Source organism: Ensifer sp. ENS03, from assembly GCF_014852035.1.
Lineage (GTDB): Bacteria > Pseudomonadota > Alphaproteobacteria > Rhizobiales > Rhizobiaceae > Ensifer > Ensifer adhaerens.
On sequence record NZ_JACVAV010000002.1, the window covers coordinates 446,511 to 501,922 of the forward strand.

At 63.8% G+C, this 55,412-nt stretch carries 56 protein-coding genes and 1 pseudogene (2 of these 57 cut by a window edge); 26 read left to right on the top strand and 31 right to left on the bottom strand.

The window, feature by feature from the left end:
* On the bottom strand, positions 1-830 hold the 5' portion of the coding sequence (locus tag IB263_RS08865) for a M20 aminoacylase family protein (RefSeq protein ID WP_192438303.1). 328 nt of this gene lie to the left of the window's left edge; 830 of the gene's 1,158 nt are visible here — the first part of the coding sequence; the start codon lies at positions 828-830; the stop codon falls past the left edge of the window.
* A gap of 157 nt (positions 831-987) precedes the next feature.
* On the opposite strand from IB263_RS08865, the pseudogene IB263_RS34665 reads away from it, so the two are divergent.
* A pseudogene (locus IB263_RS34665) lies at positions 988-1,332 on the top strand (putative immunity protein); the annotation flags it as partial.
* A 195-nt stretch (positions 1,333-1,527) separates the two neighbouring features.
* On the opposite strand, the gene gcvA reads toward IB263_RS34665, so the two are convergent.
* Positions 1,528-2,472 carry a transcriptional regulator GcvA gene (gene gcvA, locus IB263_RS08875; protein ID WP_051659274.1) on the bottom strand — a complete coding sequence of 315 codons (945 nt, stop codon included), beginning with the start codon at positions 2,470-2,472 and terminating at the stop codon, positions 1,528-1,530.
* Positions 2,473-2,596: 124 nt separating this feature from the next.
* Here gcvA and IB263_RS08880 point away from each other — a divergent pair, with 124 nt between their 5' ends.
* A complete protein-coding gene (locus IB263_RS08880) occupies positions 2,597-3,301 on the top strand; it encodes an SDR family oxidoreductase (protein ID WP_034793321.1) in 705 nt (234 codons plus the stop codon).
* Positions 3,302-3,371: 70 nt separating this feature from the next.
* Here IB263_RS08880 and IB263_RS08885 read toward each other — a convergent pair whose 3' ends face one another.
* Positions 3,372-4,532: a sensor histidine kinase gene (locus IB263_RS08885; protein ID WP_162770617.1), complete on the bottom strand. Its 1,161-nt coding sequence runs from the start codon at positions 4,530-4,532 to the stop codon at positions 3,372-3,374.
* Between the two features lie 291 nt (positions 4,533-4,823).
* Here IB263_RS08885 and IB263_RS08890 point away from each other — a divergent pair, with 291 nt between their 5' ends.
* The 3 genes from IB263_RS08890 (at position 4,824) to IB263_RS08900 (ending at position 6,421) form a co-directional block, all read left to right on the top strand.
* On the top strand, positions 4,824-4,967 hold the full coding sequence (locus IB263_RS08890; protein ID WP_192438309.1) for a hypothetical protein: 144 nt from the start codon (positions 4,824-4,826) through the stop codon (positions 4,965-4,967).
* 293 nt (positions 4,968-5,260) lie between these two features.
* Positions 5,261-5,758 carry a GNAT family N-acetyltransferase gene (locus tag IB263_RS08895; protein WP_192438578.1) on the top strand — a complete coding sequence of 166 codons (498 nt, stop codon included), beginning with the start codon at positions 5,261-5,263 and terminating at the stop codon, positions 5,756-5,758.
* Positions 5,759-6,004: 246 nt separating this feature from the next.
* Positions 6,005-6,421, top strand: a complete 417-nt coding sequence (locus IB263_RS08900) for a hypothetical protein (protein ID WP_246802558.1) — start codon at positions 6,005-6,007, stop codon at positions 6,419-6,421.
* Between the two features lie 38 nt (positions 6,422-6,459).
* Here the strand turns inward: IB263_RS08900 and IB263_RS08905 are convergent, their stop codons facing one another.
* Positions 6,460-7,362 carry a LysR family transcriptional regulator gene (locus IB263_RS08905; protein WP_192438579.1) on the bottom strand — a complete coding sequence of 301 codons (903 nt, stop codon included), beginning with the start codon at positions 7,360-7,362 and terminating at the stop codon, positions 6,460-6,462.
* A gap of 297 nt (positions 7,363-7,659) precedes the next feature.
* On the opposite strand from IB263_RS08905, the gene IB263_RS08910 reads away from it, so the two are divergent.
* From IB263_RS08910 to IB263_RS08920, 5 genes are all read left to right on the top strand, one after another.
* Positions 7,660-8,433 (top strand): SDR family oxidoreductase, encoded by a 774-nt coding sequence (locus tag IB263_RS08910; protein ID WP_192438311.1) that lies wholly within the window; start codon positions 7,660-7,662, stop codon positions 8,431-8,433.
* Between the two features lie 238 nt (positions 8,434-8,671).
* Positions 8,672-10,969, top strand: a complete 2,298-nt coding sequence (locus tag IB263_RS08915) for a mechanosensitive ion channel family protein (RefSeq protein ID WP_192438313.1) — start codon at positions 8,672-8,674, stop codon at positions 10,967-10,969.
* Between the two features lie 176 nt (positions 10,970-11,145).
* The gene (locus IB263_RS34460) at positions 11,146-11,277 is read left to right on the top strand and encodes a hypothetical protein (RefSeq protein WP_255380500.1); all 132 of its coding nucleotides are present in this window, start codon (positions 11,146-11,148) and stop codon (positions 11,275-11,277) included.
* 416 nt (positions 11,278-11,693) lie between these two features.
* Positions 11,694-11,816 carry a hypothetical protein gene (locus IB263_RS34465; protein WP_255380501.1) on the top strand — a complete coding sequence of 41 codons (123 nt, stop codon included), beginning with the start codon at positions 11,694-11,696 and terminating at the stop codon, positions 11,814-11,816.
* A gap of 482 nt (positions 11,817-12,298) precedes the next feature.
* Positions 12,299-12,691 carry a hypothetical protein gene (locus tag IB263_RS08920; protein WP_192438316.1) on the top strand — a complete coding sequence of 131 codons (393 nt, stop codon included), beginning with the start codon at positions 12,299-12,301 and terminating at the stop codon, positions 12,689-12,691.
* A 178-nt stretch (positions 12,692-12,869) separates the two neighbouring features.
* On the opposite strand, the gene IB263_RS08925 is transcribed toward IB263_RS08920, so the two are convergent.
* From IB263_RS08925 to IB263_RS08940, 4 genes are all read right to left on the bottom strand, one after another.
* A complete protein-coding gene (locus IB263_RS08925; RefSeq protein ID WP_371814065.1) occupies positions 12,870-13,670 on the bottom strand; it encodes a nucleotidyltransferase domain-containing protein in 801 nt (266 codons plus the stop codon).
* An 82-nt stretch (positions 13,671-13,752) separates the two neighbouring features.
* Positions 13,753-14,793, bottom strand: a complete 1,041-nt coding sequence (gene ftsZ / locus IB263_RS08930) for a cell division protein FtsZ (protein WP_192438318.1) — start codon at positions 14,791-14,793, stop codon at positions 13,753-13,755.
* 460 nt (positions 14,794-15,253) lie between these two features.
* Positions 15,254-15,862, bottom strand: coding sequence for a glutathione S-transferase family protein (locus IB263_RS08935; protein WP_034793282.1), 609 nt, complete (start codon positions 15,860-15,862; stop codon positions 15,254-15,256).
* A gap of 167 nt (positions 15,863-16,029) precedes the next feature.
* Positions 16,030-16,827, bottom strand: a complete 798-nt coding sequence (locus IB263_RS08940; RefSeq protein WP_192438320.1) for an aminoglycoside phosphotransferase family protein — start codon at positions 16,825-16,827, stop codon at positions 16,030-16,032.
* A 151-nt stretch (positions 16,828-16,978) separates the two neighbouring features.
* Here IB263_RS08940 and IB263_RS08945 point away from each other — a divergent pair, with 151 nt between their 5' ends.
* Complete coding sequence (locus IB263_RS08945; protein ID WP_063891143.1) at positions 16,979-17,275, top strand: hypothetical protein; 297 nt, start codon at positions 16,979-16,981, stop codon at positions 17,273-17,275.
* A gap of 12 nt (positions 17,276-17,287) precedes the next feature.
* On the opposite strand, the gene IB263_RS08950 is transcribed toward IB263_RS08945, so the two are convergent.
* From IB263_RS08950 to IB263_RS08965, 4 genes are all read right to left on the bottom strand, one after another.
* On the bottom strand, positions 17,288-18,328 hold the full coding sequence (locus IB263_RS08950) for an ABC transporter ATP-binding protein (protein WP_110818637.1): 1,041 nt from the start codon (positions 18,326-18,328) through the stop codon (positions 17,288-17,290).
* Complete coding sequence (locus IB263_RS08955) at positions 18,316-20,022, bottom strand: iron ABC transporter permease (RefSeq protein ID WP_192438581.1); 1,707 nt, start codon at positions 20,020-20,022, stop codon at positions 18,316-18,318. The genes IB263_RS08950 and IB263_RS08955 overlap by 13 nt, the downstream gene beginning before the upstream one ends.
* A 74-nt stretch (positions 20,023-20,096) precedes the next feature.
* Complete coding sequence (locus tag IB263_RS08960) at positions 20,097-21,077, bottom strand: ABC transporter substrate-binding protein (protein ID WP_192438323.1); 981 nt, start codon at positions 21,075-21,077, stop codon at positions 20,097-20,099.
* 157 nt (positions 21,078-21,234) lie between these two features.
* Complete coding sequence (locus tag IB263_RS08965; RefSeq protein ID WP_034793270.1) at positions 21,235-22,161, bottom strand: peptidoglycan-binding domain-containing protein; 927 nt, start codon at positions 22,159-22,161, stop codon at positions 21,235-21,237.
* 233 nt (positions 22,162-22,394) lie between these two features.
* Here IB263_RS08965 and IB263_RS08970 point away from each other — a divergent pair, with 233 nt between their 5' ends.
* Together IB263_RS08970 and IB263_RS08975 are read left to right on the top strand one after the other, a co-directional pair.
* Positions 22,395-22,865: a carboxymuconolactone decarboxylase family protein gene (locus tag IB263_RS08970; RefSeq protein ID WP_192438325.1), complete on the top strand. Its 471-nt coding sequence runs from the start codon at positions 22,395-22,397 to the stop codon at positions 22,863-22,865.
* Positions 22,865-23,722: a sigma-70 family RNA polymerase sigma factor gene (locus tag IB263_RS08975; protein ID WP_192438327.1), complete on the top strand. Its 858-nt coding sequence runs from the start codon at positions 22,865-22,867 to the stop codon at positions 23,720-23,722. The genes IB263_RS08970 and IB263_RS08975 overlap by 1 nt, the downstream gene beginning before the upstream one ends.
* A gap of 27 nt (positions 23,723-23,749) precedes the next feature.
* On the opposite strand, the gene IB263_RS08980 is transcribed toward IB263_RS08975, so the two are convergent.
* Complete coding sequence (locus tag IB263_RS08980) at positions 23,750-24,157, bottom strand: RidA family protein (protein WP_034793253.1); 408 nt, start codon at positions 24,155-24,157, stop codon at positions 23,750-23,752.
* 170 nt (positions 24,158-24,327) lie between these two features.
* Here IB263_RS08980 and IB263_RS08985 point away from each other — a divergent pair, with 170 nt between their 5' ends.
* Positions 24,328-24,924 (top strand): TetR/AcrR family transcriptional regulator, encoded by a 597-nt coding sequence (locus IB263_RS08985; RefSeq protein ID WP_060516192.1) that lies wholly within the window; start codon positions 24,328-24,330, stop codon positions 24,922-24,924.
* Positions 24,925-24,962: 38 nt separating this feature from the next.
* Here the strand turns inward: IB263_RS08985 and IB263_RS08990 are convergent, their stop codons facing one another.
* The 7 genes from IB263_RS08990 to IB263_RS09020 form a co-directional block, all read right to left on the bottom strand.
* The gene (locus tag IB263_RS08990; protein WP_192438330.1) at positions 24,963-26,867 is read right to left on the bottom strand and encodes an adenylate/guanylate cyclase domain-containing protein; all 1,905 of its coding nucleotides are present in this window, start codon (positions 26,865-26,867) and stop codon (positions 24,963-24,965) included.
* Positions 26,868-27,013: 146 nt separating this feature from the next.
* Positions 27,014-27,619, bottom strand: a complete 606-nt coding sequence (locus IB263_RS08995; RefSeq protein WP_034793244.1) for a deaminase — start codon at positions 27,617-27,619, stop codon at positions 27,014-27,016.
* Positions 27,620-27,864: 245 nt separating this feature from the next.
* Positions 27,865-29,364 carry a nucleobase:cation symporter-2 family protein gene (locus tag IB263_RS09000; protein WP_371273165.1) on the bottom strand — a complete coding sequence of 500 codons (1,500 nt, stop codon included), beginning with the start codon at positions 29,362-29,364 and terminating at the stop codon, positions 27,865-27,867.
* A gap of 387 nt (positions 29,365-29,751) precedes the next feature.
* Positions 29,752-30,090, bottom strand: a complete 339-nt coding sequence (locus tag IB263_RS09005; RefSeq protein ID WP_060516099.1) for a hypothetical protein — start codon at positions 30,088-30,090, stop codon at positions 29,752-29,754.
* 159 nt (positions 30,091-30,249) lie between these two features.
* Positions 30,250-30,888: a glutathione S-transferase family protein gene (locus IB263_RS09010; protein ID WP_192438332.1), complete on the bottom strand. Its 639-nt coding sequence runs from the start codon at positions 30,886-30,888 to the stop codon at positions 30,250-30,252.
* An 85-nt stretch (positions 30,889-30,973) separates the two neighbouring features.
* The gene (locus IB263_RS09015) at positions 30,974-31,321 is read right to left on the bottom strand and encodes a hypothetical protein (protein ID WP_192438335.1); all 348 of its coding nucleotides are present in this window, start codon (positions 31,319-31,321) and stop codon (positions 30,974-30,976) included.
* Between the two features lie 92 nt (positions 31,322-31,413).
* Complete coding sequence (locus IB263_RS09020; RefSeq protein WP_192438337.1) at positions 31,414-33,849, bottom strand: arylsulfatase; 2,436 nt, start codon at positions 33,847-33,849, stop codon at positions 31,414-31,416.
* 309 nt (positions 33,850-34,158) lie between these two features.
* On the opposite strand from IB263_RS09020, the gene IB263_RS09025 reads away from it, so the two are divergent.
* Positions 34,159-35,172 carry an aldo/keto reductase gene (locus IB263_RS09025; RefSeq protein ID WP_089043569.1) on the top strand — a complete coding sequence of 338 codons (1,014 nt, stop codon included), beginning with the start codon at positions 34,159-34,161 and terminating at the stop codon, positions 35,170-35,172.
* Positions 35,173-35,400: 228 nt separating this feature from the next.
* Here IB263_RS09025 and IB263_RS09030 read toward each other — a convergent pair whose 3' ends face one another.
* The 4 genes from IB263_RS09030 to IB263_RS09045 all read right to left on the bottom strand — a co-directional run bounded on the left by IB263_RS09030 (position 35,401) and on the right by IB263_RS09045 (position 39,348).
* Positions 35,401-36,342: an HlyD family secretion protein gene (locus IB263_RS09030; RefSeq protein WP_089043567.1), complete on the bottom strand. Its 942-nt coding sequence runs from the start codon at positions 36,340-36,342 to the stop codon at positions 35,401-35,403.
* Positions 36,339-36,626 carry a DUF3302 domain-containing protein gene (locus tag IB263_RS09035; RefSeq protein WP_060583259.1) on the bottom strand — a complete coding sequence of 96 codons (288 nt, stop codon included), beginning with the start codon at positions 36,624-36,626 and terminating at the stop codon, positions 36,339-36,341. Before IB263_RS09035 ends, IB263_RS09030 begins: the two co-directional genes overlap by 4 nt.
* Before the next feature lie 138 nt (positions 36,627-36,764).
* Positions 36,765-38,267, bottom strand: a complete 1,503-nt coding sequence (locus IB263_RS09040; RefSeq protein WP_113189648.1) for a M81 family metallopeptidase — start codon at positions 38,265-38,267, stop codon at positions 36,765-36,767.
* Between the two features lie 292 nt (positions 38,268-38,559).
* Positions 38,560-39,348: a transporter substrate-binding domain-containing protein gene (locus tag IB263_RS09045; RefSeq protein ID WP_226020703.1), complete on the bottom strand. Its 789-nt coding sequence runs from the start codon at positions 39,346-39,348 to the stop codon at positions 38,560-38,562.
* Between the two features lie 243 nt (positions 39,349-39,591).
* Between IB263_RS09045 and IB263_RS09050 the strand changes: the two genes are divergently transcribed.
* On the top strand, positions 39,592-40,503 hold the full coding sequence (locus IB263_RS09050) for a LysR substrate-binding domain-containing protein (protein ID WP_051659269.1): 912 nt from the start codon (positions 39,592-39,594) through the stop codon (positions 40,501-40,503).
* Positions 40,504-40,588: 85 nt separating this feature from the next.
* On the opposite strand, the gene IB263_RS09055 is transcribed toward IB263_RS09050, so the two are convergent.
* Positions 40,589-41,572: an aldo/keto reductase gene (locus IB263_RS09055; RefSeq protein ID WP_192438340.1), complete on the bottom strand. Its 984-nt coding sequence runs from the start codon at positions 41,570-41,572 to the stop codon at positions 40,589-40,591.
* A gap of 71 nt (positions 41,573-41,643) precedes the next feature.
* On the opposite strand from IB263_RS09055, the gene IB263_RS09060 reads away from it, so the two are divergent.
* Positions 41,644-42,039 (top strand): MerR family transcriptional regulator, encoded by a 396-nt coding sequence (locus IB263_RS09060; RefSeq protein ID WP_060528767.1) that lies wholly within the window; start codon positions 41,644-41,646, stop codon positions 42,037-42,039.
* On the opposite strand, the gene IB263_RS09065 is transcribed toward IB263_RS09060, so the two are convergent.
* The 3 genes from IB263_RS09065 to IB263_RS09075 all read right to left on the bottom strand — a co-directional run bounded on the left by IB263_RS09065 (position 41,987) and on the right by IB263_RS09075 (position 46,121).
* Positions 41,987-43,057 carry an NAD(P)-dependent oxidoreductase gene (locus tag IB263_RS09065; protein WP_192438342.1) on the bottom strand — a complete coding sequence of 357 codons (1,071 nt, stop codon included), beginning with the start codon at positions 43,055-43,057 and terminating at the stop codon, positions 41,987-41,989. The genes IB263_RS09060 and IB263_RS09065 overlap by 53 nt on opposite strands.
* 27 nt (positions 43,058-43,084) lie before the next feature.
* Complete coding sequence (locus IB263_RS09070) at positions 43,085-43,663, bottom strand: TetR/AcrR family transcriptional regulator (protein ID WP_060583254.1); 579 nt, start codon at positions 43,661-43,663, stop codon at positions 43,085-43,087.
* Between the two features lie 499 nt (positions 43,664-44,162).
* Entirely contained in the window at positions 44,163-46,121 is a 1,959-nt protein-coding gene (locus tag IB263_RS09075) for an elongation factor G (protein WP_192438345.1), read from the bottom strand.
* Positions 46,122-46,474: 353 nt separating this feature from the next.
* Here IB263_RS09075 and IB263_RS09080 point away from each other — a divergent pair, with 353 nt between their 5' ends.
* Complete coding sequence (locus IB263_RS09080) at positions 46,475-47,155, top strand: glutathione S-transferase family protein (RefSeq protein WP_192438347.1); 681 nt, start codon at positions 46,475-46,477, stop codon at positions 47,153-47,155.
* 82 nt (positions 47,156-47,237) lie between these two features.
* Here IB263_RS09080 and IB263_RS09085 read toward each other — a convergent pair whose 3' ends face one another.
* Together IB263_RS09085 and IB263_RS09090 are read right to left on the bottom strand one after the other, a co-directional pair.
* The gene (locus tag IB263_RS09085; protein WP_113294729.1) at positions 47,238-47,483 is read right to left on the bottom strand and encodes a hypothetical protein; all 246 of its coding nucleotides are present in this window, start codon (positions 47,481-47,483) and stop codon (positions 47,238-47,240) included.
* Positions 47,484-47,958: 475 nt separating this feature from the next.
* Complete coding sequence (locus tag IB263_RS09090) at positions 47,959-48,936, bottom strand: transporter (protein WP_034793194.1); 978 nt, start codon at positions 48,934-48,936, stop codon at positions 47,959-47,961.
* Positions 48,937-49,175: 239 nt separating this feature from the next.
* On the opposite strand from IB263_RS09090, the gene IB263_RS09095 reads away from it, so the two are divergent.
* On the top strand, positions 49,176-50,225 hold the full coding sequence (locus tag IB263_RS09095) for an aldo/keto reductase (RefSeq protein ID WP_192438349.1): 1,050 nt from the start codon (positions 49,176-49,178) through the stop codon (positions 50,223-50,225).
* A gap of 200 nt (positions 50,226-50,425) precedes the next feature.
* Positions 50,426-50,728, top strand: a complete 303-nt coding sequence (locus tag IB263_RS09100) for a tol-pal system YbgF family protein (protein ID WP_226020591.1) — start codon at positions 50,426-50,428, stop codon at positions 50,726-50,728.
* A 48-nt stretch (positions 50,729-50,776) separates the two neighbouring features.
* Here IB263_RS09100 and IB263_RS09105 read toward each other — a convergent pair whose 3' ends face one another.
* Positions 50,777-51,400, bottom strand: a complete 624-nt coding sequence (locus IB263_RS09105; protein ID WP_060516083.1) for a hypothetical protein — start codon at positions 51,398-51,400, stop codon at positions 50,777-50,779.
* 508 nt (positions 51,401-51,908) lie between these two features.
* Here IB263_RS09105 and IB263_RS34045 point away from each other — a divergent pair.
* The 6 genes from IB263_RS34045 to IB263_RS09135 form a co-directional block, all read left to right on the top strand.
* Positions 51,909-52,301 (top strand): antitoxin Xre-like helix-turn-helix domain-containing protein, encoded by a 393-nt coding sequence (locus tag IB263_RS34045; RefSeq protein ID WP_034793180.1) that lies wholly within the window; start codon positions 51,909-51,911, stop codon positions 52,299-52,301.
* A complete protein-coding gene (locus IB263_RS09115; RefSeq protein ID WP_192438352.1) occupies positions 52,298-52,993 on the top strand; it encodes an RES family NAD+ phosphorylase in 696 nt (231 codons plus the stop codon). Before IB263_RS34045 ends, IB263_RS09115 begins: the two co-directional genes overlap by 4 nt.
* 430 nt (positions 52,994-53,423) lie before the next feature.
* The gene (locus IB263_RS09120) at positions 53,424-53,864 is read left to right on the top strand and encodes a GNAT family N-acetyltransferase (RefSeq protein ID WP_060516081.1); all 441 of its coding nucleotides are present in this window, start codon (positions 53,424-53,426) and stop codon (positions 53,862-53,864) included.
* 112 nt (positions 53,865-53,976) lie between these two features.
* Positions 53,977-54,486: a GrpB family protein gene (locus IB263_RS09125; protein WP_089043558.1), complete on the top strand. Its 510-nt coding sequence runs from the start codon at positions 53,977-53,979 to the stop codon at positions 54,484-54,486.
* A 72-nt stretch (positions 54,487-54,558) separates the two neighbouring features.
* The gene (locus IB263_RS09130; protein ID WP_113553149.1) at positions 54,559-54,960 is read left to right on the top strand and encodes a GFA family protein; all 402 of its coding nucleotides are present in this window, start codon (positions 54,559-54,561) and stop codon (positions 54,958-54,960) included.
* Between the two features lie 104 nt (positions 54,961-55,064).
* Positions 55,065-55,412: the 5' portion of a hypothetical protein gene (locus IB263_RS09135; protein ID WP_113553148.1), read on the top strand. 216 nt of this gene lie beyond the right edge of the window; the window shows 348 of its 564 coding nt (coding positions 1-348); the start codon lies at positions 55,065-55,067; its stop codon lies off the right edge, out of view.

The following is a 55,412-nucleotide window of genomic DNA, read 5'->3' on the forward strand; positions in this document are numbered from 1 at the left end:
TGCGCGATGGAGGTAACGCGCCCCTCTATCAGATCTCTCGTGCCGGGATCGTAGGTCCTGGTCGTCCCGCCCATCTCGGCCGATTGGGGGATGACGTTGCCGGCCTTGCCTCCTGCCATCCAGCCGACCGTGACCACGGCGCACTGACGCGGATGGACGTTGCGGGAAACGATCGTCTGCAAGGCCAGAAGTATATTGGCGCCGACCACCAGCGGATCGACGCTGACGTGCGGGGAAGCGCCATGCGCGCCCTTGCCGTCGACCCTGATCCTGAAGCCATCGGCCGAAGCGGCCAGAGGTCCACACGCGGTGGCAAACTGCCCGATCGGCAAACCGGGCTCCGTGTGCATGGCATAGATCTCGTTGATTCCGAAACGCTCCATAAGGCCATCGTCGACCATGGCCTTGCCACCGCCGCCGCCCTCTTCGGCCGGCTGAAAGACGACCACGGCCGTGCCGTCAAATGCTCGCGCCTCGGCCAATTCCCGCGCGGCCCCCAGCAACATCGCCGTGTGGCCGTCATGACCGCAGGCGTGCATGACGCCCGTTGTCCTTGACGCCCAGGCGGCCCCTGTCGCCTCCTCGATTGGCAAGGCATCCATATCCGCCCGCAGGCCAATCACCCTGCCGCTTGACCGCTTCTGGCCGTGGATAACGCCCACGACGCCCGTCCGACCGATGCCGGTCACGACCTCGTCGCATCCGAACGCGGCGAGTTTGGAACGCACGAACTCCGCCGTCCTGTGGACGTCGAACTGCAACTCCGGATGGGCATGAATGTCGCGCCGCCAGGCAACGACATCGCCATAATCGGAACCGACGGCCGGCATGGAGCCTCCCTTTTCCTGAGTTTGCGGCTGCAAATGGCTCGGCGGTGAAAGATATGGCGTTTATGAAGGGATGCAACCTGCGCCCTCTATACAACCGATCGGCTTGTCACGTGGCGACCGCATGATATGCATTCGGCCTGTTCACCATGAGCACCCCATGACCGACGAAGCCCCACCACCGCTCCTGACCGAAGACGACCTGCGCCATATTACCCGCTGGGCGGTCCTGTGCGCCGCGCGCGCGCTGCCGGTCTTCGAGGCGGCGGTGCCGGGCGATACCCGGCCGCGCGAGGCGATCGCCGCGGCTGTCGCCTTTGCCGAGGGTGGTCCGCGCACGGCCGTCTTGCGCAAAGCCGCCTGGGGCGCCCAGGCAGCGACGCGCGCGGTTGACGATCCCGCCGCCAAGGCTGCCGCCCGCGCGGCCATTGCTGCGGCCGGTGCGCCCTATACCCACCCGATCGAGACGCCGCACCAGATCAACCATGTGCTCGGCCCCGCCGCCTACGCCATCCAGGCGCTGTCGATCGGAACAGCCGACGAGGCAGCCGCCACCGAAACGGAACTCCGGCAGCTGATCGCGCTCGCATCGACGGAAATCCGAGGCATCGTCGGCAAGTTGCCGGGACGAAAGCCCAGCAAAGGCGCGTTTCACGCCCTGCTCTACCGGCTCGACACGCGCTGCGTCGCTGATCGCGGATCAGGAACCCTCGCTCCGCCACCCATTTGCAGGATCCCGATCGGTCGGGCCTCCCCGCTCCTTTTTCGCCTCGTCACTGAGCCAGGCGATCACAGTTTGAAGGCTGAGCGACTTTCGGTAGCGCGGCCAGACCAGATAGAAGTCCGAGGGCCCAGTCATCGAGCCCTCGAACAGCCGGATGAGCCGCCCTTCGGCGAGATCGCGCGCGACGAAATCGCGGTTGGCAAGAACGATCCCCTGGCCTGCCGTCGCCGCCTCGATCGCGTGCGAGGTCTGGTTGAAGCTGATGCCCTTGAACGAGGCCTGCCGGCTGCCGCCGAAATGCCGCTCGATGAACTCCGGCCAGAAATTATGGGCGTCGTGCAGCAGCGTGTAGCTGGCCAGTTCCTCGGCGGTTTTCGGCGCCGGCCGCCCGGCAAGCAGCATCGGGCTGCAGACCGCGACGATCTCCTGCTCGAACAGCAGTTCCACCGCAAGCCCCGGCCCGAAGGGTGGCCGCCCATAGCGCACGGCGAGATCAACGCCATCGGCCTGGAAGCTCGACATGCGGTCGGTCGCCAGAATATGCAGGTCGAGATCCGGATGCCGCGCGGTGAAATCCGGCAGGCGCGGGATCAGCCAGCGCGACGCGAAGGACGGCGTGGTGCTGATCGTCAACCGCACCGGCTGGGGCTTCAGCCCGTCGGTCGCCCGCGCGATGATCTCCAGCGCCCGCCTGACATCGGCGATATAGGCGCGTCCCTCGCCGGTCAGCGCCAGCGCGCGCGGCAACCGCTCGAAGAGCTTGACCCCAAGCTCGGCCTCGAGCCCGCGGATCTGCTGGGCGACGGCCCCTTGCGTCACGCCCAGTTCCTCGGCTGCAAGGCGAAAGTTCAGGTGGCGCGCGGCCACCTCGAACACTTTCACCCCATTCAGCGAAGGGAGCTTTCCCGGTGCATCACTCATCGGATAGTTTTTCTACTGCCATATGAAAGCGAAATTGCTTCGTCGTCGCATGGAGGAGATGGTATTTCAATAGCAGCACCCGCGAAAGCGGCATTTCACGAATATGGATGAGGAGATTGGTAAAATGGCAGTAGAAAAAGTGGCCGTAATCACCGCCGGCGGCTCAGGCATGGGTGCCGAGAGCGCCAGGCGTCTGGCAGCCGACGGCTACAAGGTTGCGATCCTCTCCTCCTCCGGCAAGGGCGAGGCGCTCGCCGCCGAGCTCGGCGGCATCGGTATCACCGGCTCCAACCAGTCGAACGATGACCTGAAGCGTCTTGTCGATGCGGCCATGGAAAAATGGGGCCGGATCGACGTGCTGGTCAACAGCGCCGGCCATGGCCCGCGCGCCCAGATCCTCGAAATCACCGACGAGCAATGGCACACCGGCCTCGACGTCTACCTGATGAACGTCATCCGCCCGGTCCGCCTCGTCACGCCGATCATGCAGAAGCAGAAGGCGGGCGCGATCATCAACATCTCCACCGCCTGGGCCTTCGAGCCCTCGCCGATGTTCCCGACCTCCGCCGTCTTCCGCGCCGGTCTTGCCTCCTACACCAAGATCTTCGCCGACACCTATGCGGCCGACAATGTGCGCATGAACAACGTTTTGCCCGGCTGGATCGACAGCCTGCCGGCGACCGAAGAGCGCCGCGATGCAGTGCCGATGAAGCGCTACGGCACCAGCGCCGAGATCGCCGCCACCGTCGCCTTCCTCGCCTCTGATGGTGCCGCCTACATCACCGGCCAGAACCTGAAGGTGGATGGCGGCCTGACGCGTTCGGTCTGAACGCGAGCCACCCCTTTTACTCCCGTCGCGCGCCTCTCAGGGGCGCGCGCCAGCCATTGTCGCATCCCGCTCAGGCCGTCACGGCCGGCGCGGCGTTGATGGCAGCATCGGCAAGCCGATCGGCGGCGGGTGCCCTCAACGGCATGGTCAGGGTCACGCGGAAATGGGCCGGGGAGACCGGTCCGGCGATGAGCGAACCGCCCTCTGGGAAGCGCGCCTTGACACGCTCTTCGACATTCGCAAGCCCCACACCGAGCCCGGATCGCTTGACCATCGGCAGGACTTCGCCGGCATCGGACACGTTGTCGACCGAAAGCTGCAGCCGGTCCTCCTCCTGCGACGCGCTGATCGTGATCTTCAGATCGCCGGACGAGCGCCCGAGCCCATGCTTCACGGCATTCTCGACGAGCGGCTGCAGGATCAGGCTCGGCACCAGCGCCGTTCTCAGCTCCTGCGGAATGTCGAGCGTGACGCTGATGCGATCGGAGAACCGCTCTTTCTCGATCGCCAGATACTCCGATTGCAGCGCCAGTTCCTCCGAAAGCGCCAGATCCCGCAGAGGATCCATCTCCAGTGTCTTTCGCAGAAACGACGACAGCGAAAGCACCACGCGGCTCGCCTGAGAGGAGGCGCCCTCCTCGATCAGACCGACGATCGAGTTCAGCGTGTTGAACAGGAAGTGCGGATTGATCTGGTAGTAGAGCGCCTGCATCTTCGCGGTCAGCGCCTCTTCGCGCGAGATCGCCAGCCGGCGCTCCTGCGCGCGGACCTTCAGATTGTACATGTAGGCGATGAAGAAGCAGGACCAGCCGAAGAACAGCGAGACGCCGTAAAACAGCGTGTAGCAGAAGTTCTCGATCGTATAGTCGACACCGACTGCGGGCTTCACATAGGTGAACAGGTGATAGTCGATGGTGGTTGCAACCGTCGACGCCAGAATGGACAGGACGGCCGACACGAAAACCTGGGCTGCGATGTTCCGCGCGCGCATCATCGCCACGATGTGCGAAATCATCAGCGTGATCAGCACGCAAACCAGCGACACGACGAGCTTGATCGGCGCGTAGTCGACCGGATTGACGCCCAGCACCACCCAGAGCCCGCCGGTCATGAAGAACTCGGCCGCCCAGAAGGAGAGCACCAGCTTGATCACGCGCGAGAAGAACGCCGCGGCGCTCGTGTCCGAATGGTCCATGTCGAAGGTTTTTCGGTAGAAACTTCCAAGCACCATTATTCCGGCCACCATCCGCATTCGGTCATTCGCATCGTTCAATCTATTTGCCTCAATTAGCGAAAATCAACCAATGCAGGCAAATCAACCTTTGTACGCCACAGGAATAGAAGGCGCTGCGGGGGCGCTGAGGTTCCCCTGCGCGGCCACACAGACGCCAGCATAGTGGTCAAATCGGCCCCCTCAGTCGCTTGGCCGGGCCACCCTCCGTGCGCATGTTCGTCGCTATCCCGTTGTCTTTCCTTGAGAAGCTCCTATTTCCCTGACGAAACCGCGAAAAAGGAGTTCCGCATGAACCGAAACGGCCTCTATCTCGTCATCGCCCTGCTTGCCGTCGCCGTCGTCGGCCTCGGCATCTATGTCTACCAGGAAGAGACGAAGCCGGGCGTCGAGATCAAGATCGGCCAGGACGGCGTTTCGGTTAAGGAAAACTAGGACGCAGGCAACAGGCGCGAACGACGAAGCGGGAACGGACCTCAACCGGCCGCCGCGTGAACGCGTTGCGCTGCCAGAGCCGCCTGTTGACCATGGCAAAGGCCTGGCCCTATACCGAACCTGCTCGCCTGAACTGAGCAGAGGAATTGTCGATGCTGGAGCTTGTTCTCACCCACTGAGCGTCTCGATCGGTCGAGACGCGAAACCGCGCCACCGGCGAACGATACCCGTCGTTCGCGGTCGACAGCGCGCGACTGAAGGGTTTCAAGAACAGGTTTTTGACAATGACCACCATCGACATACGCTCCGAACGAGCGACTGACATCGCAACCATCCGGCAGATCACCAAGGCCGCTTTTGCGCCGATGGCCTATAGCAGCCAGACGGAAGCCGAAATCATCGACGCGCTGCGCAAAGCCGGCGCCTTGACGATCTCGCTGGTCGCCCTCGACCAGGGCGAAATCATCGGTCACGTCGCCTTCTCCCCGGTCACGATCGACGGGGAGGACAAGGGCTGGTTCGGTCTCGGCCCCGTCTCCGTCAGGCCCGACCACCAGAAGAGCGGCACCGGCGGCAGGCTGATCCGCGAAGGCCTTGCGCGCCTTGCAAAGACCGGCGCCAAGGGCTGCGTCGTTCTCGGCGAGCCCGACTACTACAAACGCTTCGGCTTCGAGAACCACGCCGCCCTGCGCCTTGAAGGCGTTCCGGCCGAATACTTCATGGCAGAGGCGTTCGAAGGTCCGGTACCGTCAGGGCGCGTCAGCTTCCACGCGGGCTTTGATGCAAGCTGATTGACCTGACGACATGCCTCGGAACGCGATGTGGAAGCACATCGCGCTCCGATACTCGCCTGCTTCCTCGTCGCCGAGAAGGGACGCCTGTTCGGCGACGCCAGCGTCAGCACCGCGCCGGCGCTGGACGCATGAGCATCTTGATTTTGCATCCCGAATGACTGTCCATGGCGACAACCGTCGCGACTCGCTGCTGCCAGGCGATCACGAGAGACCGCGACATCCCGAAACGCCAAAGGTGCCGCGTTGACTGCAAGCCTTTCCTTCACCGCCGCGCTGCTGCTTGCGGCCGCATCCGCCTCTGCGGCGATGGCAGGCGAGACGAGCACCGCGCCCTCGGGCACCTATTGCGGCCAGCTTTCCTCCGCCGGCGTGCTCTCGGACGCCGAGACGCATTTCGAAACCGCTGCCGATGGCACGGTCGTCGGCAAATACGTGTTTTCCGATCAGGGCCAGTCCGTCGACGGTGAACTCGCCGAAACCGGCGACGATGGCGACGGCAGCGATCTCACCCGAAGCTTCATGTGGCGCGACAAATACGGCTACGGCCAGTTGATCGTCACCTTCACGCCGGATTTCTCCGAATTCGACGGCAAATGGAATGCCGGCGGATCCGAGTTCCTGCCGTGGAACGGCCGGCGGTGTCATCAGACGATCAGCTAGAGCGCGCCAACGAAGCGAGCCCAAACCGCATCGCCCCCTCACGCCGCAATCACCCCCCGCATCAGCCCCTCCAGCCAGTCGGCAAACACCTTGAGCCGGCGCGACAGATGCTGGCGGTGCGGGTAGAGCAAAGCCATCGGCATCGGCGCGGCGACGTGATGCGGCATCACCTCGACCAGCCGGCCCTCTCGGATGTGATCGATCACGTCATAGGCCGGGATCTGGATCAGGCCGAGGCCGGCAAGGCAGCAGGCGATGCTGCCTTCCGCGCTGTTGACGCTGACCCGACCCGGCACCTGAACCGTGCGCACCTCGCCCGCCTCGATCCATTCCCAGTCCTCCACCCGCCCGCTCGAGGGTGAAGCGTAGTTGACCGCGACGTGGGCGCTGAGATCGTCGGGCGTCTCCGGCGTGCCGTGGCGCTCGAGATAGTCGGGGCTTGCGACATTGATCAGCCGGAGCGTGCCGAACGGCCGGGCAATCAGGCTCGAATCCCCGAGCGGCCCGACACGCAGCGCGCAGTCGACGCTTTCCTCGATCAGGTGCACCGCCCGGTCGGTCATGCCGAGATCGATGTCGATGCCGGGGTACCGCGCCAGGAACTCCGGCAGCGCCGGCGCCACGATCAGCCGGCCGATGCGGCTCGGCAGGTCGACCCGCAGTCGTCCGGTCGGGCCGGAGGTGTCGCGGCGAAACAGGTTCTCCGCCTCGTCCATATCGGAAATCAGCCGCAGGCAGCGCTCGTAGAAGGCTGCCCCATCCTGCGTCGGCGCAACCTTGCGCGTGGTACGATGGAGAAGTCGCGTGCCGAGCCGGGTTTCGAGCGTCTGCACCGCCGCCGAAACCGAGGAGCGCGGCAGGCCCAGCGTGTCGGCCGCGCGGGTAAAACTCGCGCTTTCGACGACACGGGTGAAGGTGCGGAAAAGCTCGATCCTGTCCATGCCGGCGCGCGACGCCTCACCCCCATTGTTCGTCATTCCTGACAAGTCATGTCACGTTCTGGGACTTTATGCCAGCAGCGCCGACGATATTCTCCTGGTCGCGATGCCGGTCGCATCACCGACCTCTCGCGTCGGCGGCGATAAGGCCCGCACCCTATGAAGCAAGAGATACGACGTCCGCCACGAGCGGCGGTCGCACAGGCGGCCCGTACTGGAGAGCGGGGCGATTTCGGGCAAATGCGTAGCCCCGCCGCCGAACGAAAGCATCCGCCACCACGCGCACAACAGGAGAAACCCATGGCAGACCACAGCATCAACGGCAAAACCGCCCTCATCGCCGGCGGCGCGAAGAACCTCGGCGGCCTGCTCGCACGCGATTTTGCCGCACACGGCGCCCGTGGCGTCGCGATCCATTACAACAGCGCGGCGACGAAGGCGGCAGCCGATGAAACCGTGGCGGCGATCAAGGCGACCGGTGCCGCGGCCCACGCCTTCTCCGGCGATCTCACCAGCGCCGCCAATGTCGAAAAGCTCTTTACCGACGCCAAGGCGGCGCTCGGCAGCATCGACATCGCCGTCAACACCGTCGGCAAGGTGCTGAAAAAGCCCTTCGTCGAGATCACCGAGGCCGAATACGACGAGATGAGCGCGGTTAATTCGAAGTCCGCATTCTTCTTCCTGCGCGAGGCCGGCAGGCACGTCAGCGACAACGGCAAGGTCTGCACGCTGGTCACCTCGCTGCTCGGCGCCTTCACGCCCTTCTATGCGGCCTATGCCGGCACCAAGGCGCCGGTGGAGCACTTCACCCGGGCAGCCGCCAAGGAGTTCGGCGCGCGCGGCATCTCCGTGACCGCGATTGGACCCGGCCCGATGGATACGCCCTTCTTCTACCCGGCCGAAGGCGCCGACGCCGTCGCCTATCACAAAACCGCATCGGCCCTTTCGGCCTTCTCCAGCACCGGCCTCACCGACATCGAGGACATCGTCCCCTACATCCGCTTCCTTGTCTCCGACGGCTGGTGGATGACCGGCCAGACGATCCTGGTGAATGGCGGCTACACGACGAAGTAGGCCGGAGGACCTGGCACCGGAGCGTCCGCCCAGCGTCTCTCTCCCCGCTTGGCGGGGAGAGATGTCCGGCAGGACAGTGAGGGGGTAGCTTCGGCGCAGGGGAACCCTTGGTGAGCGGCGGCCCTGGCGCGGCCCAGTCCTCATCCCGCCCCACAAAATTCGATTGGAATTTTAGAACGTTATGTAATGTGATGAACAAGGCCGCAGGGCGGACAACCGATTTTGATGGATGAATTTCATGCTGCGTTTCCACTTCCTCTGTCGCCATCTGCTGGCGGGCCTCGTTCTCGTCCTGACCCTCGCCCTGCCCGCACTCGCCGAGACGACGCCTCCGCCGGTCACCGTGATCCTCACACCCGGCCAGAGTGCTGCCGAGATCGAGGAGATCTTGCGCGCCGCCGCCAAGGCCGGCGGGTCGGTGACCGTCGAGTGGCGCGACGCTGCGGCGCAGGCCTCGGGCGAAACGCCGACGCCCGCTGGCGCTGGCGTCGCGGCACCGGCGCCCGCGTCGGGGGGCGCGGCCACGCATCAGGCTGCACCCGCAACCACGACGCCTGAACCAACGTCCTCGCCCGATCAGCCGGACACGCTCGACACGCTTTCCGCTCGTTTTGTCAATGGCTTGCAGATGGGCGTTGCCGGTATGTCCGGCATCGCCGGGGTGATGGCTGACGTTGCGGCAGGCATCCGCGCCGAGGGCTGGTCGGTGGTTTCGGTAACAGCCGTGGCCCTGCTCGCCGTCGCAGCCGGCCTTGCCGCCGCCTTTGCCAGCCGGCTCCTCATCCACCGGCTGTTCGGCGCCTCGTTCGAAGTGGTCGATCTGCTCCACCGCATGCGCGCCTCGCTGATCCGGCTTGGCTTCGACATCGCCTATCTGGCGATCTTCGCCGTGGCCGCTCATGCCGTTGCCCGCCTGTTCCTGACGCCGGCCACGGCCTCCGCCGAACTCGCCCACGCCCTCATCACCATCGCCCTCGCCTCCGTGGTCTATGCGGTCGGCGCCCGCTTCCTGTTTGCGCCGACGCGGCCCGAGATCCGCCTGCTCGATATCGCCCACCCGCGCTTCCACGCCAACATGCTGACCGCCTATGGGGCGATCGGCGCCATCCTCGGCGCCAGCCTGCGCTTTGCCCACCAGCGCGGACTGGAGAACGCTGCAACCGATGGCTGGCTGTTGATCGGCGTGACCCTGTTGACGCTGTTGAAACTCTATTGGTTCATCGCCGGCGCCGGCGATATCCGCACGGTGTTTGCCGGTGAAAACCCAGGCCCGGTGCGCCGCGCCATCGCCTTCGGCGTGCCCGAATTCTATGCGGCAAGCGCCATCGTGCTCTGGCTGATGAGCGTCATCGTTGCCGGCAGCCCGAACAGCGCCGCCTGGAGCTTTGCCGGCGGCACGACACAGATCATCCTGCTCGCGCTTCCGATCCTTGCCTTCGGCATCCATTCGCTGGCGGGGGCTGCCGCCGAGCGCCGGCGCACGCCGGCCTCCCACGCGCTGCACGCGGCGATTTCGGGCAGCGTCCAGACGGCGCTTGCCGGCGCCATCTGGCTGATCGGCCTGCATCTGATTATCACGCTCTGGCGCCCGGTGCTCGTCCAGCATGATACGGCCGGTGCCATCGGCTGGATCGTCATCCTCGAGCGCATCAGCCTTGCGGTGGTCGCGAGCTGGGTGATCTGCAGTTTCCTCTGGAAGAGCTTCGAGGCCTTCGCGCCCACCGCCCGCCTCGCTTTGCCCGGCGACAGCGAGGACGATACGGTGGTCCACCAGCAAAGCCGGATTTCGACCATCCTGCCGCTCGTCCGCAACCTCATCTTCGGCGGTATCTTCGCCGTCACCAGCCTCGTCATCCTTTCCGCACTCGGCATCAATATTGCGCCGCTGATCGCCGGCTTCGGCGTGCTGGGCCTCGCCCTTTCCTTCGGCTCGCAGACGCTGGTGAAGGACGTCGTCTCCGGCATCTTCTTCATCGCCGACGATGCCTTCCGCGTCGGCGAATATGTCGATACCGGCAAGCTCAAGGGCACGGTCGAGCGCATCTCGCTGCGCTCGCTCCGGCTGCGCCACCAGAACGGCCAGATCCACACGATCCCCTATGGCCAGCTTCAGGCGGTCACCAATTTCAGCCGCGACTGGAGCACGGTGAAGTTCGAGTTGAAATTCGAGCGCGATGCCGACCCCGAGAAAATCCGCAAGACCATCAAGAAGGTCGGCCTTGCCATGCTGGAGGATCCCGAGATCGGCGGCGAATTCCTGGTGCCCTTGAAGATGCAAGGTATCCAGGACGTCACCGAAAACTCGCTCGTCGTGCGCCTCAAGTTCACCGCCCGCCCCGGCAACCCCAGTATCCTGCAGCGCGAGTCGATGAAGCGCCTGCTGCCGGCGCTGCGCGAAGCCGGCCTCGACCTCGCCTCCAACGCCGTCACCGTGCGCTCCGGCGCTGCCGGTGCAGCCGAGGCGGAAGCGGCCGCCGCCAACCTGGCGCTGGCGAAAAAACCGGCAGCGGCCGAAACGGCGGAGGCGGAGGGATAAGCAGGCAGTCGATGGCGACAGCGGCATGGACATGCCGTGTCCGCCAACGGCACGCGTCCTCCACCGATCTCGGTCCGGCGACGAGGACACGCAATCATCCAGGTGCCGCGACGACCTTTGCGTGTATGGTGGGTCGCGCGGGCGCGGCAGCAGCGCCTTTCGATGGAGCGTCAGTAATGGATAACGATCACCTCTGGTACTGTCTCGTCGGCACGAAGGACACCAACACCGGCATGGCCCGCTTCCTGCTGGCCGTCGGCGCATTCATCGTGCTGTTCGGCGTCGTCTTCTGGATCCTCGGCCTGTAGAGCCGTTCGGCGGCCATCTCTTCAAATCGACATCGAAGGTCCAGAAGCCCGAGGAGATGCGAAGCGCTCCTCACGCGTCCGAATTCACACGGCTGCGCCGCTTCAGCCGCCCGTTGAACTTCTCGGTGGCCGGCCGCAACTCCGATCCGTCGTTCTCGCGCTACCGCTTCAACACGGCGTGTAGCTCCCCGGGGAAATCTCCGGCCCAGGACGGGCTGGAGCACACCGAAAAGCTGCATGCCTCCGCGATTTCCCGCTGTCCCCACGGGAACAATAGTCGGCCCCGCCCATTTGCTAGAACAGGTTCAACAAAAGGCCGGAAGGCCTTTGACCGGAAAGCACAGGGCTTCCGGATCGATCACCGCCCGGCGCAACGAAGGATCAAGGCCAGGCAAGAAGGAAGTCGGAGCAACGCCATGCGCATCATCCTGGTAGCCCTTGTCGCCTCAGTCATGAGCATCCTGGTGTTCAAATATGCCGATCATTCGCTTGGCAACACGCAGATCGTTGCAACAGCCGAACAGCTGGCCGCCCTTTAAGAACCTCCCCCTGATCGCGCTGCCGGTAGCAGAACGATGCTCCGGCCCGGCGCGACACCTCTCCATCCTCCCCATCTCTGGCTGAAGACGGCACTCGCACTCGAAGCGCCACCACAGGGATTGCCTTTGTCCAGTCGGCGCGAAGGACATCGGTCGTGGCCCGCCGACCGTTACCGTTTCCATCCCAGGCGTCTCTGGCAGCTGCCCCGCAGGCGCAGCGACATAGCCCCGCCACCGATCGTGCCCTGCCCGCCCGTCCCTGCTCCGGCCGAGGGCGCAATTGGGAGCGCCCAATTTCGCAACCTCTAATAGACACCGAACGATGGGAGAACGGTCCAAGCACGAAAGTGGTTTTCCCGTAGCCTCCTCCCCCAAATGGGGGAGGAACATTTCGTGAAACCACTCGACGCGTAAGCGCGCCTCTTGCTAACCGCTAAAGTTGTCTTACATTGGCATGGGCAACAATTTATACGATTGAATAAATGGACTTTCGTCTCGTCGCCGGCGGCATGTTTGTCGCTCTGCTGTGCGCAATCGCCATCGTCCTGTTCGCGCCGCGAACCGAGCAATATATGAGCTATTCCAAATATGAGTGGACGATCTCCGCGTTGCGCAAGCGCCCGGGCGCGCAGCGGCAATATGTAGAGGCATGCGTATCGGAGTACCTGCCCGACCTGAAGGACAATGCGCTTGAGGGAACGCCCTATTCCAGCCGGAAAGAAATGGCGGAGGACGTCTGCCGGCGCTACTTCAAAGCGTTCATCGATGGCAGGCTGACCTTCGCCGAGTTCAACCGCTCGATGTACGAGGAGCTTCCATTCTCCGTGGTCGAGGAGGCTGAGCGCCGGGAGCCACGCCCTCCGCGCAGCAAGTGAAGGCCAAAGGCCTCGCCTCTGCACTCGCCGTAGCTGTTGGCTCACCCAGAACTTGGCGGCCGTCAGCCATGCGGGCGCCGGCGCTCGTGTTGAAGCGTCCCGGCGGTTCCTCGCAAACAGATCATGTCCCCACCCGCGCCCAAGGCATCAGAGGCGGCCATCCCACAAGCCGGCGCATTCACTGCGCGAGAAGACCAGGACGCCGGGCATCCGGCGGCGCCGTCCGACGGTCGCCGGCAAACAACGGCCCGCCATGCGGCGCCAGTTCCAGCTCGGCAAGCCGGATCAGCTCTGCTGCCTGTCCTGCGCCCGCGTGGCGCAATGCCGTGTCGAAGCGTTCGGCAAGCGACGCGTCCGCCCGGACGAGCAACCGCGGTAGCCATTTGCCGCGCCCAGACCATTGCCCGCGGCCAAGCAGCATCAGATCGGCGAGCGGCTTCGTCAGTTCGGCGGCAATGGCGCGGATCTCGGCGGCCGGGCGTGCATCGCGCAGATCATCCACCAGATCGGTGATCTGGTAGCGTAGTCGGTCGCGTATCTCAGGCGTCAGCGGCGCCGGCCCTCGTTCCAGGCGCTGTTGCGCCCCGGCCTGAAGCGCTTCGGCACGCGCCCGCTCAGGCCCGATAGCAACGCCGCCCGCCACCATGTCCGCAAGCACCGGGCAACCGCCCGCCATATCCTGGTCGACAAACCAGTTGAGCGTCTCGAAGTCGTGCACGAAGGCCTCGATCGGAAAATCGTCGAAATGGAAGCTTTCCCGCCAGGCGGCCGGCAGGGCCTCGTGCAGCACCACCAGGTCGATATCCGAGGTCTGCGTACCCTCGCCGCGCAGGATCGAGCCCGCGACGATCGCAAAGATCGCCTGCGGAAAGCGTTCCGCAAGCACCGCCTCAGCCGCCATCACCGCTCTCGCCGCACGGCCTGGTGCCGCTGGCGCGTGCTTTGTCGCCTCATCGGCGGGCACACCCTCGTCGCTCATTCGAGCCTCCAAACGCAAGGACCCTCCCGATATGGCGTCATCACATCGGGAGGGTCCTTGAAGCAGGCGATGGATGCGAATGCTATTGCAGCGTGCGGGTCGGTGCAGGTTCTGCCGCCGGCTGGCTGACGGCGGCACCGGCCGGGTTGGCGGATGAGCGTGCGCCGTCGAGGCCGGTCGCAACGACGGACACGCGGAAGGTACCGTCGAGCGTACGGTCGAAGATCGAACCGACGACGATGTCGGCTTCGTCATAGACCTCTTCGCGGATGCGGGTCGCGGCTTCGTCCACCTCGAACAGCGTCATGTCCATGCCGCCGGAGATCGAGATCAGCACGCCGCGGGCGCCGCGCATCGACACTTCGTCGAGCAGCGGGTTGGCGATCGCGGCTTCGGCCGCCTTCAGCGCGCGGCCCTCGCCGGTCGCCTCGCCGGTGCCCATCATCGCCCGGCCCATGCCCTTCATGACAGATTTCACGTCGGCGAAGTCGAGGTTGATCAGGCCTTCCTTGACGATCAGGTCGGTGATGCAGCCAACGCCCGAATAGAGCACCCGGTCGGCGATCACGAAGGCATCGGCAAAGGTGGTCTTGGCGTCAGCGATGCGGAAGAGGTTCTGGTTGGGGATGACGATGACGGTATCGGCCGCCTCGCGCAGCCGCTCGATGCCCTGCTCGGCCGTTTCCATGCGGCGCTTGCCTTCGAAGCTGAAGGGCTTGGTGACGACGCCGACCGTGAGGATGCCGGCCTTGCGTGCCGCTGCCGCAATTACTGGGGCCGCGCCCGTGCCGGTACCGCCGCCCATGCCGGCGGTGACGAAGCACATATGCGTGCCGCCGAGGTGATCCATGATCTCGTCGATCGATTCTTCCGCCGCCGCCCGGCCGACATCCGGCAGCGAGCCCGCGCCGAGGCCTTCGGTCACGGCGGCGCCGAGCTGGATGATGCGCGACGACTTCGACATGGCGAGCGCCTGCGCGTCGGTGTTGGCGACCACGAAATCGACGCCCTGAAGCCCTTCGTTGATCATGTTGTTGATGGCGTTGCCGCCACCGCCGCCGACCCCGATCACGGTGATCTTCGGGCGCATTTCGGTGATCGTGGGCTTCTTGAAATCGGTCATGGCTTGTCTCCTAGAGCCAGCGCCTTGCAGGCGCCCGGCAGCGGCGAATCGGGCAGCTTGTATTTTAGGAATTGAAAAAAGCCATGGAGAAGGCAAGCAAAAAGGGCGACGCGCCTATCCACATATGAATTTTAGCGGGGGCGCAGAGGCGAGAATTCGGCCGTTGGGTTTCGTCGGCAGAATGGGGAAATCTACAAAATAATCAATGCCATAGCGCATGCCATCCCCTCACCCTGACGCTCTCCCCGCCTGCGGGGAGAGGGAACGCGGATGACGGCCGGCTCCCAGGTCGAGACCTGCCGACGGGCAACGCGGCTGCCACATTGGCCGAAGGAACGAGCGGCCGCCACGTCCCTCCTTCTCCCCGCGACAACGGGGAGAAGGTGGCCGGCAGGCCGGATGAGGGGCCGATCTCGCCACCCTGAGACTGCGCGAAACCGCCTCTGCCACAGGCTATCCCTTAAGCCTCAAAACTCGGCCGCGAACGCACCCGCTCCAGCCAGCGCTGGACGTTTTTTGCGGAAGCCGGGATTTCCATGCCGAAGACCTCGCAGAGCCAGGCGGTGACCCCTGCGGTGATGTCGGCGATCGAGAATTCGTCGCCTGCCAGGAACGGCCTTCCATCCGAGAGCTCATCGTCGAGCCAGCCCCATTTCTGCGGCACCGCCGCCCGCTCGGTCTCGGCAAAGGCCGGAAACTGCGTCAGCCGCTCGGCAAAGAACGCGTCCGAATGCAGCGCCACATTGCCGACGGTGCCGAGGATCACCAGTTCGGCGCGCCGGTTCCACATCTCCACCTTGGCGCGGCTGACGGCGTCATGGCCGAAGAGCTGCGGCTCGCGCGTGGTCTCTTCGAGATAGCGGCAGATCGCGACGCTCTCGGTGATAACAGTGCCGTCGTCGAGTTCCAGAACCGGGATCTGACCGAGCGAGTTGACGGCGAGAAACTCCGGCGCCTTGTGCTCGCCCTTGGCGAAATCGACATCCACCATCGGCAGCGAGATCCCCTTCTCCGCCATGAAGATGCGCACGCGATACGAATTCGGTCCCATGCCCTGATAAAGCTTCATCTTATCCTCCTGTCGATGAGGCGACCGCCCCGTTCCTCCTCAACCGCATAAAAGCGGAACACCGGTTGCTTATAACAACCAGTTTCATTTAACTCAATGGTTTATTTCAGTAGGCAAAAATTCTTTTTCGCGAACGCTATCGGCTTGCCCCGCCGCTTCGCCGGTCGTCAGACAAGGTTTCGGGACAATAGCGTCCTATGGCGCTCGAAGGCGTCCCGCTCTCGCCGCCAGTGATCGAGATGCCCGTCCCGTTTCAGCCGCTCGGTCGCGGCCGCGCCGATCATTGCCAGCATCGCCGCCTCGTCGCCCATATGCCCGAGCACATCGGCGACCATCCCAAGCAACGCATCGTCCGAGGCAAGACCGTAGGTCGCGCACAGCCGTTTCAGCCGCCGGCTGCCATCATCGAGATCCGCCAGCGCCGCGGCCTTCAAGTCATCGGAATGGAAGGAAAGCGGCACGGTCCAATAGGCGAGATAGGCAAGGTCTCGCAGCCGCGGCCCGGGACCGGCGAGATCGAAGTCGATGATCCCCACCGGTTCGCCGGCCCGAAAAACGAGGTTGTACGGCGCAAAATCATTGTGGCAAATGACCTCCCATCGACGCCGATCCGGATATCTAAAGGCCCAGCGATCCGCCGCGCCGAAGCCGAATTCGGCCGTCGCGTCATGATAGGCGCGAAGCAGCCGCCCTGCGGCAATCAGCGCATCCTCGCAAAGCCAGATGTCGGAAGAGACACCGGCATCGCCTTCAATAAAGCTCAGCATCTCTCGCCCCTGGCCGTCGAGGCCCAGGAACCGCGGCGATCCCGCAAAGCCCTTTGCCTCGAGACGGAGGAGCAGCCGGTGAACGGTCGCGCTCTCAGGGCGCGTGGCGCGGCGCACCGTATCGCCCACGCGTACGACGCCGGCATTGACGTTCCCGCCCGCAAGCGGCGTTTCCTGTATCGGCGTTTCGGATGTCATCGGACCGTTCGAGAGGCTGGAGGCGAAGCTGGCCGAGGATCGTCTTCGGATCACCCCCTGTCAACGAACCGTTCCCATCGACGGCCCGGCCGATCGCTGTCCTTGAATCTACCGGGCGATCATGCTTGCCTCTTCCAAACAGGAGCTTGCCATGTTCGCCCGATCCGCCGTCGCCTGCCTCGTCCTCGTCCTTGCCACTGGTCAGGCCAATGCCGCCCTTGCGCCGAATTTTCAGCGTGCCCGCGAACTGAACGCGGTCATCAACGCGGTCGCCGTCGCCGTTCCCAAACACCCGATCGACAAGGTCATCAGCCAGGGCCGCGACCGTTATGCCGTCGTCGCCGGCAAATGCACGGTAATCGCAAGGATCGTCGGTCTGCCGGCAAAGCCTGGCGTTGTCGGCCCGCGCCAGTTCGAGGTCGAACTCGACAAACCCGATTGCGACTGACGCCAACCCGGCCTAGAGCCGCCACCCCTGGCTCATCACGAAGCGCGCCGTGTCTCCCGGCATGATCGCCCTGTCGCCATAGGCCTTCAATGACTGACCGTCCGGCAAAGCCAAGGTCAGGGCAAAACGCTCGCCTTCGAACACGCAGGAGACGACGCGGAGCGCCATGCCCTCGCCGTCGTGGCGCACATGTTCCGGGCGCACGAGGACGTCGCGCACGGCGCCATCGCCTGCGCCTTCCATGCCGACGCCGGCAAGCGCTGACCGCAGCGTTGGCCAATCCATCGCCCGCGGCATGCCCTCCGGCACGGCGAGCTTGAGCACCGAGCCGCGGCCGATCAGGCCGCCGACGACGGCGCCTTCGGGTCTTGCGTAGATCTCGGCCGGCTGCGCCATCTGCATCAGCCGCCCCTCGTGCATGACGGCGACATCGGTTGCGAGCGCCATGGCTTCCGCCTGGTCGTGCGTCACATAGATCATCGTCGCGCCCGAGCGCTCGTGGAAGATGCGGAAGGTCTCCTCCATCGACTTGCGTAAGTGCTGGTCGAGATTGGCGAGCGGCTCGTCGAGCAGCACGACATCCGGTGAGGTCACCAGGCAGCGGGCAAGCGCCACGCGCTGGCGCTGACCGCCGGAAAGGGCTGCCGGCCGGCGGTCGGCATAGTCGGTGAGCTTTACCAACGCCAGAGCATCGGCGACGCTCCTTTGCCACGCCGAGCCTGAAATGCCGCGGACCTTCAGCGGATAGCCGACATTTTCGGCCACCGTCATATGCGGCCAGAGCGCATAGGACTGGAACACCATCGCCATGTTGCGTCGCTCCGGCGGCAGCGCCCGTGCAGCATCCGAAAGCCGTCTTTCGCCAAAATCGATCGATCCATCGCTGGGCTGCTCAAAGCCGGCGATCATGCGCAGCACCGTCGTCTTGCCGCAGCCGGAAGGCCCGAGCAGCGCCAGGAAGCCGCCTTCCCGCACGGTCAGCGACACATCGGAAACCGCCGGTCGGCCGCCGCCGAAATGCTTGGTGACGTGATTGAGGATCAGTTGCGCCACGGCAGCACGCCTTCCGGGAGATAGTTTGCGAGAGCCTCGAGCGCGGCCATCAGCACGACGACCATGACAACCACGAGCACCGAAAGGGCTGCGGCCAGGTCCGACGAGCCGCTGTCGTCGAGATTGAAGATGGCGACACCGAGTGTCTGGGTACCGGCCGACCAGAGCAGCGCCGAGACCGTCAGCTCATTGGCGGCAATCAGGAAGACGAGGATGATCGCCGCACCCGCGGCCGGCGCTACCAAGGGCAGGATCACGTCGGACATCCGCCTGAAGAAGCCAGCACCGGCGAGACGCGCCGCCTCTTCCAGCGATGGGTCCATCTGCAGGAAAGCACTCATCACCGGCTTGAGGCTGACGGCGAGGAACGAGGAGAAGTAGGCAACCAGGATGATCCAGATGGTGCCATAGAGCGAGACCTTGAGGATCGGCAGAGGTGCGGCAAAGGTAAGGATGAAGGCGACGGCCAACACGATGCCCGGCAGCGCATAGGGGATCTCGATGAGGATGCCGAGCGTATTGGCAAGCCACCCCTTGCGTCGCGTCATGAGATAGGCCGCGGGCACCGAGACGGCGAGCAGGCCGAATGCGGCCGTTGCTGCAAGGAACATCGAATTGCCAAGCGCCTTCAGCGTCATCGACTGGCGGAAGAGAATTTCTTCGTAAGCGCGCAGCGACACCGTCTGAAGGTTGAGCGGCACGCCATAGGCCGGCACCAGCGAGCTCGCGACAAGAGCGGCGAGCGGTGCGACCAGCACGAGAAGCAGGATCGCCACGAGGACCAGCTCGACGACCGGGCGGAAGCGGCCGAGCGAAAAGGCGGCATTCGCCCCGGAAAGGCCGATGATGCGGTAATCCCTGCCGACAAGCGCCTTCTGCTGCAGGATCAGCCCGGTAGCCGCGATCATGGAGATGAGGCTGGAGAGCAGCGCGATCTCGCCGAAGGTGCCGGCGCCGAAGCTGGCGAGCCGCGTATAGATCAGGGTCGGCAGCACCTCGATGCCCGCGGGAATGCCGAGGATCGCCGGAATGCCAAAATTGCCGACGCCGGAGACGAAGGCGATCGCCGCACCGGCAATCAGTCCCGGCAACGACAGCGGCGCGACGATGTCGCGAAAGACACGGAATGGCGTGGCCCCGGCAAGCCGTGCCGCCTCCACCCCGTCGCGCGGCGTTGCGGAAAGCCCGGCTTTCAGCGCCAGGAAAACCAGCGGCGCATGCTGGACGCCGAGAAGCAGCGAAATGCCTGCCAGCGAATAGAGCGGCTGCGGGCTGCCGAGCGGCGGCGCGATCCCGAGCGTCTTTAGCAGCGGGCTCGCCGGCCCGGTCATCTCCACCCAGGCAAGCGCCGTCACCTGCGGCGGGATCATCATCGGCAGCATGAAGGCAAAGCTGAGCGCAAGCTTGCCGCGCACATCCGTCAGCGCCACCGAGAAGGCGAAGAGCGCGCCGATGACAACGGAGACGACCATACCGCCGGTCGCGGTTATCAGCGTGTTGCGGAGGGCGGCAAAGGTTGCGGGTTCCGTGAGCACGCCAATCGACCGGCCCGAAATAAGCCCGGCAAAGCCGGCCTTCGCCAGGCTGAAGAGCGGCAGCAGGCAGAGGAGAAACAGGCAGGCGAGAACGAAGGGCACCAGCCAGCGCGGCTCGGCGGCGGGACTCGCCCCTGCCCGCACCTTGGGCGCGCCCATCGTCCGGCCGTGAAAGGAAAGGCGCAGCCAGCGGGGCCGGCTGCGCGCATCGTTGCGTTCAAGCATTCCCGGGATCAGTTCGTACCGAAGATGCCGGAGAAGGTTTTGAGATCCGCGTCGGAGTTCTTCACGGCCTCGGCCGCATTGACCGGCAGCACCTTGATCGTCTCGCGGGCCGGATAGCCCGCAGGCAGCGCCACGCCGTTGCGGGCCGGGATATAGCCCATCTTCACCGCCGTCTTCTGGCCTTCCTCGGACAGCAGGAAGTCGACGAACTTCTTCGCCGCCTCGACGTTCTTGGCGGTCTTCAGGATGCCGACGGGCTCGGTCACGGCAGACACGCCCTCGGCCGGGAAGACGAATTCCACCGGCGCGCCCTTGGCCTTCTCGCGGATCGCCATGAAATCGACGAGCATGCCATAGGCCTTCTCGCCGGTCGCAACCGCCTTCAAGACGCCGCCATTGCCGCCGGCAGCCGTAGCACCGTTCTCGGCGAGCGCCTTGTAATAGTCCCAGCCGAGGCCATCAATGCCGGTCAGGGTCTGAGCGTGAATGAGAGCCGCACCCGAGGTCAGCGGGCTCGGCATGGTGACGAGGCCCTTGGCCTCCGGCTTGCTGAGATCCTGCCAGCCTTCAGGCTTCATGGCGGCGGAGGTGTTATAGACGATGCCGGTCGTGATCATCTTGGTGGAGTAATAGGCGCCGTCCGCATCATAGAGTGCCGCGTCGTAGCTTGCCGCTTCAGGCGACTTGTAGTCGGCGAGATGGCCTGCTTCCTTCAGCCGCTGCATGGTCACGGTGTCGGCGATGAGCAGCACGTCGGCCACCGGATTGCCGGCCTCGATCTCTGCCATCAGCTTGGCCATGATCTTGGTCGTGCCCTCGCGCACCCATTCCACCTCGATGCCGGGATTGGCGGCCTGGAACGCGTCGACCGTCGCCTGCGCATCCTCGTTCGGCTGGCTGGTATAGAGCACCAGGCTCTCGGCAGAGGCCGCGGTCGAAAGCAGGCCTGCGACAACAGCGCCGGCAAGGACGGAGACAAACGATTTCATGGATACACCCTCGTGTTGAAACTGGCGCCGAGGGATAGGGCCACCCTTTTACAGGGGTATGACAGAACCGGGGGACGCGCGATCTGTGGCCCCCGATGCAGGTCGCGCAAATGTGTGCAACGGTTTTGCGGCGACGACGTGCTTCACGCGATGAGCTTTAGCGCGCGCCCGTCGACATCTGGCTGCGGTGGAGCACATAGGCATTGGCCAGTGTGTAGAGGAACTCGCGGTCACTGTAGTGCGCATAGTGGTCCAGCCTGTAGACGCGCGCGAAATTTCGGGCAGCGACCTCGAACTCCGGTCCGAGCGCATTGTCGACATCGCCAAAATAGAAGCCGATGGCCTTCAGGTATTTCTGAATGAGGCGAAGGTCGCCCTCCGCCGACTGGATGGTCAGCTTGTTGAATTCGTTGGTGGTGAAGATCGACAGGTCGTCATTGGTGTTGCGGTGCTCGAAGGTCATGACATAGCCGAGGTTCTCCGCAGCGATGAAGGCGTGCATCGTCTTCAGGATGACGTTGTACTCGACCGGCCGGCCGCTCAAGGGCGCCATGCCACGGTTGAAGAGCAGCATCATCGAGGCGATCCTCGACGTCATGGAAAAGGGACTGCTCGGCGAATAGCCGAGCACCTCGAAGACGCAGCCGGCGGCCTGATAGTCCTCGGCCGGATCGAGCACCCGGCGCAGATACTCGTTGTCCACACCGATAATCCGGTTGTCCTTGCCATAGTGAAGCCGGCCCTTGATGGGAGCGCCCTCTTGGGTCGCGGCCTGGCCCGCCTCGACGGCCAGCTCGCGAATGGCCATGCCGAGTCGGCCCATCAGCATTGTCGCGATTACCGCCTCGACAGCGGCCTTTTCCATGCCGTTTCGGGGAATGACCGCACTGCCGTGGCCGACATAGGCATCGAGCGCGCCGAAGCTTGCTGCGAATTCTCCCTGGAGCTGGCCATACCAGTTAGGCAAAAGCGCCTTCAGCGCAAAGCTTCGCCTCTCCAGCTTCCGCCACAGCGCCGCAAAGTCGTTAATGGTGATCTCGAAGACATACGGAATATCGAGTGCGGCATTGAATTCGTCTGCCATTGAGTACCTCCCGAAGCACTCGGCACCACCACCTGCAATAAAGGATCCCCCAGGCTACACTCACATATCGGCCGAATGCGGCATAGTCATCCAAACGGGTTAGTGCGGCGCGGCATGCGCCGGCTCCGCACAAAACAATCCACACTGGAGTTTTCAAAAAAAATTCGCGGCCATGTCACACCGGCCGTCGCTCGCTCGTCATGGTATCGGAACCAACGAAAGGAAACGGAACCATGACTGCCAAGATCGACCTTTTCGCCGCTGCCCCGCAACTGATGAAGAGCTGGACCAGTGTCTCGATGGCCGTTGCCGCGAGCTTTGACGCCACTATTATCGAACTCGTGAAAATCCGCGCCTCGCAGATCAACGGCTGCGCCAACTGCATCAACATGCACACCCAGGAAGCCCGCGAAAAGGGCGAGACGGAACAGCGCATCTACCTGCTTTCCGCCTGGCGCGAAGCGCCCTGCTATTCCGATCGCGAGCGCGCCGCGCTAGGCTGGACAGAATCGCTGACGCGGCTTTCGGAAGGCCACGGCCATGAAGCGGCCTATCAGGCGCTGAAGTACCATTTCACCGAGGAGGAACAGGTGAAGCTCACGCTGATGATCAACGTCATCAACGGCTGGAACCGTCTGGCCGTCGGCTTCGGCCTCTGGGTCGATCCGGCAGCCGCCAAGGCCGCCGCGCAGGCTGCCGCCTGATGGCGGAAAGCGCCCATGAGGACGCAGCGGCGGTTTTCGACCCGTTGCGTCCGAAGCTCGTCCGCGTCGCCTACCGCATGCTCGGCTCGGTCGCCGATGCGGAGGACATGGTGCAGGAGGCCTTCATCCGCTGGATGGGGGCCGACCGCACATCCGTGCGCGAGCCGGAGGCGTTTCTGCGTCGCACCGTCACGCGGCTCTGCCTCGACCAGTTGAGATCCGCGCGGCTGAAGCGCGAGACCTATGTCGGCCCCTGGCTTCCCGATCCGGTCGTCGAGGAGGAGCCGGAGGACGACGTCACCCTGCCCCTGATGCTGGCACTCGAACGGCTCTCGCCGCTGGAGCGCGCCGCCTTCCTGCTGCACGACGTCTTCGGCCAGAGCTTCGATGAGGTAGCGGCAACGATCGACCGCGACGCCGCCGCCTGCCGCCAGCTTGCGGCCCGGGCCCGCACCCATGTGCGCGAGGAACGCCCCCGCTTCCAGATCGAGCAGCAGCGCGGCCTGGAACTCGCCAACGCCTTCTTTGCCGCCTCCCGCCACGGCGATATGAAAACGCTCGGCTCCATGCTCGCAGCCGATGTCAGCGTACATTCCGACGGCGGCGGCAAGCGCCCGGCCGCCCTGCAGCCGATCCTCGGCTTCGACGCTGTGATGAAGGTGCACGCGCAACTGGCCGCCCTCTTTGCCAAGCACGGCTCGACGCTCGTGCGCGCCGGCTTCATCAACGGCCTGCCCGGCTTTGTCACCCGGGAGGCCGATGGCGAACTGCAGACGACTGCGCTGGAGATCGAGAACGGCAAGGTCGTGGCGATCTACGTCGTGCGCAACCCGGACAAGCTGGTGCATTTGCACTAGAACCCGGGTTGCCACGTTCCCAATGATCTACGCGGCCAGTTGGCCAGCCGGAATCCGCGCGATCACCTTGATCTCGAAATCGAAACCGGCGAGCCAGTTGACGCCGATGGCGGTCCAGTTGGGATAGGGCTTTTCGCTGAAGATCCGGTTCTTGACGGCCATGATCGTCTCGAACTGGTGTTCGGGATCGGTGTGGAAGGTCGTCACATCGACGATGTCGTCGAAGCTGCAGCCGGCTGCCGCGAGCGTCGCTTCGAGATTGTCGAAGGCGCGTTCGACCTGGCGTTCGAAATCCGGCTCCGGGGTGCCATCCTCACGGCTCCCCACCTGCCCCGAGACGAACAGCAGGTCCTGCGACCGGATGGCCGCGGAGTAGCCGTGCGCCTCGTAGAGCGCATGACGATTTGCCGGAAAGATTGCGTTGCGTTTGGTCATCGGTCTGATCCTTCTCGTAAATTGAGGGCGCGCAAACGGGCGCGCGCTGCCGTTTCAGGCAGAACTTCACAAAACCCGCTTCATTTGATATACGGAACGTATCTGAAATAGCGAAATACGACGCGTATGTCAAATCCATATACGCGCCGTATCTGAATTTGAGGTCAATGATGGCCAGAAGCCGCCAGGAAACGATGGAGGAAAACCGCGCGAAGCTGATTTCGGCCGGCCGAAAGGCCTTTGCCGAAAAGGGCTATGCGGCGGCCTCGATGGATGAGTTGACCGCCGATGTCGGGCTGACGCGCGGCGCGCTCTACCACAATTTCGGCGACAAGCGCGGGCTCCTGGCCGCGGTCGTAACCCAGATCGACGGCGAGATGGCCGCCCGCGCCAAGCAGATCGGCGCAGATGCGGCAGCCGGTGACCACTGGCAGGCGATGCTTGCCGAAGGGGCCGCCTATATCGAGATGGCGCTCGATCCCGAAGTCCAGCGCATCGTTCTGCTCGATGGCCCGGCCGTGCTCGGCGACCCCTCGAAATGGCCGAGCCAGAACAGTTGCCTGCTGGCGACGAAGCGATCGGTAGAGCAACTGCTGGACAAGGGCGTGCTGAAGCCGGTCGATCCGGAAGCGGCCGCGCGGCTCTTGAGCGGTGCCGCCCTCAACGCTGCCCTCTGGGTCGCCGCCAGCGACGAGCCGAAAGCGGTCTTGCCGAAGGCGATCGAGGCCTTCCGCGCCATGGCCACCGGCCTGCTGGCGGAGCGCTGATCCGCCCCGTTGGGCGGTGGTCGTCGCGGCGGCAAGGACTAACGGGCGTTCGCGCTCACCAGCTCCCAGAGGTCGATGCCTCCCGAGCGCCCCTTCACGTGCACCATCCCCATCGCGCGGAAGTCGAAGAGCTCGGCAACCGCAGACTGCACCGCCCCGCTCACCAGGATCGACGTGTTGAACTCCTTGTTCAGCCCTTCGAGCCGCGAGGCGACGTTGATCGTGTCGCCCATGGCCGTGTATTGCTGCCGCGCGATCGCGCCGAAGCTGCCGACGACCGCCGGCCCCGTATGCACGCCAAAGCGCGTGAACAGCTCCGGCCGGCCGCCTTTGCGGTTGGTCTCGTTCAGGCGATCGACCGCCGCCTTCATCGCCAGCGCGCAATGACAGCCATTCTCGATGTGCTGCGGATCGGCAACCGGCGCGTTCCAGATGACGAAGATGCTGTCGCCGAGATACTGGATCACGGTCCCGTGGTACTGCTCGGCCACCGTGTTCAGCATCTCGAAATAGGCCGAGAGAATATCGACGACTTCCTCCGGCGAATGCTGTTCGGAGATGGTGGTGAAGTCGCGCACGTCGGTGAAAAGCGCCGTCACCTCCTGCCGCCTGCCCCGGACCGCCGCTCCGCCCTCAGGATCGATGATCCGGCGCACCACCTCGCGCGGAACATAGAGCGCAAACTGGACGATAGCGCGCCGGCTGGCGGAAAGCGCGCCGCCAAGCGTATTGATCTCGGTGATCCAGGAATGCGGGGCGTCCGTGCCGGCAAAGTTCAGGTCACCGATCCGCCGCGCCTCGTCGGCGAGGTGATAGAGCTTGCGGCTGATCACGCGTGACAGCATGAGCGAGCCGACCACGCCGGCCACCAGCACGGCTGCGGCAATCATGAGGTTGCGCACCAGGAGCCGGTTTGCCTGCACCACCAGATCCTGCAGCGGCACGACGATCGCGACCGAGCTGCCCTTGAAGAGGCCGGATACGCTGACGGGTGCCATCTGGACCAGATAGCGCTCGCCGGCAAAATCGGCTTCGGCAAGACCACCGCCCGCATAGGCGGGATCCTTGCGCAGCCCGGCGACGACGTCGAGGCTGGGATCCAGGCTGCGCATGCCGGCGCCGCCACCACCCGACCAGGCGCCGAGGATTGTGCTCATGACCGCGGGATCGGAATGGGCGACGAGGTTGTTGTCGTTGCCGATGACATAGGACCGGGCCCGCGATGAGATCTCGCGCGCATCGAGAAGGCGGCTGATGGTCTGAAGGTGGATGTTGGTGCCGACCACGATCCCCTCCTTGCCCTTCAGCGGAACGGCGAGCGCCAGCGTCGGAACCTTCAGCGTTCCCGTGACATAGGGCCCGACGGAAACCGGACCGCCGGCTCGCAACGCCGTCTGATACCAGGGGCTCTGCCGCGGGTCGAAATTGGTGCGCTCGAACGGACGCTCCCCGATCGTCTGCGCCGCAGCGTCGAGGAACCGAAGGGTCGAGACGGTGCCCGCGTCCTTGGCATGCGCAAGCAACCGAACGGCAAAGGCGGTGCCTGCCGGTGCCGCCAGACTTTGGCGAACATAGTCTCGCCCCGTGTTGATCACCTGCAGGTAGGATCCATCAGGATAGCCGGCGTAGACGCTCGTCGCGTTGGAAACGCTTCTGAGCACCTCCAGGAAGAACTGCTCCTTCGGCTGCAGGTCGCCCGGCGGCGCGACGGCCAGCTGCGGCACGGTGGACGCAAGCGCGACCGCCTCGTGGCCGCCCTCGAGCGCATTCCTGTAGCCCTCGATCAGCCTCAGGCTCATCTCGCGCATGTGCTTTTCGCCGGCAAGGATCGCCGCCTGCCGCCCCTGGCTGAACGCCATCCAGATGATCGGCGTCGCCGTTAAGATGAGCAGCGCCACGACGAGCACGCTGAGATGCACCCTGAGAGGCCTGGACCAGTTCACGCAATTCCCCCGAAACGCGACTGTATGGAGGCGACCCTAGCACCTGCCCTGGCGAGGAGGAATGCATATTCTTTCAAAGAAATAGGCCATTTCAATCTCTGATGAGAGAATGAAATGGCCCGGTACAGGTGACGGCTTTTCGAGCGTCAGTTCAGCGGAATGGCGTTGCCGTCCTTGCTGTCCTGATAGACGGAGGAGAGATCGTCGTATTTCGCCCGGATCGCCTCGGCGCGGGCCTTGAGTTCCTGGCGTTGCGGCTCGGGCAGAGCGTCGATCAGCGCGTGGATCGACTGGCCCTTCCAGAAGGCATTGGTGCGGTTGTAGCCGCCCGGCTCCAGCGTGAAGACCTCCTTCAGGATCTTCAGGTCATGCGGAATGGAGAAACTGTCGCGGGAATCCTCGTGGCTGAAGAAGTAGAAGAAATTGTCGAAACCCGCCCAGGTGATCGCCGAAAGGCACATCGAGCACGGCTCATGCGTCGAGAGGAAGATGAGGTCGCGGCTGTCCGGCCGCTTCTCGCCTTCGATCTCGTAGAACCGCTTCAGCGTGTGCACTTCGCCGTGCCAGAGCGGGTTTTCCGTCTCGTTGTTGGTTTCGACAAGCACGGTCGAAAGATCGGATTTGCGCATCAGCGCCGCGCCGAAGATCTTGTTGCCGGCGGCAACGCCCGCTTCCGTTGCCGGAATGATGCCCTTCTCCATCGTGTGAAGCAGCGCATCGAGCAGCGCGTAATTGTCGGTCTCACGTGTCATTCCCAATGTCCTTTTGTTGGGTTTTTCAATCAACGCCAGGAAAAACAGGAAGCGGTTTCCTGCCCGGAATGGCGGGTTTCACAAGCAACTCCAGAAAAAGTGCGAAGCGGTGTTTCGTCCGGAGTTGCGTGTCTCAAAACAATCCCAGGAAAAGTGCGATGCGGTTTTCCCTCCGGGATTGCGTAATTCAAAGCAACCCCAGGGAAAGCAGTCTGGGATTGCATCATTTCAGGGAGCTTGCCGGTTCAGTGCGCCTCCGCCGCAATCAGCGGCACCTCGGTGCCCTTGGCATCGTAGAGCTTGCCGTTGAGGAAGTAGTCGCCGTCGTGCAGCCTTGCGATGTCCTGGTAGCGGATCGTGCGTTCGGTTGCAGCCACGAAGACCGACTGCTGGTCGGAATTGCCTGCGGTGAAGTGATTGAACAGGAGGTTGAGCAGGATCGCCATGACGGCCGCCGACGAGATGCCCGAATGGAAGATCGTGGCGACCCAGGCCGGGAAATGCTCGTAGAAGCCGGGGGCCGCAATCGGGATCATGCCGAAGCCGATCGAGGTCGCGACGATCACCAGGTTCATGTTGTTGTTGTACTCGACCTTGGACAGCGTGCGGATGCCGCTTGCCGCAACCGTGCCGAAGAGCACGATGCCGGCGCCACCAAGCACCGAGGTCGGCACCGAGGCGACGACGCGACCCATGATCGGCAAGAGGCCGAGCGTTACCAGGAACAGGCCGCCCGTTGCCACCACGTAACGGCTCTTCACGCCCGTCACCGCCACGAGGCCGACATTCTGGGCAAAGGCGCTCTGGGTGAAGGAGCCGACGACCGGCGCGAGAATGCTCGACAGCATGTCGGCACGAAGGCCGTCACCAAGCCGGCGCGAATCCACCTTGGTTTCGACGATCTCACCGACGGCGAGAATGTCGGCCGAGGTCTCGACCAGCGTCACCATGATGACGATCAGCATCGAGATAACAGCCGCAAGTTCGAAGGTCGGATAGCCGAAATGGAAGATCCTCGGCAATGCGAAGACCGGGCCGTTTGCAACTTGCGAGAAATCGGTCATGCCGGCGACATAGGCAATGCCGGTACCGATAACGATCGACAGCAGGATCGAAAGCCTGGAGATCGAAGCGTTGCCGAGTTTGCTCAAGAGCAGCACGATGATGAGCGTGACCGCCGCAAGCTGGATATTGGCGGTGCTGCCGAAGTCCGGCGCCGCCTTGTTGCCGCCCATCGCCCAGAATGCCGCAACCGGCATCAGCGTCAGGCCGATGGTGGTAATGACGATGCCGGTGACGAGCGGCGGGAAGAAGCGGGTGATGCGCGAAAACACCGGCGTGATCAGAAGGCCGATCAATGAAGCCGCGATGACCGCACCAAGGATCGCCGGAATGCCGCCATTGCCGGAAATGGCGATCATCGTGGCGACACCCGAGAACGAGACGCCCTGCACCAGCGGCAGGCGGCTGCCGAAGAATGGCACGCCGATCGTCTGCAAGATGGTGGCGAGGCCACCGGCGAAAAGCGAGGCGGTGACGAGCAGGCCGACATCGCCGGAATTCAAGCCCGCCGCCTGGCCAAGGATCAGCGGAACGGCGACGATGCCGCCATACATGGTCAAGACGTGCTGCAGGCCATAGGCGAGGTTCGCGCCGATGCTCAGCCGTTCGTCTTCCGGATTTTGCGCCGGATTCTGGGTATGCGTAGTGTCCTCTGAAATGCTTGCCAAGGGTATCTCCTCCATACCTTCGCGATATGTCCCGTCTCCAGCGGGACAACCAAAAGGGTACTGAAGGTAGGCAAATCTCGCTTTCCTAAAAAAGGCGAAACACCTTTCGGGTTTTGGGCGGGAATGGTTGGGGCGGGAATATCTGCCGCAATCGGTCTTTTTTTAGCGGTTTCCGACGCTTTCAACCGCAAAATCCGATCGCCAGGGGCAATCTGCTCCACCGATAGGCCATTCAAAGGAGAGCAGAGATCATCGCATTGCGCAATGGTCGCGGCGCTCTCGTACCGCTTTCCCCGCCGATCGAAGGGCACAATGAAGCCGAGGCGGCCGCCGGCACCGCCCGTGTTACCGTTGCCTTCACTGCGAAAGTTCCAGCCCAGCACCAGTTGGACGCGACTGCCCCTAGAGGCTGCAGCCCGGATGCTTGTAGAGATCGGCCTGCGACAGATCCGGCGGGCATGGCGTGCTCTTGCCGCTCCCTTGGCCGCAAGCCGAGGGCTTGATCTGCGAGATCGCCGAGTAGTGTCCCTGGGAGACATGCACCCGGACGCAGGTCTTGGTGCCGGCATTCCACCAGGTATTGTTGCCGCCGACGTCGACATAGCCCCTGGACTGCATCTCGCTCTCGGCGCCAGGCGCGCGTGCGCCGACGAGATCGGCGATATCGGCCGGCGATTTGGCAAGGGTTGCTGTCGGAAGGGACATCAATGCTGCTGCTGCGATTGCGACTGTGAAACGCATCGGACGAATTCCTTCTGAGCAAGAAGAGGCTGTTCGCATGCTAGCGCGACTGTATTAGCAGAGGAGAAAATGGAAGGCGAGAACAATCACGCAACCTGCGAATGCGCGGCGACAACCACCGGCCGTCGCCGCCGCTCGACGGCAGGCAAAGGCCGCCGCTCAGCCTGATATCGGAGGCAACGCGGGCGCATCAAGCCCGCGGAACGGATCGCGCCAGGCGTCGATCGCCTCGAGCTGCCCGGCCCAGCGCGCAAGTGCCGGATAGTCCGCGAGCGGCAGCCTTGCCACATCATTGTAGGGCAGGAATGTTGCCATGCGAAAATCGGCGTAGGAGACCGCCTCGCCGACCAGCCAAGCGTGACCGGAGAGTTCGGCATCGAGCAGCCGGGCCGCCTTGTGGAACGCCTTCATCCCCTCCTCCACCATGGCCTCGTCACAAGTGCCGATGCCGTAGCGCAGCTTGGTGCCGCGCTCCCAATGCACCATGTCACAGGCCTTCACGAAGTTCTCCTTGCCCCAGCTGATCCAGCGGACCATCTCCGGCTCGTCGTCATTCCTTCGCCAGAGGTTGGAGCCGACCTGGCGCGAGAGAAAGCAGGCGATCGCATCCGCCTCCCACAGCGCCCGGCCGGGACGCTCCAGGATCGGCAAAAGCAGGTTGGGATTGAGCGGCCGATAGCGGTCCGCCTGCCCCGGCGCCAGCGGCTCGGCATATTCGAACGCGACCTCTGCCTTCAGAAATCGGGCCGTGGCGACCGCCAGGCGCGGATTGGGGTTGCGGCTGAAATAGAGCTTCATGCGGCTTGGTCCTCCGTGTGCACATCCTGAAGACGCACGAATGCTGCGTTTGCCGACAGAGATCGAGACAAAATCGACCGGGACTCTAGCCGGCGCCGGGCGTGTGACGACCGCGCCAGAGCAAGACCGACAGCACCGCATGAACTGCGATCGCAGGCCACAGAAGGACGCCGCTGGAGCCATCCGTCAGTCCGAACCAGGCCAGATAGAGCGTGACGGCCGCACTGTAGATCAGCATGCCGATGAGGCGTGAGTTCTTCCAGCAGGCAACGCCGAGGGCGATCAGGGCAATTCCCGCCACCCGGGCCGTCGGGACCGCCGGCCCGGTGAGTAGCTCGCCAAGCAGCACCTGCCCCACGAGCGAAGGCGCCACCACCAGTGCGAGCCCTGTTGCCATCTCCCCGAAGGCGGCGAGATCAAGCACGCGTATCATCGGAACGCACCTCTGCCAGTCGTTTGTGTCCGGGCCTTGCGATGCAAGGTCGCCAGAGCGTCCCATGTGCGTTCACGTGAACGCACGGCGCTCTAGGGCGTTGCGTTTGGCTTCAATTCGAAAGTCAGTTTGTCGATCTTGCCCGTAAAGCGGAAGGGCGTGTCGTAGCGGTGTTCCAAAAGGGCGACGCCGGTGCGCGTGTCGAGACCGACGTCGAAGGTCTCATCCTCGGGGAAAGTGACCGGGATGCCATGATCGATGCTGTTCCTGGCGACCTCCTTGCCGTCCACCGACAGAACGCCGGTGCCCCCGGCGCCAAGTCCCTTTCCATCCGACTTGAAGTCGAAGACGATCCTGTGTTTGCCGGGTTCGAGTTCCGGTCCTTCCCACAGGGTGCGCTTGAGGTCGAGGAGATTGTAGAGGAACACGACCTTCCCACTGCCGACACCGAAGTCGCCCTGGCTGAGGAAGAGGCCGTAACCGCCAAAGCGGCCACCCTCGGTGACGATCATGCCTTGCGCACCGCCGTCGGGTATCTCGACATCGGCCGTAATCGTATAGGACTTGTTCAAGGTGCTCGGCGCAGCGCTGGCCGGCACACCACTCAGTTCGCCGCGATAGGTGAATTCCGTACGGCCGGCCGTCAGGTTCGGCCGCGGGGCATTCCAGCGTGCGAGCGTCGAATTGTCGAGCGGCAGCACGTTGTACTTCTTCGCCTCGGCATAGAAGAGGTCCTGCAATTCCTTGAGTTTGTCAGGCATTTTGGCGGCAAGATCGGTGAATTGCGTCGGGTCTTCATCGACGTTGTAGAGTTCCCAGTTGTAGCCGGTGATCACGTCGGGCGGCGTCTTGGTGCTGAGTTCCCACGGCAATGTCGCGGGCGTCGTCGCGGCGACCCATCCGTCGTGGTAGATCGCGCGGTTTCCCAGCATCTCGAAGTACTGGGTCTTGTGTTCGGTCGGCGCAGCGGCATTCGCCTTGTCCCATGTGTAGGCCATGCTGACGCCTTCGATCGGCTCCTGTTTGATGCCGTTGATCGTCTCCGGTTGCGGGATGCCTGTCGCCTCCAGGATCGTCGGCACGATGTCGATGAAGTGGTGAAACTGCGCGCGGACACCGCCAGCGTCGTTGATATGGCCGGGCCACGACATGACCATGCCCTGCGCCGTCCCGCCGAAGTGCGATGGCACCTGCTTGACCCACTTGAACGGTGTCCCCATCGCCCAGGCCCAGCCGGCTGCGAAATGCGGGAATGTCCGCTCCGAACCCCAGAACGGATACCAGAGAAACTGGTCCTTCACCGGAACGTCGACGCCGTTGAATGTGGTGAACTCATTCGGCGTGCCGTTGAGCATGCCCTCGGCGCTCGCGCCGTTGTCGCCGCCGATGTAGATGATCAGGGTGTTGTCGAGCTCGCCGATATCTTCCACCGCCTGGATGACGCGCCCGATCTCGTTGTCGGCATAGGCAAGGTAGGCGGCGTACACATCGGCCTGCCTGATGAACAGTTTCTTCGCCTCCAAACTGAGGGAATCCCATTGCGGCAACCCCTCCGGCCACGGCGTGAGCTTCGCGTTCTCAGGCATGATGCCGAGCCGCTTCTGATTGGCGAAGATCGTCTCGCGCACCTTGTTCCAGCCCTCGTCGAAGAGGTGCATGTCGCTGATCTTCTTGATCCATTCGGGCGTCGGGTGGTGTGGTGCATGGGTGGCACCGGGCACGTAGTAGACGAGCCAGGGCTTGCCCGGGGCGATCTCGCTCAACTGCCTGATGTGCTGGATCGCCTCGTCGGCCATGGCCGTTTCCAGGTTCCACTTGGGATTGCCTTCAAACGGATAGATGGCCGTGGTGTCGCGGAACAGGTTCGGCTGCCACTGGCTCGCATCGCCGCCGACGAAGCCATAGAAATAATCGAAGCCCATGCCCGTCGGCCACTGGTTGAAGGGGCCCGCCTGGCTCGATTGATAGGACGGCGTGTTGTGGTTCTTGCCGAACCACGCGGTGGCGTAGCCATTTTCCTTGAGGATCGTGCCAACAGTGCCTTTCTCGATCGGGATGATCGAATCGTAGCCCGGATATCCGGTCGCAATCTCCCCGACGACCCCGTAGCCAACCGAATGGTGATTGCGCCCGGTGATCAGCGCCGCACGAGACGGCGAGCAGAGCGATGTCGAGTGGAAGTTCGTGAAGCGCAACCCCTCCTTGGCGATGCGGTCCATGGCCGGTGTCGGAATGACGCCGCCAAAGGTGCTGGGCGCACCGAAGCCCTGATCGTCCGTCATGATCAGCAGCACATTGGGCGCGCCTTTCGGCGGCACGACCCGCGGAGCCCACCAGGGCGTCGATTCCGAGGCCTTTTCCTTGATTACACCGCCAAAAGCCGGACTTGGTGACGGAAGCTGCTTACCCGTAATTGTTGTCGTCGCTCCCGGGGCGCCGAGCGTCCCTGAAACCTGCTGTGCCCATGCGGACGTAAAACCAAGCGCGAAGAAGGCTGCACCCGCAAGCATGCTCTGGCCAATGGTCATGGCGAACACCCCTATTGCAGATCGTTGAATCTCCACCGATTTAGGCTAGTCTAATATACGCAAACCAGACCCGAGACGCGAGAAGTTTACGACCGGTGTTCTCCATCCGATCCGTCGCAGACGGTCTGCCCGATGGCTTCCCCGGAACACTTCACCAGTTATCCGGCTCCGAACATCGCATCTGTGAATTCGTTTCCCATATCCTGCGAAGCGTACCCCGCTACCGGGACTCCGCTCCCTGACCTATTTTTCCAAACAACGGCGATGCACCGCATCACCTGCCCCATCGATCAGCAAAGGACAGGACACATGACACTCAAGGATATTCTGCCCGGTAAGCTCGGTTTCGGCGCAGCCCCGCTCGGCAACATGTTCCGCGAAATCCCCGAAAAGGAAGCGCTTGCCACCGTCGAGGCCGCCTGGAACGACGGCATCCGCTATTTCGACAACGCCCCGTTCTACGGCGCCGGCCTTGCCGAGATCCGCATGGGCGAAGCGCTCGGCGGTCGCCCGCGTGACGAATACGTCATCAGCACCAAGGTCGGCCGGGTCATCCTCGACGAGATAGAGGACGTCAGCGCCCGCGACCTTGGGGAAAAGGGCGACGTCTTCCGCTATGGCCGCCCCAACAAGATCGTCAACGACTACTCCCATGACGCCACCCTGCGGTCGATCGAGGACAGCCTCAAGCGCCTGAAGACCGACCGGATCGAGATCGCCTTCGTTCACGACGTTGCCCAGGATTTCTACGGCGACGAATGGCTCGACGTTTTCGAGACGGCGCGCAAGGGCGCCTTCAGGGCGCTCGACCGGCTGCGCGACGAAGGCGTGATCAAGGCCTGGGGGCTCGGCGTCAACCGGGTGGAGCCGATCGAATTGCTGCTCGCGCTCGAGGGTCCGCGTCCCGATGGCTTCCTGCTTGCCGGCCGCTATACCCTGCTTGACCATGACCGCGCGCTCCAGCGCGTCATGCCCGAGGTCACCAAGCGCGGCCTCGGCATCGTCGTCGGCGGCCCCTATAGCTCCGGCGCGCTCGTCGGTGGCCCGAACTTCGAGTATGCCCCGGCCACGCCGGCAATTCTCGACAAGGTCGCGCGTATCAAGGCGATCGCCGACCGTCACGGCATCTCGATGAAGGCGGCCGGCCTGCAGTTCTCGCTCGCCAACCCCGCGGTTGCCGCCGTCATCCCCGGCGCCAGCCAGCCGAGCCGCATCGCCGAAGACCGCGCCGCCCTGAACGAGGCCGTGCCGGCCGACTTCTGGCGGGACTTGAGGGCAGCCGGTCTCGTCAACCCGGAGGCGCCGCTACCGATTGCCGGCTAAGCAATTCCAGGAAAAGTGCGCAGCGGTTTTTCGTCCGGAATTGCGTCGTTTGGCCAAGCAATCCCAGGAAAAGTGTGAAACGGTTTTCCGCTAGGACTTGCGACATTTGGCCAAGCAATTCCAGGACAAGTGCGCAGCGGTTTTCCGTCCGGAATTGCGAGAAACCGTCCTATCCTCGCCCGTCTTCCAGCGGGCGGGGCAGCCGGTGGCACCCCGCCGCGCAGCCGATCAGAACGGATTGACGTAGTTGGTGATCGCGATCTGGCGCAAAAGCACCCGGCGGATCACATGCGCCACCTTCACCCGGTCGGTGAAGATGGCCGCGTCCCCCGTGGCGCCGGCCGGCAGCCGTGCGGCGAAAGCCTGGTCGTCGAGTTTCACCCGCACGATGAAGGGCGCGGCGGAGACTGCCTCCGGGGTCACCGCCGTGCCGGACACCCGGGCTTGCCCGGAGGCGATCGCCTGCAGCACGCCCTCGACCTCACCGGTATAGGTCTCGCCGGGCGCAAACTTGAAGGTCGCCTCCACCATCTGGCCGGGCTCTATATAGCGCGCATCGATCTGGTTGATCTCGACCCCGATGATCGTCTCGGAGGTGTCGATAAAGGCCATGGCCGGCGACAGCGGCAGCGTCGTCACGCGCGCGCCCTTGCGCAGCGCAAGGTTGGTCACGTAGCCATCGGCAGGCGCCCGCACCGTCGTCTTGCCGAGTTCCCACTCGGCATTGCTGATCTGGGCTCTCAGATTGTCGACGTCCGCCTGGCGTTGCTGCACGTCGAATTCGGTTGCGGCATCGCGCGACTGCAGCTTCGTCATCTGCGCAAGCCGCAGCTCCTGCAGCGAAAGCTGCGCCTGCAACGCGTCTACCTTCGCCTGGTAGGGCACGGGGTCGATGCGGAAGAGCACGTCGCCGGCTTTCAGGGGGCTGTTGGAGGCGACCGGCACCTCCGTGACCTCGCCGGCGACATCGGGCACGATCGCCACCGAATTGCGCACCACCAGCGCCTTGCCCTGCGGCGCCCCCCAGTTCATCGGAATGAACAGGCCGACGAGGAGTAACAGGAACACGATCGCCGGCGAAATCTTCCAGAACAGGTTGAAAGGCACGATCCTGAATTTCACCAGGCAGAAGAGGATCGCCAGATAGACATTGAAGAGAAAGACGATCATGACTGGCCCGCCTCGCTCGGATGAACCTCGCCCGCAGGGGTCGCCGCCGGATGCGCGCCGCTCGGGCGCGGCACGTCGACATAGGCCCAGATGAGCGCGATCGGCCACAGCGCGAAGCCGAGGAACAGCGTCACCCAGCCCGCCACATTGACCGCCTCGCTCCAGGGATGATTGCGCCTTTTCGCGATCGACCCCGGCAGCATGGCGAGAAAGATCAGCACGGCGACCGTGCTCACCACGAGCACGATCAGCACGATCCAGGCGAAGAGATCGATAAAACTCATGAAGTTGCGCTCCCCTTCACGACGGGGACGCTAGACCCAAAGCCGGGCACTGCGGAAGTACGTAACGGTTACCGCGCCATACGGCTGCCCCTTTAGAGGGCGCAGGCATGAACCTTGGCCCGCGAACGGCAGCCCGCCTCAGCCGAGTTCGCCGTGATCCAGCGGATAGACCGGCCGCCGCACCCGCTGGAATTTGCGCGCGCCGATATTGGCACTGCTGAGGCCCGTGCCGTCGATCTCGACGATCTCGGACGCGATCGGACCGAAGGCGGCGCGGAAGTGCTGCTGCGATTTGACGACGACGATCTGATAGTCGGACGGCTCGATGCCGACGGCGCGGAAGAGGTTGCGATCGAGCATCTGCTGGCGTTCGCTGCAAATGAGGATGTCTATGCCTTCGACATGAAAGCGCACGCTCGGCCCCATCGTCGCCGGCAGCCCTTGAAACATCGGCCCCTCGAAGACGATCCTGCCGTCCGAAATCGCCTCCACCCTGCCCTTGATCGTGATCGGCCCGCCGCCGACTTCAGGGTCGATCTTGCAGCCGAGCGTAACCTCGCGTGTCGCACCGATGCCGGCGGCGATCAACTCGGCCACGACTTCCGGATCGCAGAGCGCGCCGAAAGCCGCGTTTCGGACGCCGGTATCGAGCAGCCTGGCGAGCACGCAGGTGGAATCGCTATAGGCGCCGCAGCCGGGATTGTCGGAGAAGTCGGCAATGACCAACGGCCCGGCCCCATCTTTCGCAAGATGCGCCGCGACGATGCCGGGCAGCGCGTCGAGCGGCAGCTGCACATCCTGGTGCTCGCGCCGGTCCCAGATCTCGCGGCAGAGACGCTCGGCCTCGGCTTCCGCGTCTTCGGCCGCCACCCGGTTGCGGTCGTAGCAGATAACCGCCGATGGGCCGGTATTGAAGATATCGGCATCGTAGAAGCCGGCATTGATCGAGGTCGCCAGCATGCCGTCGCGCGCCGCGATCCCGTCGGCAATTTCGAGCAGCTCGGTCATGGCGCAGGCATGGGTCGTGCGCCCGTCGTTGCAGCCGTTCAGCATCGGCGGCTGGCGGATGGCGAGCGCCGGCCGGATTTCGCCGCGCATGGCGCGCTCGAGCAGCGCGCCCGCCTTGTGGGCGCATTCGGCCATGTCCACATGCGGATAGGTGCGGAACGAGACGGCAATATCGAGCAGGCCGGCCATTTCGGGCGCCGAATTGGCGTGCAGGTCGAAGGTCGCGGCGATGGGAAGTTCCGAACCGACGATGCCACGCACCACCTCCAGAAGCTGGATCTGTGCATCGTCAGCCGTTTCCGTGCACATAGCCCCATGGAAGACGATAAACACGCCGTCGAGCCTTTCGCCGTCGAGCGCGCTGTGGAGATCCGCGACGAAGCGCTGCCGCATCGCCTCCTCGATCCTGCCGCCGGGTTCGGCCCGCGCCGCCACGGTATAGACCGGCTGCCAGCCGTACGTGTCGCAACAATCGATGAAGCCGCCGATCTCCGAATTGGTGCCGCGGCAATGGGTTTCTATCTCGGCGCCAACGAAATAGTGGCAGGCCTCGAAGTCCCTGAACCCGGTCTTGAGCTTCGAAAACGTGTTGGTTTCCTGGTTGAATTCGAGAACGGCGACCCGGAAGCTCATCCTATGCACTTTCATTTTGCTGACTGGAAAAATCGAGAAGACGGGCGCCGGGGAAAACGCGAAACCCCGACGCCGCGCCTGTTCTCCTGCCGCGTGATGCGTTGAACGCAGGGCGCGACAGGCGAATTCTGGATGGTTGGAGTTGAACCTTGGATCCGCGGCGGCCCCTCTCGGCACCTTTAGAAGAGACGCCCTCACGCATCTTTCGAGGAGTTGCCCCTCACCCTAACCGTCTCCCCGCAGGCGGGGAGACAGTGGCCGGCAGGCCGGATGAGGGGTAGAGCCACAAACCTCAGCGGAAATACTCGCTCGTGGTCTTCGGCTTTGCCATGATGTCGAAATCGAAATACTGCTTGCGGATCTTGTCGTAGGTGCCGTTTTCCATGATCGTCTTGAGGCCGGCATTGAGTTTGGAGAGCAGCGCCTCGTCGCCCTTGCGTACCGCCATGGCGTTGCCCTCGGCCGTGTCGAGCACGAAGCTCTCGCCGACAAAGGCGCAGCAGCCGCTTTCTTCCTTGGCCAGCCACTCGGTAAAGGCCATCTGCCCTTCGAGGATCAGGTCCAGCCGGCCGTTTTCCATGTCGAGAAACACTTCGCTCATCGTCGGATAGAGCTTCACTTCGCTATCGGGAAAAAACTCCTGCAGCGCCTCGACCGCGACCGAGCCGGACTGCGTGCCGATCACCTTGCCCTTCAGCGCCTCGGGCGAGATGTCCTTGAGGCCGAGATCCTTGCGGGCGACGAAGCGCATGGCGTTGAAATAGTAAGGGGTTGTGAAGTCGACCTGCGTCTTGCGGTCCGGGTTGATCGCCATCGAGGCGATCATCACGTCGAACTTCTTGGCCTGCAGGGCCGGGATGATGCCCGCCCACTCATTGGTGCTCCAGACACAGTCTACCTTGATTTCGGCGCAGACCGCCTGGCCGATATCGTAGTCGAAGCCTTTGATTTCGCCGGCTGCGGTCACATAGTTGAACGGCGCGTAATCGCCCTCGGTGCCGATCGCCAGCGTCTCGGCATTGGCGGTGCCGGTCGCAAACAGCGCGGCGATGACCGATGCGGTCATGAACTTCTTTTTCATCTCGTTCCCTCTGTCCTTCCTGTCGGCCACCCACGAAGTTCCGGTCGCAAGCGTGACCATTGGCCTGACCAAAGGAGCAACTTGCTTGAAACTATCTGGATTTTCGGCCGATTTCAGTTTTCGTTTTGCTTTATTATGCTTCGACAATGCGGGAGGTCTCCAGCCTTCGCAATGTGAAAGAAATCATTCCAGCTATCGAAAAAATTCATGTAGGCTGCAACCGATCCAGACCCGGAGCAACGGATGCGTGACCTGCCGAGCCTCAAATCCTTGCGCGCCTTCGAGGCGGCCGCGCGCAACGGCAGCCTGACGGCCGCCGCCGACGAGCTCTGCATCGGCCAGGGTGCGATCAGCCACCAGATCCGGAATCTGGAACTCAATCTCGGCCTTCGGGTCTTCGTCAGAAAACAGCACGGTGTCGAACTGACGCCGGAGGGCGGGTTGCTCTACGCCTCCTGCCAGCGCGCCTTCGACGATCTCGAAGGCGTGGTCCAGCACATCCGCCCACGCACGAGCGACAAGATCCTGCGCGTCCGGGTCGGCCCGTTCTTTTCGATGAAAGTGATCGCGCCCCGCATCTCCGAGTTTCTCGCCGCCAATCCCGGCGTGCAGATCCACCTCTCCCACCTCGAAACGATCACCGCCGGCACCGGCCCGGCCGACGTCACCATCGCCTATTGCCTGCAGCCCCCACCCGGACGCTTCACCCGCAAGCTCTTGCGCGAGCGCCTGGTTCCCGTCTGCGGCCGCGACCTCTGGCAGGGCGACAGGCAGGCACTGCTTTCCGGCAACCGGCTGCACTATCGCGGCCTTCAGGAGTGGCAAAGCTGGATCGCCTCCTCCGGCCTCGCCCTTCCGCGCAGCCGCCAGGACCTGATCTTCGACGACCAGCACATCATTCTCGAAGCGGTGAGAGAAGGCCAGGGCGTGGCGTTGATCGACCGCACCATGGTCGAACACGAACTCAAATCCGGCCAGATCCGCCTCGCCCACGACCATTTCTACGAGCCGCCCGAAACCTACCAGTTCGTCTGCCAGGAAGACCTCCTGCGCACCAAGCCGGTAACAAAGGCCTTTCTCAACTGGCTGATCGCCGAGATCGAGGAGCGCGAGCGGCAGAGCGCAGAGGCAGTGCAAACATCTGGCACAAGCTAGCCGTCGGCGGCCGGCGAGCGTCCCTCCTCCCCACCCAACACAAGAACCGGCCGCCGCACGCCCGTCGCGCACGGCGGTCGCACCCTTAGACGGCGGCTCCTTGCACAGCCCCGGCGAGCGGATCGAGCATGGCCGTTACATCATCGGGGAGGATGATGGACGCCGCCGCGACGTTCTCCTCAAGGCGGCTGCGCCTGCGTGTTCCGGGGATTGGCACCACCTTCGCATTCAACTTGCGGCCCTGCGTGTGCAGCCAGGCTAGTGCCAGCTGGGCCGAGGTAATGCCGAGGCCACGCGCGGCTTCCTCGACCTTTGCCACCACCTGCATGTTCGCCTGGTGGTGCTGCGATGCAAAGCGCGGGAAATTCCTGCGTGCATCTCCCTCCGTCAGGGATTGGGCAAAGGCCTGGCCGGTCAGCATGCCACGTCCGAGCGGGGAGTAAGGCACGAGCGTCACGCCGAGTTCGAATGCAGCGGGAACGACATCTTCCTCGATCTCACGCGTGAAAACAGACCATTCCGACTGCAGCGCTGCAATCGGATGGATGGCATGCGCGGCCCGCAGCTCCGCCGCGGACACCGCCGAGAGGCCGAGCCAACGGACCTTTCCGGCCGCGACCAAATCGGCCATCGCGCCAATGGATTCTTCGAGTGGTACGGCATCGGTGCGGCGATGCATGTAATACAGGTCGATGACATCGACACCCAGGCGCTTCAGCGAGCGGTCAGCGGCAGCACGAAGGAACTCGGGCCGGTTGTCTATGCTCCAGTCCTCTGGGCTTTGCGGCGTGCGCGCATAGCCGAACTTGGTGGCGATCAGGACCGCTTCACGATGCGTCCTGACGAAGGACGCAAGAAAGGCCTCGTTGGCGCCGATACCGTACATGTCCGCCGTGTCGAACAGGGTGACGCCGAGTTCGAGCGCCCGTTCCAGAGTGGCGCGAGATTCGGCCTCGTCCGTCGTGCCGTAGAACTCGCTCATGCCCATGCAGCCGAGGCCCTGGGCTCCGATCGGCGGGCCATCCGAGCCGAGTTGGACGCGGTGTAGAATCTTTTCCTTGCTTGTCATCATGGGTCTCCAATTCCAGACAAGCAGCTCTTATAAGTATTGACCATACTCTATGGTCAAGGGTTTGCTGCATGCTGATTTCGGAATTTGCGAAGGCCACGGAACTGCCGGTCGATACGATCCGCTTTTACATTTCCAAGGGGCTGCTGAAGCCGGAGCGCAGCGCCAAGGGCGGCTCTAATCCCTATCAGCTGTTCAGCCAGGAAGACGTTACCGCCGCGCGGATGATCCGGCTGCAACAGACGCTGGGTTACTCGCTGCGGGAGATTCAGGCCCTCAATGACGCCTATCGCGCCGGCGAAAATTCGCCCGCACGAACGGTCGAGATCCTGCAAACGCAGATCGCGCGACTAGAAGAGCGGAAGGCCGCGCTGGACGCGGCTCTCTCGTTCCTGCGCGGCAAGGTGGACTGGATCAAGGCAGGCAAGCCGGACACGGCGCCGCAACTGGAGGACTACCGGTGCTGACGGTCCGAAGCTCGTACAGCCCCTGCTCCCGCGAGATGACAGGAACATAGCCCAGCGCCAGCTTTGCCTTGCCGATATCAAGCGAGATCTCGACGGCCGACGTCGCATAGGCCTGTGATGTCAGCGGAACGCTGATCCTCCCCCTGGAGAGGGCAGCGAGCACATCGCCGCCCCAGGCAACGGCTCTGACGACGGCGCGGGGAACGGATTTTTCCGGCGGGACGATCCCTTGCGTTTCCAGAAGCTGCGAGACGAACGTCCTGAACGGCACGGCATCGCCATCGGTGATGAAATAGGCCTCCCCGCCCCGCCCGTTTGCAAGCGCAAGCGCCACGGCCTGGCACAGGTTGGCGATATGCGTGGTCGAGGTCAGATAGGTGCCTCCCGCGATCCAGGCGAGCTTGCCGGAGCGGGCAGCCTCGACCAGTGCCGGCAACGCCGTGGTATCGTCACGCCCCCAGACGAAGCGCGGCCGAAGGGCAACGACCGGGAAAGCCGGACTGCTGGCCGCAAGTGCTACACGCTCGGCCGCCGCCTTGCTGCGCGAATAGCTGCCGGCCGGGCGGCGCGGAAACGGCGCCGTCTCGTCCACCTGCACCAGCGGGTGCCCATCGGCAAGCACGGATTCGGTGCTGATATGGATCGCCTTGCGGATACCGGCGGCGCGGGCCGCCTCCATGACGATCCGCGTGCCATCCTCGTTCACCCGGCGCTGCTGCGGCGTGCCTGGTCCATGATCGGTATCGGCCGCCGCATGGACAAGCGCGTCGCAGCCCGCCATTCCCGCGGCGATGTCTGGACTGAGCAGGTCGCCCATAAAGGCCGTCGCACCGAGTTGGCGGACGCGGTCGGCCGCCTTCTGGCTGCGCGCCAGAGCGACAACAGAAGCGCCCGTCGTGACGAAATGGCGGATGAGGTTGCGGCCGACATAGCCGCTGCCACCGGTGATGAAGATGCGCCGGAACGGGGCGCGTTCGCCCGTGGCCACGGCGGATGTGGCATCGCATGCTTGGTTCATTTCGCTGCACCTATGAGGTTTGGACGCTTAGCGCTCGTCCGGAAGATCGGCTGCCTGCGGGGTTGCAGTCACGAGCCAGTTGATTTCGCGCAGCACCTCGTCGCGGTCTGCACGCGCAAAATGGTGAAAGTCGAGATATTCGAGGAACTTGAGACCCTCGAGCGCGAGATAGGCAAGCAACGCCCCGCGCGGCGACTGGGAGTTCTGGAGAATTCTCGCGATCGTCGCATCCTGGCTTGCCTGCATCTTCCGGCGCAAACCGGCATCGAGCGTAAGCGCCGCGCTGAGGTTCAGTGCCACCGCCCGGAATTCCTCGGGCGGCGGTTCGGCCGCAGCAACGATGCGCCCCCTGACCGCTCGATCCTGAATGTCTCCGATCTTCTGCTCGACCTGCGCATGGTGTGCGTTGTCGCGCTCAAACGCCCGGTCGACGACGGCCTCGATCAGCGCCTGCTTGGACTTATAGTCATAAAGCACACTCGCCTTGCTGACGCCGGCTTCCCTGGCGACGGCATCGACAGTCAGGTTGGCAGCGCCATCACGACCGACGACCCGTTCGGCGGCATCCAGCACCTGCTGTTGATCAATTGCGCGTTTCCGGCCCATGGCTTCATCCGATTTATTTCCGACCGGATGGTTATAAATAATTTATCGGCGCCTTTGTCAAGCGCGTCGGATCCCTCAGAAAGCTGGATCGCCTCCTCCGGCCCCACCCCATGCGCGCAGCGCCACGACCTGATCTTCGATGACCAGCACACCATTCTGAAGTAGTGAAAACGCAGCCGAACCCAGGACCGATCAGCGGTTGCTCGCGGACTACCGCGCCGATCCGCCTTTACACGAAGTCGAGAGAGCGTGATGTCGGAGACTGTATCCGCAGAACGGCGATGCCGGGTTGGGGCCTTGAAAGCAACCTCACGGAAGGCGACCCGCGCACTTGACCTTGCCCGTCGCGGTCCGGGGAATAGGCGAGACCTATCGCGACGACAAATACGCTCCGTGATTGCGCGGCAATGAATTCGCCACCGAAGCGACGTTGATGCGCGACTAAAATTGCTCGGCGCGGTCATGGTGCATCGCGCCAAGCCGCTGCTCTCATAGACGATCACCCCGCCTGCTGTGTCCCATGCGCGTGGATTACCGCATCCGCCTCCTTGCCGTAGAGCTCCTCGAAATGGTCGAAGCTCTTGGAGAAGTAGCCGATGCCTTGCGTCGCGGCCCTTAGCGTCCGGGCAAGATCGTCGAGCGCCGATCCCGGCACCAGGGCGCGAAAGATGTCCCAGCCCTTGGCGGTCTCGTCACGGTCGAAGCCGAGCACCTGGCCCTTGTAGGTGGAGACGATCGGCACCAGGCTGCCGGAATAGATCGAGGGGATGTGGATCTCGACGCGGATGACCGGCTGCATCAGAACGGCCGAGGCCTGCGACAGCGCCTGGCGCACGCCCATCTTGGCGGCCGCGCGGAAGGCGAAGTCGTTGCTGTCGACCGCATGGTGCTGACCGTCCGTCAGGGTCACGCCGACATCGATCACCTGAAAGCCGAGCGGCCCCTTCTCCATCGCTTCGCGGGCGCCGGCCTCGATCGCCGGGATGAAGTTGCGCGGCACCGCCCCGCCCTTCACCGTCTCGGCGAAAGAGAAGCCGGCGCCGCGCTCGTTCGGGTGCACGCTGAGCTTGACGTCGGCGAACTGCCCGGCACCGCCCGTCTGCTTGCGGTGGCGGTAGTGCACGTCGGAGGGTTTCAGCACGGTCTCGCGATAGGTTGGGCTCGGCGGCCGGTCGGTGACGCCGACATGGAAGACGTCGGCGAGCGTCTTGCAGAGGTCGCGCAGGTGCATCGGCCCCTGCACGCAGACGAGCTGCGCGCCGCTGCCTTCCTCCTGCATGACCGCGAGTGCGCGGTCGGTCTCGGCGAGCTTGGCAAGCGTGCCCGAGAGCTTGGTCTCGTCGCGCTCGCTGTCGGGCACCAATATGCGCACCAGCATCGGCGTCGGCGGCAGCGTCCAGTCCGGCGCCTCGGCGGTGCTGCTGGCGGCAAGCAGCGCCGGCACTGGCAGATGGTCGGCCTTGACAGCGGCAAAGATCGCGCCCGCCTCCGGCGTGGCGTTCGGCAGCGGCTTGCCGGTCGCCGGGTCCTGCAGCGAGCCGAGGCTGCCGCCGCCGAGCGTCGCGCCCTGCTTGATACCGGATGCCAGCGCCCTGACCAGCACTGTCTTGCCGACATTCGCCTTGTGATAGGCGTGGAAGCTGACGGCCGAAAGCGCCGTCTCGGCGATCGGTCCGGCCTCAGCCAGTCTCTTTCGAAGCGCGTCGACCTGAGGCGCCTCGTGGCGCAGCGCCTTCATCAGCCGCAGAATGCCGTTGGCGTGGCTTGCAGCGCCCACCAGCACCGGGATGATGCGGTTTTCCTTCAAGAGCCGCGTGGAGATCGCATAGATCGTGTCGTTGGCCGGCGCCCGGTCCTCGATCAGCTCTTCGAGCAGCCAGTCGTCGAATTCAGAGAAATGTTCGAGCAGCTCGGCCCGCGCCTCCTTTTCCCGATCCATCACCGTGTCGGGGATTTCGATCAGCGCCGAGGTCTGTCCCTCGCGGTAGCGCCAGGCGCGCTCGGAGATCAGGTCGCAGGTGCCGACGATCTTGTCGCCTTCGCGGATCGGCACCTGGCGCAGGAGCAGCATGTGGCCGGAATAGTCCTGAAGCGCGGCGATCACGTCGCGCAGCCGCCCCTGCGGCTCGTCCATGCGGTTGATGAAGAGAATGCAGGGCGTGCCCGACGCCTCGATTGCCTTCAGATAGGGCGCGGCCAGCACCGCCTCCTCCGGCACCGGCGAAACGCAGAGCACGCAGGCGTCGCTGGCGATCAGCGCGTGCTGGGCGTGTCCCAGCGCCTCGGTGCCGCCGGGTGCGTCGAGCGCACACCAGGCTTCGCCGCCAAATTCGAATTCCGTGAGGTTCAATCCGTAGGGTGAAGCAGCTTTTCTGGAGGCCCCCTCCAGACCGGCCAGCTTGTCTGCCAGCGTGGTCTTTCCGGTCTGCGAGGGCCCAAGTACCGTGAAGCAGCGCATCGGCAATCCTCCCCTGTCGCGATGACGACGGGCGCCGAGCGTTGCGACGCCCTTGTTCTATTAATTCTAGGGCAGCTTTTGCGCTTTCAATGGTAGCCGGGCACGATGGCGGCAAGTCTTTACGCGTGCGCGTCCTTTTCCGGCGCTAACCGCTTGGAATCGATCAGCATGGCGTCCCCAAAAAATCGGCGCGTATCCGGCGCGGCTGCCGCCGTTCTGCGCCACGGGCCCCGATCTTTTGGCCATGAACCCCGAAAACCGATTGCGAAACAGGACCGGTTTTGCGATAAGCGGGCACGTAAAGACCTGACGACCGATCCGCAAGCGTCCCTTCCGCACTGGAGAATACGCGCATGTCCCTCACGCTTTACCAGCATCCACTCGCTTCCTTCTGCCACAAGGTGCTCATCGCGCTTTACGAAAACGAGACCCCGTTCAAAAGCAGCCTGGTCGACCTGCTCGACCCGGAAGAAGCGGCCCGCTTCGCGGCGCTGTGGCCGGTCGGCAAGATGCCGGTCTTGACGGACAGCGCTCGCGACGTGGTGATGCCGGAGACGTCGATCATCATCGAATATCTCGACCGCCATTATCCGGGACGCCAGCGGCTGATCCCCGATGACCCCGATATGGCTCTGAAAGCCCGGCTCTGGGATCGCTTCTTCGACAACTACATCCACGTGCCGATGCAGAAGATCGTCACTGACACGCTGCGGGCGCCAGGTGAAAGCGACCACCGCGGCGTTGCCGATGCCCGCGCCGCGCTTGGCTTGGCCTATGGCATGGCCGACAAGCACTTCGCCACGCATGAATTTGCCGCGGGCGATGCCTTCAGCCTTGCCGATTGCGCCGCCACCCCGGCTCTCTTTTATGGCGGCATCGTCGAGCCCTTCGATGAGACCCATCCGCATCTGGCGGTCTATTTCGAACGGCTGCTCGAACGCGCGTCCGTCCGCCGGGTGCTCACGGAGGCCCGTCCGTATTTCCATATGTTCCCCTACCGGAACCTGATGCCGGAGCGGTTCTTCGAGATCTAGAGAATGTCGCGCAAAAGGGCGCAGCGGTTTGCGATAGACAACTCAATCTGAAAATCGCGATGTGCTTCAGGCGCCGCCGGCGTCAAGTGTCGGCGCGATGCCGCGTTGAACTACCCTGCTGCTCCAGCCACATGGCGTTTTCGAACAGCACGCGCTCGTCGGCAATGCCCCTGCGGAACTGGCCCGTGATGTGGCGGGCCAGCCGGTCGGCACGTTTGCCGTAGCGCGGGATGTCGCACCAGATGCAGACCCGGTCGAAGGTGCGTTGCAGCATATCAAGATCGTCGGGGCCGATCGGGCCGTCCGGTTCGCGTGCAAACTCCTGCATTGAAACCTCCTGGCTGCCAAGGGCCGGCGCGCCGCTATCCGCGTACGCCGCCAACCGCGGGTCGAAACCAATTGTGCCTTTCAGGGCGGACGCTCTTACGAATGCCCGCCGGCTGCGGCGGAAGTGACGCGTGGCACTTGCTTCCGCCCAATCGCCGTTGCATGGACACCCGATCTCGGCGAAGGCCTGATCGATCCGGTCCATTGCGTGCAGGAGAAGCGCCTGTGGCCTGGCCGTCCGAGGCATTCCGCGACCGCCCGTATCGGGACGAAAACGCGAACGATCTTACAGCCGCCGGAGCCGCATCCTGCCCAGCGAAGGCGGCAGTATGCGCCGATCGGGAGATAAAGCAACGTCGCCGCACGCGAACCCTGCCGCGATCGGTCGTTTCCAGACCGGCACGAAGGTCACGCGTCATCCATGCCTCCGCCGGTCGAAAACGGCACCGGCGGGGCATGCGAGGCTTGGCTCAAGCCTACTTCACCTGGGCCGGCGGCGTGCCGATCGGGAAGGCGATGGTGACGAAACCGGCCGTGCCTTCTGGCCGGTTCTTGGCGCCAAATTCCTGGAAGACCTTGAGCGTCAGCGATACCGGCGTCTCGGCCATCTTGAAATTGTAGCCCATGGTGCCGCCGATCGCGGCAATACGGCCCTTGAACGGGCCGAGCCTTGCGCCGGCGCCACTGTCGCCGGTCACCTGCTGGTAGAAGTAGCCTGCAACGCCGGCGGAGAACTCCTGGCCGAAGTGCTTGGTAACGGCCCATTCCGCGTGGAATTCCGTACCTGTGCGGTAGTCCGTCGCCGGGTTCTCGCCGTTGAAGGTGAAGCCCGCGGCGCCCGAGATGTCGAAGCCCGTTTCCGGATTGAACCAAGTGCCGGCGAGCGTGAAGTCGCCAGCCCAGCGGTTGAACGAGAGATTGGCGAGCTGCCCCTTCTGGTAGTCGCCGATCGGCACGTTGACCGAGGCGTTCGCCGTCCAGTGGAAATCGCCCTCGTGCCAGCCGAGAACCGCGCCCAACACGGGGTCGCCGATAGTGAAGATAGAATCGCTGACCGAGGCCGAGCGACCGGCCCTTGGCGCCGAAAGCGTAGCGTCGATATCCGGCCCCCCGAAGGGCACGATCGCGGTGAAGCCGAGATTGCCGCCGAGCACTTCTTCGGGCATCACCCAGAGGCCGGTGCCGAAGATGCCGATCAGCGTCGCATCGACCTCGCCGACGATCTCGCCACCGAGCGGAAGCTGCTTGTTGCCCTTGAGCTCGCCCACATAGAAGTAGGTGTCGTTCTGGAAATAGGTCCCGGGCGGCGCCAAAAGGCCGGCCATCGGGCCACGTGCGCCGAGCAGATAGAAGCCGGCACCGTTTTCGGCCGCATTCGCCGTCAAGGGCGCCGCAACGCAACACAGGCCCGCAACGGTTGCCGATGCGGACAACAGACGCTTTACAACGCTCATCGAGTGATTCCCCTTAATCTCTCGACGAAACGATAACATTTTGCCGTGTTCAAGCCAGCCCTAAGAAACCGGAGCTGCAACCACCGCAACATCCGATTGCAGAGTGTTGCAGGCCTACACACTGGGCCCGCGCCGCGGACGCGGCCTCTTTGAGCGCCACTTGACCGCCGCTGTCGCCTTCGGCTTTCATCCGGTGAAGCTTGCGTTCCCGTTTCCCCACCAGCAAAGGACCAGAGACCATGGAATACCGGCTGCTCGGCCGTTCCGGCCTGAAAATCTCTGTCATCACCATGGGCACAATGACGATCGGCGGCCGCGGCAAGTTCGCCGAGGTCGGCAATGTCGGGCTGAAGGAGGCGCGCCGCTATGTCGACCTCTGCCTCGATGCCGGCGTCAACCTGATCGACACGGCCGACATCTATTCGACCGGCCATTGCGAGGAGATCATCGGCGAGGTCCTCGGCGGTCAGCGCAAAGGCGGTGTGCTCGTCGCCACCAAGGCGCGCTTTTCGATGGGGCCGGGGCCGAACGACGGCGGGCTCTCGCGCCAGCACCTGATTGCCGCTTGCGAGGCGAGCCTGAAGCGACTGAACATCGACGTCATCGATCTCTACCAGGTGCATGAATGGGACGGCCTAACACCGCTCGAAGAAACGATGGAGGCGCTCGACAGCCTCGTTCGCAGCGGTAAGGTCCGCTATATCGGCTGCTCCAACTATTCCGGCTGGCACATCATGAAGGCGCTCGGCGTCAGCGCGCTCGAAGGCCGCCAGCGCTTCATCAGCCAGCAAATCCACTACACGCTCGAGGCCCGCGAGGCTGAATACGAGCTGATGCCGATCGCCATCGACCAGGGGCTCGGCGTGCTCGTCTGGAGCCCGCTTGCCGGCGGACTTCTCTCCGGCAAGCACCGGCGAAACGAGACACCGGAAGGCACCCGCCAGCTTGCCGGCTGGAAGGAGCCGCCGATCCGCGACGAGGAGCGGCTCTGGAAGATCGTCGACATGCTCGTTGCCATCGCCGCCGAGCGCGGCGTGTCGCCGGCGCAAGTTGCGCTCGCCTGGCTGATCGGCCGCAAGGGCGTCACATCAGTCATCATCGGCGGCCGCACTGAGGCGCAGTTCAGCGACAATCTCGCTGCCGCAAACCTGAAGCTCACCGATGAGGAGAAGGAACTGCTCGACGCCGTCAGCCTGCCGCCGGTGATCTACCCTTACTGGCATCAGCTCTGGACCGCCAAAGACCGGCTCGGCGAGGCCGACCTGTCGCTGCTCGGGCCGCATGTCTGACGCACGTGGGAACGGACCTGCGACCCGGGCCGAGTGTCCGGGCCGTCAGGATGAAACCAAGGCGTGTCCCTTGCGCGTTACGATAAGCTGAAAGCGCCCTAGGCCGTGTTGACAGAGTGGCTTCGCAAACCGGCTCGGGCATGTTTCAACACTGCTTTTTAGGAAAACCGCACCCAAGTTGCGTTGCTGGAGACAAAGTCGTGTATGACTTCAATCATTTAGAGCGCCGAGCAAAAGAATTGATCGCAAGCGGGAATGCAGCGGACGCCATCAAGATTTATCTTTTCATGGCAGATGGCGACCAGTCGCTGGATGCCGGATATCTCGGAGAGCGACTGGGGGAGTGCTATGAGAACCTTGGCGACCTGCACGCCGCAAAATATTGGTATGGAAGAGCGGTAGAAGAAAATCCCGACATCAGGCAGGCCTCTGTGGAAGCCCGTAAAAGGCTCCACCAAATCGGCATCGATCCTTTTCTGGGGGACGCAGAAAAGCAGTCGTAGCTCGCCAACCGCGCGACCACGGGCCGAAAACTACTTTGTCAACACGACCTATTTCGCAGCGAAGCAATAGAACAGCCCCTCGCCGCCGGTGCCCTTGAAGGCCTCGACGGTGCAGCCGCCCCGCGTCGCGTGTGAAGAGTTCCAGGATTTGGCCTCGGCGGAATCGTTCAATCCGGTGCGGTCGCTGTGGCCGACGATCGCCGCGCCGTCGGCGCCGCCCATCGTCCAGTTGCCGCAGGTGTCCGGTGCCGCCGTGCCATCGGCTTTCGAGCCCGTCAGAATGTCGTGGCGGTTGGGCGTATCGCCGCGCCCGTTGATCACCTCGCCCTTTTCATTGAGCGCCGTCTGCTTCGTCAGGTTGTTCTTGTCGCTGTGGAGCGATGCGACATCATCGGCGATCTTCTCGCCCTTGGCGTTGTACCAGGGGCCTGCGCCGATCCGGTCCTTGGCGTTCTCAGCGTCGGTGGAAAGATAGGCCTTCCAGCTCTTGCCCGTCGCCCCCGCTGCCTTGGCGAGCGTATCGCAATAGGCGTCCGCCCCGGTGAGGCCGCCCAGATCGCCGCCCTTTCCGGGGTTCACGCTGGTGACGAAGAAACTCATGCTGGTGTCCTGCGCATAGGCCGCGCCGGAACAGGCCAAGGCGAATGCGATTGCTGCTAATGCGCGCTTCATGGCTCTCTCTCCCATCAACTGTGCCGAAAAGCCTATCGGCCGCCGCCAACCGAGTAAAATCGAATTGCCGTGATGGAGACCGCGCCATCTCAACGGATGGCGACGCAACGCGCGCGGCGACCTCTGCGCCACGTCAGGTGAAGGGCGATCCAAGCGCCGAGAGCCTCGACAGGTTTGAGGATGGCCCTTTTGCAGCAGAAGCGCTGCCCCTCACCCCCTGCCGGGACCTTCTCCCCGTCACGACGGCGAGAAGGAGACGTGGTCACCCGCTCCCCCCTCACAGAAACCTGGCCTACCTTGGGTTTGTGAGATCAGCCGCCGAGTGACGGTGCCCCCGTCGTCCATGTCCCCTCTCCCCGCTGGCGGGCAGAGCGTTAGGGTGAGGGGCAGAGCCGGGCGCGTTCGCTCGGCAGTGCAAACAGGCATCAGCCGGCCACCCCTTGACTTTCCGCCCAACATCGCCATTTCATATCATATGATACACTCAGTCACCGCATAGGAGACATTTATGGCGCTGGCGCAACCGGCTTTCGCACCCGCCCGGCAGGAAGAAGCTGTGATCGTAAAGGCGGTGGTGAAAGCCTGCGACCTCTGGAATCTCACCAATAGGGAGGCGGCCCAGCTCTTCGACGTGCCGATCGCCACCTGGAACCGCATGAAGGCCGGCGACTTCAAGGGCAGGCTCGACCAGGACAAGCGCATGCGCGCGAGCCTGATCGTCGGCATCTTCAAGGGCCTGCGGCTGTTCTTCAACGGGCCGCTTACCTATCAATGGCCGAAGGCGGTCAACACCGGCCCGCTGTTTTCCGGCCGCTCGCCGGTCGACCTGATGATCGAGGGCGGCATTCCCGTGATGATGAAGGTCAGGCGCTATCTCGACGGGTTGCGCGGCGGCCTATGATCGCGCTGCCGGAAATCGACTTCAACGAGCCGGCAACCGTCCGGCTGATCTCGACCGCCTATATCGACGAGCCCGCGGTCAAGCCGCTCGCCGACGATGACGACGAGATCGAGATCCTCAACCGGCTGGAGGCGATGACCTCGGCGCGGCTGAGCCCGCTCGCTCTGCCCATCAGCGTCGATCCTGCCGAACTCCTGAACGAGACCTTCGGCTACGGCTGGTCGCTGATCAATGCCGCCTTCTGCCATGCCCGGCCTCCAGGCAACCGCTTCAACGGCGAGGAGCGCGGCGCCTGGTATTGTGCCTTCGGCCCGCGCGCACTCCAGACCTGCCAGGCGGAGATCGTCTATCACCGCACCCGGGCGCTTCGCGAGGCCGGCAGCTTTCATGACATCGGTCGCTACCGCGAACTGATCGCCGGCTTCACCTGCCGCTTCCATGACGTGCGCGGCGAAGTGGACGCCGCCTATCTCTCCCCCGACACCGCCGTGGCCTACCCCGCCGGCCAGGCGCTCGCCGCCACCATTCTTGCCGAAGGCGGCAACGGCCTGATCTATCCGTCGGCCCGTGATCCCGAGGGCACGTGCCTCGCCGTCTTCCGCCCCTCGGTCATCCAGAACGTCCGCCAGGGCCACACCATCACCTTTGAATGGACGGGCAAAGCAGAGCCACGCATCATCGAAGAAACCTGAGCGGCTGGCGCGAAGGCGTTTCTTTCTTGCCATCGCAATGTTGCGGTAATGCGCCCGTTGGAGAAGGGCTCGCTTTCCGGATTTCGGCGCCTCGAGCGGCCCGGCCGGTACGGCAGAAACTGAAAACGTATAAATCAGATTGTTATTGACGCTTTGCCAGGCTGGACGCGTGTCACCGTCCCTCCGGTTCCTTGCCCCCAACTCCCTCGCCCGCTGATCGGGAAAGGGAATGGCAGCGGCCCGGCTCCGCCTACCCTTCGGTTCCCCTGCCCGCCCCGCAGAGGGAACCGCTCGCGCCCAGGCGCAGGATGTGGACGCCGAGAGCGCTGCAAGGTCCCTTCTCCCCGCTCGCCCCGCGGGGAGAAGGTGACCGCAGACGGGATTAGACAGAGACTGCCGCCCAGGCCACAGCGTCGACCACGAGGACCGAATGACGATTACACTCCTGCCCGTCGATACCGTCGATGCCGACGTCATCCGAAGGCTCGACGTTCACGAAAACCAGATGGATTTCATCGCCAGCAACGACGAATCTCTCGAAGAACTCGGCGAACGCCCCGAATGCGTCGGTTTTGCCGTGATGGCCGAAGGCGCGCCGGTGGGTTTCGCCATGTATGCGCTCGACCCCGATGACGGCAACCACTGGATCTACCGGCTGATGATCGATGCCCGCCACCAGGGCAAGGGCTATGGCGCCAAGGCGCTCGCAGCCCTCCTGGACCACATGGCCAAGATCCCTGAATGCGGCGACATCTATCTCGGCGTCTACCCGGAAAACACCCGCGCCCACGCCCTCTACCACCGCTTCGGTTTCCGCGAGACCGGCATGGTCCTCGGCGATGAAAAGGTCATGCGGCTCGACCGCAACTAGGCGGTGGCACGATCCGACCAAACGACCTTCCTCCGTCCAGGCGGGGGAAGGTCCATGAATTCGTTCCGGGTGCTACCATGACACCACCGTCAAGAACCCGGAGCAAGCCGCCGTGCCGCTGACCAGCCAGATTTCAGTCTATGATCCGCGATGGCCCGATCTGTTTCTCTCCGAGCAGCAGCGCATCCGCAGCGTATTCGCAAATGCGCTCGTCACGATCCACCATGTCGGCAGCACCGCCGTCCCCGGTCTCGCCGCGAAGCCGGAAATCGACCTTCTGGTCGAGGTGTCCGAGCATCGCGACGTGGGCGATGTGACGGAGCGGATGAAATCGCTTGGATATGTTCGCGGCACGGACCTTTCGCAGGACCACCACTTCTATCGGCGCGACGTCAATGGCGTTCGAACCCACAAGGTCCATGTGTGCCGGTCAGGACATTGGCAGATTGCAAGAATGCTGCGGTTTCGCGATCTTCTGCGGCAGGATCCGGACCTCAGCGCCCGCTATCAGGCGCTGAAGCTGCACCTCGAAGCCACGAACCAGCATGGCATCGGCGAGTACCTCGCCTCGAAGGCTCCCTTCATCGACGCTGTCTTGGCGCACAAGCGCGAGCGAGATTGATATCCGGCCCCGATTGCGGACATCCCGCCATCGGGGCACTATGCCGCCTCGGTACAATAGCGGGAGCGGCTCATGCTTGACGGCTCATGTCACTGCGGCAATGCGAAGTGGACGCTCAAAGGCGACCCCGGACCGATCACCGCCTGCAACTGCACGCTCTGCCACCGCTACGGCACGCTCTGGGCCTATGACTACGAAGGCGAGCGCATCGCAGTCAGCGGCGAACTCAGCGCCTATACCCGCGCCGACGAGAAGGACCCGACGCTCGAAATCCTGTTCTGCCCCACCTGCGCCGGCGTTGTCGCCTGGCGCAGCCTGCACCTTGACGAACGTGGCCGCCGGCGCATCGCCGTCAATCTCAGGCTGGCGGCGCTGGACCGGGTCGCAAACCTTCCCATCGACCATTTCGATGGCCTGGTCACCTTCGAAGACCTACCATCCGACGGCCGCTGTGTGCGCGACCTTTGGGCGTAGGAGCTCGCACCACCACGAGATGGCAACCCCAAGGCAAGAAACAGTCTGGCGGCTCCAGCCTGCACAACGGCTGCAATCAAAGTAGATCGGTTCCAAGAAAGTAGATGAATATGCTCGAGCAAGCGAAGCCGTCACGGGGTTCCAAAATGTCGGGCTGCCTCTTCCTCTCCTTTGTCGGCGTTGCTGTCTCGCCGGTCTTGCCGGAACTGTTCGGACATCCCTACGTCCCCACAGCCAGTTGGATTGACTGGAGCGGGTCGGCGGCTATCGTGATCGGCATTCTCGCGGCAGTCTATTTCTTATGGTTGATCACGCTGGGGGCTGCGGGTCGCTTTCAGCGCCTGGGTGCAAAGACAGTTTTGCTCACTTTTGCCGCGCCATTTATTGGCTTCTGGCTCGGGTACAGGGTCGTGGTGCTCGGCGGACCGATGCTCGTTGCTCTCGCCATCGGC

Excerpts from the sequence above, each read along its gene's own strand:
- gcvA (WP_051659274.1), bottom strand. The coding sequence starts at position 2,472 with ATGAGTGATGCACCGGGAAAGCTCCCTTCGCTGAATGGGGTGAAAGTG.
- IB263_RS08880 (WP_034793321.1), top strand. The coding sequence starts at position 2,597 with ATGGCAGTAGAAAAAGTGGCCGTAATCACCGCCGGCGGCTCAGGCATG.
- IB263_RS08885 (WP_162770617.1), bottom strand. The coding sequence starts at position 4,532 with ATGGTGCTTGGAAGTTTCTACCGAAAAACCTTCGACATGGACCATTCG.
- IB263_RS08890 (WP_192438309.1), top strand. The coding sequence starts at position 4,824 with ATGAACCGAAACGGCCTCTATCTCGTCATCGCCCTGCTTGCCGTCGCC.
- IB263_RS08905 (WP_192438579.1), bottom strand. The coding sequence starts at position 7,362 with ATGGACAGGATCGAGCTTTTCCGCACCTTCACCCGTGTCGTCGAAAGC.
- IB263_RS08910 (WP_192438311.1), top strand. The coding sequence starts at position 7,660 with ATGGCAGACCACAGCATCAACGGCAAAACCGCCCTCATCGCCGGCGGC.
- IB263_RS08915 (WP_192438313.1), top strand. The coding sequence starts at position 8,672 with ATGCTGCGTTTCCACTTCCTCTGTCGCCATCTGCTGGCGGGCCTCGTT.
- IB263_RS34460 (WP_255380500.1), top strand. The coding sequence starts at position 11,146 with ATGGATAACGATCACCTCTGGTACTGTCTCGTCGGCACGAAGGACACC.
- IB263_RS34465 (WP_255380501.1), top strand. The coding sequence starts at position 11,694 with ATGCGCATCATCCTGGTAGCCCTTGTCGCCTCAGTCATGAGCATCCTG.
- IB263_RS08920 (WP_192438316.1), top strand. The coding sequence starts at position 12,299 with ATGGACTTTCGTCTCGTCGCCGGCGGCATGTTTGTCGCTCTGCTGTGC.
- IB263_RS08925 (WP_371814065.1), bottom strand. The coding sequence starts at position 13,670 with ATGAGCGACGAGGGTGTGCCCGCCGATGAGGCGACAAAGCACGCGCCA.
- ftsZ (WP_192438318.1), bottom strand. The coding sequence starts at position 14,793 with ATGACCGATTTCAAGAAGCCCACGATCACCGAAATGCGCCCGAAGATC.
- IB263_RS08935 (WP_034793282.1), bottom strand. The coding sequence starts at position 15,862 with ATGAAGCTTTATCAGGGCATGGGACCGAATTCGTATCGCGTGCGCATC.
- IB263_RS08940 (WP_192438320.1), bottom strand. The coding sequence starts at position 16,827 with ATGACATCCGAAACGCCGATACAGGAAACGCCGCTTGCGGGCGGGAAC.
- IB263_RS08945 (WP_063891143.1), top strand. The coding sequence starts at position 16,979 with ATGTTCGCCCGATCCGCCGTCGCCTGCCTCGTCCTCGTCCTTGCCACT.
- IB263_RS08955 (WP_192438581.1), bottom strand. The coding sequence starts at position 20,022 with ATGGGCGCGCCCAAGGTGCGGGCAGGGGCGAGTCCCGCCGCCGAGCCG.
- IB263_RS08960 (WP_192438323.1), bottom strand. The coding sequence starts at position 21,077 with ATGAAATCGTTTGTCTCCGTCCTTGCCGGCGCTGTTGTCGCAGGCCTG.
- IB263_RS08965 (WP_034793270.1), bottom strand. The coding sequence starts at position 22,161 with ATGGCAGACGAATTCAATGCCGCACTCGATATTCCGTATGTCTTCGAG.
- IB263_RS08970 (WP_192438325.1), top strand. The coding sequence starts at position 22,395 with ATGACTGCCAAGATCGACCTTTTCGCCGCTGCCCCGCAACTGATGAAG.
- IB263_RS08975 (WP_192438327.1), top strand. The coding sequence starts at position 22,865 with ATGGCGGAAAGCGCCCATGAGGACGCAGCGGCGGTTTTCGACCCGTTG.
- IB263_RS08980 (WP_034793253.1), bottom strand. The coding sequence starts at position 24,157 with ATGACCAAACGCAACGCAATCTTTCCGGCAAATCGTCATGCGCTCTAC.
- IB263_RS08985 (WP_060516192.1), top strand. The coding sequence starts at position 24,328 with ATGGCCAGAAGCCGCCAGGAAACGATGGAGGAAAACCGCGCGAAGCTG.
- IB263_RS08995 (WP_034793244.1), bottom strand. The coding sequence starts at position 27,619 with ATGACACGTGAGACCGACAATTACGCGCTGCTCGATGCGCTGCTTCAC.
- IB263_RS09000 (WP_371273165.1), bottom strand. The coding sequence starts at position 29,364 with ATGGAGGAGATACCCTTGGCAAGCATTTCAGAGGACACTACGCATACC.
- IB263_RS09005 (WP_060516099.1), bottom strand. The coding sequence starts at position 30,090 with ATGCGTTTCACAGTCGCAATCGCAGCAGCAGCATTGATGTCCCTTCCG.
- IB263_RS09010 (WP_192438332.1), bottom strand. The coding sequence starts at position 30,888 with ATGAAGCTCTATTTCAGCCGCAACCCCAATCCGCGCCTGGCGGTCGCC.
- IB263_RS09015 (WP_192438335.1), bottom strand. The coding sequence starts at position 31,321 with ATGATACGCGTGCTTGATCTCGCCGCCTTCGGGGAGATGGCAACAGGG.
- IB263_RS09020 (WP_192438337.1), bottom strand. The coding sequence starts at position 33,849 with ATGACCATTGGCCAGAGCATGCTTGCGGGTGCAGCCTTCTTCGCGCTT.
- IB263_RS09025 (WP_089043569.1), top strand. The coding sequence starts at position 34,159 with ATGACACTCAAGGATATTCTGCCCGGTAAGCTCGGTTTCGGCGCAGCC.
- IB263_RS09030 (WP_089043567.1), bottom strand. The coding sequence starts at position 36,342 with ATGATCGTCTTTCTCTTCAATGTCTATCTGGCGATCCTCTTCTGCCTG.
- IB263_RS09035 (WP_060583259.1), bottom strand. The coding sequence starts at position 36,626 with ATGAGTTTTATCGATCTCTTCGCCTGGATCGTGCTGATCGTGCTCGTG.
- IB263_RS09040 (WP_113189648.1), bottom strand. The coding sequence starts at position 38,267 with ATGAGCTTCCGGGTCGCCGTTCTCGAATTCAACCAGGAAACCAACACG.
- IB263_RS09045 (WP_226020703.1), bottom strand. The coding sequence starts at position 39,348 with ATGAAAAAGAAGTTCATGACCGCATCGGTCATCGCCGCGCTGTTTGCG.
- IB263_RS09050 (WP_051659269.1), top strand. The coding sequence starts at position 39,592 with ATGCGTGACCTGCCGAGCCTCAAATCCTTGCGCGCCTTCGAGGCGGCC.
- IB263_RS09055 (WP_192438340.1), bottom strand. The coding sequence starts at position 41,572 with ATGACAAGCAAGGAAAAGATTCTACACCGCGTCCAACTCGGCTCGGAT.
- IB263_RS09060 (WP_060528767.1), top strand. The coding sequence starts at position 41,644 with ATGCTGATTTCGGAATTTGCGAAGGCCACGGAACTGCCGGTCGATACG.
- IB263_RS09065 (WP_192438342.1), bottom strand. The coding sequence starts at position 43,057 with ATGAACCAAGCATGCGATGCCACATCCGCCGTGGCCACGGGCGAACGC.
- IB263_RS09070 (WP_060583254.1), bottom strand. The coding sequence starts at position 43,663 with ATGGGCCGGAAACGCGCAATTGATCAACAGCAGGTGCTGGATGCCGCC.
- IB263_RS09075 (WP_192438345.1), bottom strand. The coding sequence starts at position 46,121 with ATGCGCTGCTTCACGGTACTTGGGCCCTCGCAGACCGGAAAGACCACG.
- IB263_RS09080 (WP_192438347.1), top strand. The coding sequence starts at position 46,475 with ATGTCCCTCACGCTTTACCAGCATCCACTCGCTTCCTTCTGCCACAAG.
- IB263_RS09085 (WP_113294729.1), bottom strand. The coding sequence starts at position 47,483 with ATGCAGGAGTTTGCACGCGAACCGGACGGCCCGATCGGCCCCGACGAT.
- IB263_RS09090 (WP_034793194.1), bottom strand. The coding sequence starts at position 48,936 with ATGAGCGTTGTAAAGCGTCTGTTGTCCGCATCGGCAACCGTTGCGGGC.
- IB263_RS09095 (WP_192438349.1), top strand. The coding sequence starts at position 49,176 with ATGGAATACCGGCTGCTCGGCCGTTCCGGCCTGAAAATCTCTGTCATC.
- IB263_RS09105 (WP_060516083.1), bottom strand. The coding sequence starts at position 51,400 with ATGAAGCGCGCATTAGCAGCAATCGCATTCGCCTTGGCCTGTTCCGGC.
- IB263_RS34045 (WP_034793180.1), top strand. The coding sequence starts at position 51,909 with ATGGCGCTGGCGCAACCGGCTTTCGCACCCGCCCGGCAGGAAGAAGCT.
- IB263_RS09115 (WP_192438352.1), top strand. The coding sequence starts at position 52,298 with ATGATCGCGCTGCCGGAAATCGACTTCAACGAGCCGGCAACCGTCCGG.
- IB263_RS09120 (WP_060516081.1), top strand. The coding sequence starts at position 53,424 with ATGACGATTACACTCCTGCCCGTCGATACCGTCGATGCCGACGTCATC.
- IB263_RS09130 (WP_113553149.1), top strand. The coding sequence starts at position 54,559 with ATGCTTGACGGCTCATGTCACTGCGGCAATGCGAAGTGGACGCTCAAA.